43 protein-coding genes and 1 pseudogene (2 of these 44 only partly in view) are annotated in these 57671 nt (G+C 59.3%); 21 read left to right on the top strand and 23 right to left on the bottom strand.

All coding sequences use genetic code 11. The features are described 5' to 3' along the window. The 10 genes and pseudogenes from B3I26_RS19460 to B3I26_RS19415 all read left to right on the top strand — a co-directional run. A protein-coding gene (locus B3I26_RS19460) for an alpha/beta hydrolase (protein WP_296260012.1) crosses the window boundary here: on the top strand, window positions 1-83 show its 3' portion. 499 nt of this gene lie to the left of the window's left edge; only the last 83 of its 582 coding nucleotides appear in the window; the start codon falls outside the window, past its left edge; the stop codon is at window positions 81-83. A 130-nt stretch (window positions 84-213) separates the two neighbouring features. Continuing rightward, a pseudogene (locus B3I26_RS19455) lies at window positions 214-1047 on the top strand (sigma 54-interacting transcriptional regulator); the annotation flags it as partial. A gap of 466 nt (window positions 1048-1513) precedes the next feature. Next, window positions 1514-1981, top strand: a complete 468-nt coding sequence (locus B3I26_RS19450) for a hypothetical protein (protein ID WP_296260011.1) — start codon at window positions 1514-1516, stop codon at window positions 1979-1981. 34 nt (window positions 1982-2015) lie between these two features. Continuing rightward, entirely contained in the window at window positions 2016-3203 is a 1188-nt protein-coding gene (locus B3I26_RS19445; RefSeq protein ID WP_296260009.1) for a hypothetical protein, read from the top strand. Between the two features lie 62 nt (window positions 3204-3265). Further along, on the top strand, window positions 3266-7999 hold the full coding sequence (locus B3I26_RS19440; protein ID WP_296260007.1) for an RHS repeat-associated core domain-containing protein: 4734 nt from the start codon (window positions 3266-3268) through the stop codon (window positions 7997-7999). Window positions 8000-8206: 207 nt separating this feature from the next. Then, window positions 8207-8995 carry a MetQ/NlpA family ABC transporter substrate-binding protein gene (locus tag B3I26_RS19435; protein ID WP_296260005.1) on the top strand — a complete coding sequence of 263 codons (789 nt, stop codon included), beginning with the start codon at window positions 8207-8209 and terminating at the stop codon, window positions 8993-8995. Between the two features lie 529 nt (window positions 8996-9524). Then, window positions 9525-10421: a TauD/TfdA dioxygenase family protein gene (locus B3I26_RS19430; protein ID WP_296260003.1), complete on the top strand. Its 897-nt coding sequence runs from the start codon at window positions 9525-9527 to the stop codon at window positions 10419-10421. Window positions 10422-10463: 42 nt separating this feature from the next. Further along, complete coding sequence (locus B3I26_RS19425; protein ID WP_296260001.1) at window positions 10464-11345, top strand: ABC transporter ATP-binding protein; 882 nt, start codon at window positions 10464-10466, stop codon at window positions 11343-11345. Between the two features lie 134 nt (window positions 11346-11479). Further along, complete coding sequence (locus B3I26_RS19420; protein WP_296259999.1) at window positions 11480-12346, top strand: ABC transporter permease; 867 nt, start codon at window positions 11480-11482, stop codon at window positions 12344-12346. An 89-nt stretch (window positions 12347-12435) separates the two neighbouring features. Continuing rightward, a complete protein-coding gene (locus B3I26_RS19415) occupies window positions 12436-13473 on the top strand; it encodes an ABC transporter substrate-binding protein (protein WP_296259998.1) in 1038 nt (345 codons plus the stop codon). A 248-nt stretch (window positions 13474-13721) separates the two neighbouring features. Here B3I26_RS19415 and B3I26_RS19410 read toward each other — a convergent pair whose 3' ends face one another. Beyond that, the gene (locus B3I26_RS19410) at window positions 13722-14888 is read right to left on the bottom strand and encodes an AAA family ATPase (protein WP_296259996.1); all 1167 of its coding nucleotides are present in this window, start codon (window positions 14886-14888) and stop codon (window positions 13722-13724) included. Window positions 14889-15044: 156 nt separating this feature from the next. On the opposite strand from B3I26_RS19410, the gene B3I26_RS19405 reads away from it, so the two are divergent. The 4 genes from B3I26_RS19405 (at window position 15045) to B3I26_RS19390 (ending at window position 22769) form a co-directional block, all read left to right on the top strand. Next, a complete protein-coding gene (locus tag B3I26_RS19405) occupies window positions 15045-16172 on the top strand; it encodes an efflux RND transporter periplasmic adaptor subunit (protein WP_296259994.1) in 1128 nt (375 codons plus the stop codon). Beyond that, entirely contained in the window at window positions 16169-17239 is a 1071-nt protein-coding gene (locus B3I26_RS19400) for an efflux RND transporter periplasmic adaptor subunit (protein ID WP_296259992.1), read from the top strand. Before B3I26_RS19405 ends, B3I26_RS19400 begins: the two co-directional genes overlap by 4 nt. Then, complete coding sequence (locus B3I26_RS19395; protein WP_296259991.1) at window positions 17236-20382, top strand: efflux RND transporter permease subunit; 3147 nt, start codon at window positions 17236-17238, stop codon at window positions 20380-20382. Before B3I26_RS19400 ends, B3I26_RS19395 begins: the two co-directional genes overlap by 4 nt. A gap of 95 nt (window positions 20383-20477) precedes the next feature. Beyond that, window positions 20478-22769 carry a glycoside hydrolase gene (locus B3I26_RS19390; RefSeq protein ID WP_296259988.1) on the top strand — a complete coding sequence of 764 codons (2292 nt, stop codon included), beginning with the start codon at window positions 20478-20480 and terminating at the stop codon, window positions 22767-22769. Here the strand turns inward: B3I26_RS19390 and B3I26_RS19385 are convergent. The 12 genes from B3I26_RS19385 to B3I26_RS19330 form a co-directional block, all read right to left on the bottom strand. Next, the gene (locus B3I26_RS19385; RefSeq protein WP_296259987.1) at window positions 22703-23329 is read right to left on the bottom strand and encodes a class I SAM-dependent methyltransferase; all 627 of its coding nucleotides are present in this window, start codon (window positions 23327-23329) and stop codon (window positions 22703-22705) included. The genes B3I26_RS19390 and B3I26_RS19385 overlap by 67 nt on opposite strands. 196 nt (window positions 23330-23525) lie before the next feature. After that, entirely contained in the window at window positions 23526-24170 is a 645-nt protein-coding gene (locus B3I26_RS19380; protein ID WP_296259986.1) for a methionine ABC transporter permease, read from the bottom strand. Further along, window positions 24160-25287 (bottom strand): methionine ABC transporter ATP-binding protein, encoded by a 1128-nt coding sequence (locus B3I26_RS19375; RefSeq protein WP_296259984.1) that lies wholly within the window; start codon window positions 25285-25287, stop codon window positions 24160-24162. The genes B3I26_RS19380 and B3I26_RS19375 overlap by 11 nt, the downstream gene beginning before the upstream one ends. 2 nt (window positions 25288-25289) lie before the next feature. Next, window positions 25290-26084, bottom strand: a complete 795-nt coding sequence (locus B3I26_RS19370) for a MetQ/NlpA family ABC transporter substrate-binding protein (RefSeq protein WP_296259982.1) — start codon at window positions 26082-26084, stop codon at window positions 25290-25292. A 119-nt stretch (window positions 26085-26203) separates the two neighbouring features. Next, window positions 26204-27586 (bottom strand): LLM class flavin-dependent oxidoreductase, encoded by a 1383-nt coding sequence (locus tag B3I26_RS19365; RefSeq protein ID WP_296259981.1) that lies wholly within the window; start codon window positions 27584-27586, stop codon window positions 26204-26206. Beyond that, window positions 27586-28815 carry an SfnB family sulfur acquisition oxidoreductase gene (locus B3I26_RS19360; RefSeq protein ID WP_296259980.1) on the bottom strand — a complete coding sequence of 410 codons (1230 nt, stop codon included), beginning with the start codon at window positions 28813-28815 and terminating at the stop codon, window positions 27586-27588. The genes B3I26_RS19365 and B3I26_RS19360 overlap by 1 nt, the downstream gene beginning before the upstream one ends. A gap of 23 nt (window positions 28816-28838) precedes the next feature. Beyond that, complete coding sequence (locus tag B3I26_RS19355) at window positions 28839-30080, bottom strand: SfnB family sulfur acquisition oxidoreductase (RefSeq protein WP_296259979.1); 1242 nt, start codon at window positions 30078-30080, stop codon at window positions 28839-28841. A 546-nt stretch (window positions 30081-30626) separates the two neighbouring features. Continuing rightward, a complete protein-coding gene (locus tag B3I26_RS19350; RefSeq protein WP_296259976.1) occupies window positions 30627-31361 on the bottom strand; it encodes a hypothetical protein in 735 nt (244 codons plus the stop codon). Window positions 31362-31931: 570 nt separating this feature from the next. After that, the gene (tcyN, locus tag B3I26_RS19345; RefSeq protein WP_296259974.1) at window positions 31932-32675 is read right to left on the bottom strand and encodes an L-cystine ABC transporter ATP-binding protein TcyN; all 744 of its coding nucleotides are present in this window, start codon (window positions 32673-32675) and stop codon (window positions 31932-31934) included. Between the two features lie 3 nt (window positions 32676-32678). Beyond that, window positions 32679-33347: a cystine ABC transporter permease gene (tcyL, locus tag B3I26_RS19340; RefSeq protein WP_296259973.1), complete on the bottom strand. Its 669-nt coding sequence runs from the start codon at window positions 33345-33347 to the stop codon at window positions 32679-32681. After that, a complete protein-coding gene (tcyJ, locus tag B3I26_RS19335) occupies window positions 33344-34141 on the bottom strand; it encodes a cystine ABC transporter substrate-binding protein (RefSeq protein WP_296259972.1) in 798 nt (265 codons plus the stop codon). Before tcyJ ends, tcyL begins: the two co-directional genes overlap by 4 nt. A gap of 264 nt (window positions 34142-34405) precedes the next feature. Further along, complete coding sequence (locus tag B3I26_RS19330) at window positions 34406-35407, bottom strand: D-cysteine desulfhydrase (RefSeq protein ID WP_296259971.1); 1002 nt, start codon at window positions 35405-35407, stop codon at window positions 34406-34408. 198 nt (window positions 35408-35605) lie between these two features. On the opposite strand from B3I26_RS19330, the gene epsC reads away from it, so the two are divergent. From epsC to mgrA, 3 genes are all read left to right on the top strand, one after another. Continuing rightward, window positions 35606-36568, top strand: coding sequence for a serine O-acetyltransferase EpsC (gene epsC, locus B3I26_RS19325; RefSeq protein ID WP_296259969.1), 963 nt, complete (start codon window positions 35606-35608; stop codon window positions 36566-36568). A gap of 366 nt (window positions 36569-36934) precedes the next feature. After that, the gene (gene betT / locus B3I26_RS19320; protein WP_296259967.1) at window positions 36935-38929 is read left to right on the top strand and encodes a choline transporter BetT; all 1995 of its coding nucleotides are present in this window, start codon (window positions 36935-36937) and stop codon (window positions 38927-38929) included. A gap of 88 nt (window positions 38930-39017) precedes the next feature. Beyond that, window positions 39018-40055: an L-glyceraldehyde 3-phosphate reductase gene (mgrA, locus tag B3I26_RS19315; protein WP_296259965.1), complete on the top strand. Its 1038-nt coding sequence runs from the start codon at window positions 39018-39020 to the stop codon at window positions 40053-40055. A gap of 145 nt (window positions 40056-40200) precedes the next feature. On the opposite strand, the gene ntrC is transcribed toward mgrA, so the two are convergent. The 6 genes from ntrC to glnA form a co-directional block, all read right to left on the bottom strand. Continuing rightward, the gene (gene ntrC / locus B3I26_RS19310; RefSeq protein ID WP_296259963.1) at window positions 40201-41637 is read right to left on the bottom strand and encodes a nitrogen regulation protein NR(I); all 1437 of its coding nucleotides are present in this window, start codon (window positions 41635-41637) and stop codon (window positions 40201-40203) included. Then, on the bottom strand, window positions 41634-42719 hold the full coding sequence (glnL, locus tag B3I26_RS19305; protein WP_296260034.1) for a nitrogen regulation protein NR(II): 1086 nt from the start codon (window positions 42717-42719) through the stop codon (window positions 41634-41636). The genes ntrC and glnL overlap by 4 nt, the downstream gene beginning before the upstream one ends. 308 nt (window positions 42720-43027) lie before the next feature. Further along, window positions 43028-43642 (bottom strand): DUF4124 domain-containing protein, encoded by a 615-nt coding sequence (locus B3I26_RS19300; protein WP_296260032.1) that lies wholly within the window; start codon window positions 43640-43642, stop codon window positions 43028-43030. 10 nt (window positions 43643-43652) lie between these two features. Further along, window positions 43653-44180: a DUF4124 domain-containing protein gene (locus tag B3I26_RS19295; protein ID WP_296259962.1), complete on the bottom strand. Its 528-nt coding sequence runs from the start codon at window positions 44178-44180 to the stop codon at window positions 43653-43655. A gap of 122 nt (window positions 44181-44302) precedes the next feature. Further along, entirely contained in the window at window positions 44303-44866 is a 564-nt protein-coding gene (locus B3I26_RS19290) for a chorismate mutase (protein WP_296259961.1), read from the bottom strand. Between the two features lie 214 nt (window positions 44867-45080). After that, window positions 45081-46487, bottom strand: a complete 1407-nt coding sequence (gene glnA / locus B3I26_RS19285) for a glutamate--ammonia ligase (RefSeq protein WP_296259958.1) — start codon at window positions 46485-46487, stop codon at window positions 45081-45083. Between the two features lie 331 nt (window positions 46488-46818). On the opposite strand from glnA, the gene thiI reads away from it, so the two are divergent. After that, entirely contained in the window at window positions 46819-48273 is a 1455-nt protein-coding gene (gene thiI, locus B3I26_RS19280; protein ID WP_296259956.1) for a tRNA uracil 4-sulfurtransferase ThiI, read from the top strand. A gap of 158 nt (window positions 48274-48431) precedes the next feature. After that, window positions 48432-50252, top strand: a complete 1821-nt coding sequence (gene typA, locus B3I26_RS19275) for a translational GTPase TypA (RefSeq protein ID WP_296259954.1) — start codon at window positions 48432-48434, stop codon at window positions 50250-50252. A 173-nt stretch (window positions 50253-50425) separates the two neighbouring features. On the opposite strand, the gene B3I26_RS19270 is transcribed toward typA, so the two are convergent. From B3I26_RS19270 to B3I26_RS19260, 3 genes are all read right to left on the bottom strand, one after another. Beyond that, window positions 50426-50881 carry a YkgJ family cysteine cluster protein gene (locus tag B3I26_RS19270; protein WP_296259953.1) on the bottom strand — a complete coding sequence of 152 codons (456 nt, stop codon included), beginning with the start codon at window positions 50879-50881 and terminating at the stop codon, window positions 50426-50428. 161 nt (window positions 50882-51042) lie between these two features. Next, window positions 51043-52428 carry a GTPase/DUF3482 domain-containing protein gene (locus B3I26_RS19265; RefSeq protein WP_296259951.1) on the bottom strand — a complete coding sequence of 462 codons (1386 nt, stop codon included), beginning with the start codon at window positions 52426-52428 and terminating at the stop codon, window positions 51043-51045. Further along, the gene (locus B3I26_RS19260) at window positions 52421-53800 is read right to left on the bottom strand and encodes a DUF2868 domain-containing protein (protein ID WP_296259949.1); all 1380 of its coding nucleotides are present in this window, start codon (window positions 53798-53800) and stop codon (window positions 52421-52423) included. Before B3I26_RS19260 ends, B3I26_RS19265 begins: the two co-directional genes overlap by 8 nt. A gap of 144 nt (window positions 53801-53944) precedes the next feature. Between B3I26_RS19260 and B3I26_RS19255 the strand changes: the two genes are divergently transcribed. Beyond that, window positions 53945-54457: a dihydrofolate reductase gene (locus B3I26_RS19255; protein WP_296259947.1), complete on the top strand. Its 513-nt coding sequence runs from the start codon at window positions 53945-53947 to the stop codon at window positions 54455-54457. A 250-nt stretch (window positions 54458-54707) separates the two neighbouring features. Continuing rightward, window positions 54708-55763, top strand: coding sequence for a haloacid dehalogenase-like hydrolase (locus tag B3I26_RS19250; protein WP_296259946.1), 1056 nt, complete (start codon window positions 54708-54710; stop codon window positions 55761-55763). A 182-nt stretch (window positions 55764-55945) separates the two neighbouring features. Here B3I26_RS19250 and ilvD read toward each other — a convergent pair whose 3' ends face one another. Beyond that, window positions 55946-57671, bottom strand: partial view of a dihydroxy-acid dehydratase gene (ilvD, locus tag B3I26_RS19245; RefSeq protein WP_296259944.1) — the 3' portion only. 122 nt of this gene lie beyond the right edge of the window; 1726 of the gene's 1848 nt are visible here — the last part of the coding sequence; its start codon lies off the right edge, out of view; the stop codon is at window positions 55946-55948.

Below are 57671 nucleotides of genomic sequence, written 5' to 3'. Positions count from 1 at the left end.
GCCACCAACGCTGGGAGCAGGGTTTCGCCTACCTGTATCGCCTGCAAGGCCGTATCGAACAACTCACACGCCGCCGCGCATGAAGCCATGCTGCGTGGCCATGATCGTTTCGACTAATTCGCCGATCACCTTCTTTTTCGCCGCAGTGGACCGACAGGCGCTGCGGCCTTTTTTTTAACGCTCAGGCAATGATGGCTTGGGCGGGAGCCTGCCATGAGTCACTCCGTCAACCCGCAACCGCCGACCAACCAACCACTTCTGACCTTTCCCGACGCTGAAAAAAGCCCGCTGAGCATCCGCGCCAAGGCACTGGTGTTTTTCGATCCGCGCTCTCGACGCTTGCGCGAAGAAATGGAGCAACTGGCGCCACTGGAACTGCCTGTGCTGATACGCGGCGAACCGGGCACCGGTAAAGAGCTGCTGGCGCGGCATATTCATCGCGGCAGTGATCGCTCGGGACTTTTTGTTTCGGTGAACTGCGGCGCAATCAGCCCGACTTACGCCGACGCCGAATTGTTCGGCTATGCCGCAGGCGCCCACAGTGGTTCGGTCAGCAGTCGCGCCGGATGGTTCGGCTCTGCCACAGGCGGGACGCTTTACCTGGATGAGATCGCCGACTTGCCGATGTCGATCCAGATCAAGCTGCTGTCTGCGCTGGAAAATCACGAGGTGACCCGCGTCGGTGCCTCGCAGCCCAGCCCGGTGGACGTCCGATTGGTGGCTGCAACCAGTATCGATTTGAGCTTGGCAGTGGCTGCCGGGAAGTTTCACGAGCGCCTTTACCGCTATTTGAGCGAGGGGCGACTGGATTTGCCGGCGTTGCGTGAGCAGCCGGGTAATATTCTGCCGCTTGCCGAGTATTTCCTTGGCATCTACAGCCAGCGTCTGGATTTCGAAATGCCGTTAATCAGCGAGGCCGCGCAGAAGCTGCTTGAGGCGCACTACTGGCCGGGTAACACACGGGAGCTGGAAAACGTCATTCACTTTGCGTTGCTGGTCAGCAGCGGTGCGGAAGTCCTGCCTGAACACCTCAATCTGCCGCAACTCAATAGCCTGCGCCAGGGATAACTGCAAGACCGGTTGCCGCGTCAAGGGCTCCAGCGTGACGTCCTTCGCAGGCACCGCTGAGTGGCCGATCCAGGTCGCAGATACCCTCCTGAAACGATCATCTCCCAGTTAGCTCGAGACAGTCGGGTTGACTGTGGGAAAAGTCGCTATCGGTTCCACCCCTACATGTGATGCTGAAATATCGTACGCCTGAAGTTCACGCATCTGCCGTAATGCTGTGACGTGATCTGATTGTCTGTAAATAATTAATAGCGAGAGCGGCACTGTTCATTTCTTCATGTTGCTTGTGGGTGGACAACTTTTTGTTCTTGGATCAGTCTGGAATCCGAGGCGGCTAGTTCGATGCGGATAAGTCATCCTGATACAACTCTTCATCAGGTCGCCTTCGTTAAATTGAATATGGACACGCTGACAGGATGTCAGCGGCTAATAATGGAATATTGATATGAATAAGCTTTCTGTCGGCTTTGCCGCATCTCTGTTACTGACCATGAGCGTGGTCAATATCGCATCTGCTGACCCGCGAGCCGCGAAGCTGGGTAACATTACTCTGGTCGGCAAGAACCCGAATGACACCTGTTCGTTTCCCCTTGAAATAGGCAAAGCGTTTTCCCTGAAGGACCATGGAAAATCGCGGGGCTGCAAAAATGACAATTATTATTACTTTGCTATTACCGGTGGCAAGCCAGGCACACTGCTAGTGTTCATGGATGCGCCTAACTGCGGCTATTCGGAACCGACCTATCGGTATCGAATTGTCGGGGATGAAGGTGAAACCTTAAATATGAGCGGCAGTCGTAATCTCGCTCACGACGGTAGTAACGGCACATACCTTGAAGATCATCTGGAAACAGCGGGCAGTCCCAAAACCGGTCGACTGGGCGGGAAGTTGTCCTGTGTAGCGGCTTGGTAAGGCTGATCATCATTTGTTTTTAGAGGATATATTCATGAAATACGCCACATGGGAAACACTTCAAGTATTTGCGGTGACGTCCGCTACAGGCAGCACTGACATCTTCGCAAACGGGCGCCAGCAGACGCGGCTACGCATCAAGGTGCAGGCTATCGATATAAATGGCACCCCGGTGCCCTTGAGCGATGAAGAACTGGCCAGTCTGCAATTGATCGAACCCAACGGCAGGCCGGTCAAGCTGGACCCGCTTGATTACCATGAAAGAGCGCTGAACCCGCTGACGTTCGTGCGTAAGCAGTACGACCCGGAAGAATATGAAAGGGTCGCTTCAGGCAGTGTCGTGTTCAACCCGGCCAAGCACGACCTGCTGCAGTACAACAAAGCCCGAAAGCTCTTTAACGACGTGACCACTGTATGGTCTGGTGTGCGTAACACCGACTACGAGTTTTACCCACGTGCGTCGGCGGAGCGTTTACCTGAAGAGGACTACGGCAGCGACCGAGAGCACATTTACGTGGTCGATGTGTATGTGCGCACTATCAGTGATATTCAGGTGCGTCTGGCGGTACGGTTGACCCGCGATGATGGCCAGACATTTGATTCGCTTGCGTATCATAATGGCAGGCTGACCCTTCGGCCGGTGGTGCCGCCCACTTATGTTGCACGTGACTATGACTTTAAGCGCATCGCTATTTCGGGAGACGTTGAAAGCAAGCAGCACTTCGATACGCTGGACTATTACACCTTTGATCTTGTCTCCAATAACATTGCGTTGGAATTCCGCCACTTCGAGATGAAACCGTTGAGCATCCGGCGTGATGCCGTCGCTCCAATGGACCGAGGAAGTATTACAGGTTTCACTTATCCGGGTGATGATCACTTTAATTACGGGATGGCGCTAAAGCAGCTCCCGACCAGGCTTAACCCAGGTTACAAGAGGCCCGGCAAAGTATTCATCAACTTGGTGAGACGGCATAAGTTCGAATCCGCATCAGCACCCATTGTGTCTCCAGGTAATTCCCTTAGCTCGCTAATCAGTTCGGTGCTTGCCGCGCTGGCCTCCAAAACCGTCGGCGTTCGTCCTGTTATGGGGCCAGCCAATCCCGATCCGGTCGTAAGCGCAGGCCCGGCCACCATTCGGGCATTGGATATGTATGGCAACGATCATGTTGTACGTCTGCAGTTCCGCGGCAATGGCCGTAACTATCTAGAACTGGTTTAAACCGCCTAATAAAGGCGCCTGTTACCCAGGCGCCTTTTTTTTTCAAATGGTTGAGATGATCTATGAGCACTTCTCCATCGGCAGGAGGGAACTCCAATGCCTATAATTTTTTGAGTTTTTTGCAATCCGGAGTCGATCCGCGCACCGGTAGCTACAGCTGCCGGATCGCGCTTTCCGAACTCACCTCCAACCTCCTCAGCGGCCCGACCCTTCCGCTGGCATTGTCATTCGATCCCCTGATTCGCGCCAATTCCGGATTTGGCCGGGGCTGGTCGATAGGTATTTCCGGGTACAACGAATCCAGCCGCAAACTCAGCCTGTCCACGGGAGCCACCTACGAGGCGGTGTTGTCGCGCCAGGCATTCGTATTGCTGGACAATAAAGTCGATGACTTGAAAGCAACCCGGCGCGGCAACGAGCTGCTGATCGAACATAAAACCGGCATGCTGGAAGTCCTCAGGCAAGCCGGCGCCGGTTCTCGTGACTGGCTGATGTCGGCGCTCTACTCTCCACAGGGTCAGGCCCTGTACTTCAAATATGCGCTGCACGGCGGCACTCGTTACCTGTCCCAGATTCGCGATGAAACACGAGCACTGGTTGATATTCAGCTGGCGGGGTCATCGCCCACCATCACGCTATGGCCGGACAGCCCCGACAAGAAGCTCATCTTCGTGTTACTGCTGCAAAACGGCGTATTGACCACGATACGTGCCAATCCGGGCACACGCGACGTAATGGAATGGAAATTTGAATACCTAACCATTGACGGGTTGTTAATGATGTCCCGGCTGCAACACCCCACCGGTGGTCATGAAACGCTGAGCTATAGCCCTGCCGCGTTGAAGCTGCCGTCCAACGCGCCCGTCAGGGCCCTTCCCGCCGTGTCTGCGCACAGCGTCTTTCCTGGAGCCGATCAGCCGTCAATCCGGCGCGAATACAGTTACTCATCCAACAACTATCTGGGCTTCGGCTCGTCTGCTCCCTGGCGTGCAAGTGGCGACAATTTGTATCGATTACCCGGTAATTATGAGTACTGGACGACCGAAACGCTCATGCAGGGTACCGGCCAGAATCGCCGCGTGGTGCGCAGCATCAAGCGCACTTACAACCGCTTTCATCTTCAGGTCAGGGAGACTACGCAGCAGAACACCAAGGTGATCGACAAGAGAACCGAATACCACGGTTCGGCAGGTGTGGAGTTCGCCCGTCAATCGCCCAAATTCCAGCTGCCTCGACGTGAGCAGACCGACTATTACGACACGCGCGCGCCACGGGTAAAGCGCACCGAAGTCACCGTCAGCGAATTCGATGACTTCGCCAATCTGATCCGCAAGGTGCTGCCGTCTGGCGTGACGGAGCTGTATGAGTTTTATCCTGCGCAGGGTGCCGACGGATGCCCGGCGGATGATTTTGGCCGGCCGCGCTGGCTGCGCGAGAAGACTGTGATCCCGGCGGGCTCTGCGGTCGACACGCCGTCCTTGCTCAGTCGTTTTCGTTATACGCAGCTCCCGTCATCGCACAGCGTGCGTCCTCACTGGATTGCGGTGGCGCGGGAGTCGCTGTATGAGGGCAAAAATGCGCAACCCTTCAAGGTCATCGAGACGCAGTACGAAGAGAACAAAACCAGCCCCTTCCTTGGTAAGGTCATTCGTCGCACCGAGACCGTGCAGCAGGCCATGTCGACGCTGGATTATCGTTATCGCTTACAGGACGACGTACTGCGTACCGACATCTGGATGACCGGTCATGATCGCGTCAATAGCGCGCGAAGCATCTGGCAGCATGCCCTGACCGGCCAGGAGGTCAAAACCCTGGGGCTGACCGGGGTAGTTATAGAAATATCCTACGACCGGCTCGGGCGCATGACCTCGCAAGTGGTCGAACCCGGTACGCCCAATGAGGCGGCCAAGACGTTCGAGTACCAGCTGCCCACGACACGCGGTGGCGCGTCCCACATCGTCATGAACGATGCGGCAGGCGCGCAGACGCGTACCCGTTTCGATGGGCTTAATCGCGAGTTGCTGATCGAGCTTCAGGATCTGGACAGCCCTGGGACCCCTCTGCGCGCCGTTTATGCGGCGCGATACGACGGCGTTGGCCAGTTGGTTGAAGAGGTCCATACCGATTGGATCAAGGGCAAGCCGCACGCGGTGACAACCCAACACCAGTACGACGATTGGGGCAATCGCGTCAGCAGCATGGGGGCCGACGGCGTCAAGCGCCATGATGTCCAGGATCCCATCGAAATGACGCAGACCCAATGGCAGGAAGGCGCGGGCCGCACCATCACGCGCAAAAACCTGTTCGGCAAACCCGTGAGTGTCGAGCGCATCGACCAAAAGGGCATCGCGCGCGGCGTCACGCGCTATGCCTATGACGGCATGGGACGCTGTATCGAAAAAACCTCGCCTACGGGTGCGGTGACTCGATTTACCTACGATTTTGCCGACCGCCTGCTGACCACGCTGTTGCCGGACGGCACGCAGGTGAAAAAAGCTTACGTGGGCCACAGCACGGACGACCTGGCCACGCACATCTGGGTTGACGGCTATCTGGTCGGTCAGCGTGAGTTCGACAGCTTGCTGCGGGTGACGCGCTTGAACGTGGGGGGTCGCAGCGAGGTGTTCACGTTCGACGGCGCTCAGGCGCGGCCGGCTTCCCGCACAACGCCTGCAGGGGCTTTGCTGCAGTTCGATTACGAACCCTCACTGGAAAACCAGCTCACGCAACGCAAGGTCGCCGGAAATCAAAACCTGGCGGCGCGATTCCACTACGACGGTACGCATGGCGGTCTGGTTCAGGCTTCGGACCCAGGCAGCCAGCAGCAACTTCACTATTCCCCGAGCGGCAAATTGCTGCGAGAGGAACTGGTCGAAGGCGGCGCACGTTTTGAGGTACTTCATGAAACCTCGCTCAACGGGCTGCCTCTCACATACACCGATGCTGGCGGGCAGGCGCGAGTCATCCGTTACGATTCGTTTTGTCGCGTGTCGACCCTTGAACAGGGCGAGTTGCGCGTGTCGTTTACCTATGACGCACTGGGCCGACCTCAGCGGATGGTGACCCACGATCGGCAAACCCTGCGCAGCCTTGTGACAACCCTGTTTCATGATGATTTCGGACGTGAAATCCGGCGTGTGACGAGTGTTGAGGGCGGCCAGACTCAAGAGCTGGTCCAACACTTCGACGATAACGACAAACTGATTCGCCGCACGCTGAGCCAAGATAAGCAGGTTCTGCGAGACGAGCGGTTTAACTATGACCCTCGCGGTCGTTTGCAGCGCTACAGCTGTATAGGGCCTCAAACCCCTGTGGATGCGCGCGCAAGGGCGATTGTCAGCCAGCTCTATAAGTTCGACGCCCTGGACAATATCCGCGAACTGGCCACGGTCTTCGTCGGAGGCCAGGACATCGCGACCTACCACTACACCAACCCCGACCGCACTCAGCTGACGCGTGTGACGCACAGCCATCCCGATTACAAGGCCCTTGATGCCTCCTTCAGCTACAACAAGGATGGGCATCTGCTCAACGATGAACAGGGGCGAGGGTGGGTGTATGACGAACTGGGTCGTCTGGTCGAGGTCAAGCAATCGCCCGCTGCCGCGGCGACCAGCCTGATCCATTACCGTTACGACCCGCAGGACCGCCTGCTGGGGACCGACATCACCGGGCAAGCATCGACCACCCACTTTTATCAGGACGAGCGCCTCGTCACGCGGCTTCAGGGGGATGCGTGCGACAGTTACCTGCTGCATGACCAACACCTGCTTGCACAGGCCTGCCGCAAGGGAGCGAAGGTCGAGCACATCCTTCTGGGCACCGACCAGCAGCGCAGTGTCTTGCAAACGGTGACCCCTGAGGGGCAGCAGGCTCACGCCTATACCTCATACGGCCTTCGCCCGACCAGCGGCGGGCTTGGCAGTCTGTTGGGTTTCAATGGCGAGCTGCCGGACCCGGTGACGGGCTGTTACCTGCTGGGCAGCGGCTACCGGGCTTACAATCCGGTTTTGATGCGCTTTCACAGCCCGGACAACTTGAGCCCGTTTGGTGCAGGGGGCATTAACCCCTATGCGTACTGCCTGGGTGACCCGATCAACATGTCCGATCCAAGCGGGCATTTTTCGTGGAGAGCGGTTCTGGGCATTGTCATTGCCGTTGCATCCATTGCCATCACCGTCGTGACCTTGGGCACAGCGGCGCCGGCCACCGGGCCTGCAGCGGTGGGCGGTCTTTCGCTGTCAACCTCGGCAGCGCTCATCAATCTTGCGTCGAGCGCTGTGGGCATTGCCGCCACCGTTGTCCAGGAAGTGGAGCCACAATCGCAAGCCGGTGCGATTCTCGGCTATGTAAGCCTGGGGCTCGGAATCCTGGGTGGCGGGTTCGACAAGGCCGCTGGACGTACCGCGACCGAGGCCAGCAGCACGCTGGTACGACAGAACGCCATCAGGGTCAGCAATGGCCAGCCGCTGAAGAGCATATCCGGGCTGGCAAATCTGGGCGCCGGTGCCCGCAATACCGTACAGATCGAAGAACGCATCAGAATCGCCCAGCAAGTACTGGGCGCGTTCGAGCAGGCGGTCGATGGCGCGGAAAAGATCGAGGACTATGTCATTCCCTATCTGTTTCCTCCGCAGAAGGATCCCAACGCGCCATCGCAGGCGCAGACCTCCGTGCTGGAAAGTGTCCTGCGCGCAGGTGGCAAACATATTGCGAAGAAGGCTGTAGTAGAGGCCATTTCGCAATTCCTGGCGCCGGACCTGAAACGTGTGGAGCAGATACGTCGTTTGATTTAGGGAAGATTTCACGGTGGTAAACACCATCGTTACCGCTTCCTTAATAGCTAAATAGAATATTCGTTGGCTTAAAAATTATTGTCATGGAATAAAGATTCTCGGTAATGTCCGCATCACGCCGCTTCCCCTCCTACAAAGGGGGGCAGCGGCACTTCTGCTTATAGAAATCGCCCGCCAAGGCGACCGGAATTTTTCTAAGGACATCGAATGAAAAAGACGTTGCTGTTCACCGCACTGGCGGCTGCCCTCTCCCTCGGCGTTACTGCGGCCCAGGCTGCAGAGAAACTGGTTGTCGGCGCCACTGCCGTTCCGCACGCCGAGATTCTGGAGCTGATCAAGCCTGAGCTGGCCAAGGAAGGCGTGGATCTGGAAATCAAGGTTTTCACTGACTACGTGCAACCGAACGTGCAACTGAACGAGAAACGTCTGGATGCCAACTACTTTCAGACCAAGCCCTACCTGGATGGCTTCAACAAGGGCAAAGGCGCCAATCTGGTGACCGGCGTAGGCGTCCACGTGGAACCGTTCGGCGGCTATTCCAAGAAGTGGAAGTCCATCGATCAGTTGCCGGAAGGCGCGACCGTTGCCATTCCTAACGAAGGCAGCAACGCCGGTCGCGCACTGCTTCTGTTGCAGAAGAACGGCTTGATCACCCTGAAAGACCCGACCAATGCGTTGGCGACCCCGAAAGACATCGCCACCAACCCGAAAAAACTGAAATTCCGTGAGCTGGAATCGGCTTTGCTGCCGCGCGCGCTGGATCAAGTCGACCTGGACCTGATCAACACCAACTACGCGCTGGAAGCCAAGTTAAATCCGAAGAAAGACGCGCTGATCATCGAAGGTGCTGATTCGCCGTATGTGAACTTTCTGGTGACCCGTACCGACAACGCTCATACCGACGCGATCAACAAGCTGTCCAAGGCACTGACCAGCCAGGAAGTTAAAGACTTCATCAACAAGAAGTACGACGGCGCGGTATTGCCAGCGTTCTGATTGGACGGAGTATTGAGCGTGTTCCTGTAGCCGCGCGCCTGCCGGCGGTTGCGAGACGACCGCCGCCAGCACGGCGGACGGCTACAGGGGAGTCGCTCGGCGCGACAACCGGATCACTGCCCTATGTTTTTCACGCCGACGGCTTGTACATGCGTCGGCGTTTTTGCATGTGTGCCCAATGCGCGACGCAGGGCGATGAGCAATTTCACGTAGTCTTCGTGCGCCCTGTCGTTCGATGGGTCGGATTCGCGGGCTCGTGGCAGCATGTTCGGTCCCCTTTTTTAATTCCCTAAGGTCTCTCGATTCGAAGCCAGACCCGGCTGAAAAGACTGAGATAGACCGCTATCCTGGACTTCTGGTTCGTCTCTAACGATAAGGATTTGGTATCAGCACGGTGACCAATACTGGCATTGGGCCGCCGCTAGCACATTCGGCGCTATCCATATGCTCTATCGATATTTAAATTTCCCTTCTTATATCTATAAAGTTCCGACTTCTCAGTCACGCCTATTCTGGAGTCGGAGTTCTCATGCCAGCAGCCTCCCAAGCTTCCACATCCGCGCATACGCCGGACCAGCAGTTCGATGTGCGTCCATTCACCGAAAAGGTGGGCGCGGAAATCGTCGGGCTTGACCTGTCCCAGCCGCTAAACGATGCAGACTTCGCTCGCGTGCATCGCGCGCATCTGGATCACCACGTCGTGGTGTTCCGTGATCAGCACATCACCCCGCAACAGCAGATCGATTTCAGCCGCCGTTTCGGTGTGCTGCAGATTCACGTGCTCAAGCAATTCCTGCTCGCCAACCACCCGGAAATCCTGATCGTTTCCAATATCGTCGAGAACGGCCAGCCGGTGGGGTTGGGCGATGCAGGTAAGTACTGGCACTCGGACTTGTCCTATAAAGAGCTGCCGAGCCTGGGTTCGATGCTCTACGCCCAGGAGCTGCCAAGTGAAGGCGGTGACACATTGTTCGCCGACATGCACCAGGCCTGGGAAACCCTGCCTGAACACTTGCGCAAGGCTGTCGAAGGCCGCAGCGCCGTGCACAGCTACACCTCGCGCTACCGCGACGGGCACAACGCCGAAAACTGGCGCCCGACCCTCAGCGCCGAGCAGTTGGCGCAAGTAGCCGTAGTCAGTCATCCGATCGTGCGCACGCACCCGGAAAACGGCCGCAAGGCGCTGTTCGTCAGCGAGGGTTTCACCACCCACATCGTCGGCATTCCCGAAGACGAAAGCCGCGCGATTCTGAACGAGCTTTATGCGCACAGCGTGCGTGCGCAAAACGTCTACCGCCATCAATGGCAGGAAAACGACATGGTCTTCTGGGACAACCGCTCGCTGATTCACCTGGCAGGCGGCACCCCTGATCATCTGCGCCGACGCCTGCACCGCACCACCATCCAGGGCGACGCTCCGTTCTGATTCATGCACTGCTTTCTGCCCTGAATGAAGGAGCCCCGTTTCATGAACGCTGTTCTGCAAAGCCACACGGCTAGCAATCGCTCAAATGCGCAACAGGCCAATCAGCCTACCGCTGAAGCGCTATTGCAAGTCCAGGGCGTAAGCCTTGAATACCGCACGCCGGAACGCGTGGTGCGGGCCACTCATCAAGTCAGTTTCGAGATCGATCCGGCGGACCGCTTCGTCCTGCTCGGCCCATCGGGTTGCGGCAAGTCCACGTTGCTCAAGGCGGTCGCCGGTTTCATAAAGCCCAGCGAAGGGCAGATCCGTCTGGCCGGTCAGCAGGTCAAGGAGCCAGGGCCGGACCGGATCGTGGTGTTTCAGGAGTTTGATCAACTGCCGCCCTGGAAGACAGTGATCGAGAACGTCATGTTCCCGCTGCTGGCCTCGCGCACGCTCAAGCGCCGTGAAGCCGAAGAACGTGCCCGGCATTACCTGGAAAAAGTCGGCTTGAGCGCGTTTGCCAATGCGTATCCGCACACCTTGTCCGGCGGCATGAAGGCGCGAGTGGCGATTGCCCGGGCGCTGGCGATGCAACCGAAAATCCTGCTGATGGACGAGCCGTTCGCCGCGCTCGATGCCTTGACCCGGCGCAAGATGCAGGAGGAGTTGCTGGAGCTGTGGGAAGAGGTGCGGTTCACGCTGCTGTTCGTCACCCACTCCATCGAGGAAGCGTTGGTAGTGGGCAACCGGATTCTGCTGCTGTCCCCACATCCGGGGCGCGTGCGTGCCGAGATCAACAGCCATCAATACGACCTGAAAAGCCTCGGTGGTGTTGATTTTCAGGCTACCGCGCAGCGTATCCATCGGCTGCTGTTCGACGAGGGCGAAGCGCCTGCGGTGGAACAGGATCTGCGGTTTCAGGACATTCGCATCGCCTATTAATGTGCGCCCCGTTTTCTTGCAGGGGCGTGGTGCCCCGCGATTGCATTCTGTCTGCGCCAGCTATTTTGACGGACACTTTGCAATCGCGGGCAAGCGCTTTCCTACAAGGGCGGTGGCCCTGACGAGACAACACCATGAGCTTTTCACCCCCCATTCGCGAGGAATACGAAATCGCGCTGGAGCCTTTCACTCAGGAAGACCTGGCCCGCGAAATCCCCTTGGCACAACGTATCTGGCAACTGAGCTGGGTGCGCAAGAGCGTGATCCTGATTGCCTTGGCGGTGATCTGGGAAATCGCTGCGCGCATTCAAGGGAATGACCTGCTGCTGCCCGGTTTCATCGATACCGCCAAGGCGTTTATCGATGGCATCGTCACGGGCGAGCTGCTGAGCAAGGTATGGATTTCCCTGACCGTGCTGGTCAAGGGCTACCTGATCGGCATCGTCCTGGCATTCGCGCTGACCACGCTTGCGGTCTCCACACAGCTGGGTCGCGATCTGCTCGGCACCCTGACCGCGATGTTCAACCCGCTGCCTGCCATCGCGCTGCTGCCACTGTCGCTGCTGTGGTTTGGGCTTGGCGAAAACAGCCTGATCTTCGTGCTGGTGCATTCGGTGTTGTGGGCCTTGGCGCTCAATACCTACGCGGGCTTTCTCGGGGTTTCCGAAACCCAGCGCATGGCCGGTCGCAACTATGGCCTCAAGGGCTTGCGCTTCGTCTGGTACATCCTGATTCCCGCCGCGCTGCCGTCGATTCTGGCGGGTCTGAAAATCGGCTGGGCATTCGCCTGGCGCACCCTGATCGCTGCAGAGCTGGTGTTTGGCGCGTCCTCGGGCAAGGGCGGGTTGGGTTGGTACATCTTCCAGAACCGCAATGAGCTGTACACCGACAAGGTGTTCGCGGGTCTCGCGGCCGTGATCATCATCGGCCTGCTGGTGGAAAACCTGCTGTTCAGCAACGTCGAGCGCTTGACCGTCAAGCGTTGGGGTATGCAGCGCTGAGCAGGCAATAAGAAGAAAAACATGCTGAATGACCGGGGTAACCGGGCCTTCAGCTATCGAACACTTTCGAGTTTCATTGTGAGGATTTCATGGGGTACACCAAACCTTCGCGAGCACGTTCGCTCCCACACGTGATGACGGCACTGGCGGCCACCCTGGGTCTGACTGGCGCGCTGTTGAGCAGCAGCGCGCATGCCGAAGGCAAGATCAGCATCGCTCAGCAGTTCGGTATCGGTTATCTGATCCTCGACGTGGTGCAGCAGCAGAAACTGATCGAGAAGCATGGCAAGGAAGAAGGCATCGATATCAAGGTCGACTGGAACAGCATTTCCGGTGCCACGGCAATGAACGAAGCGCTGCTGGCCGGGGCTCTGGACGTGGTCTCGGCGGGTGTACCGCCGATGCTGACCATCTGGGACCGGACAAAGGGCAAGCAGAACGTCAAGGCGATCGCCTCTCTGGGGTCGATGCCCAATTACCTCCTGAGCAACAAGCCTGAAGTGAAGACCTTGAACGACTTCACCGACAAGGATCGCATTGCCGTGCCTGCTGCAGGCGTGGGCTTCCAGTCGCGCACCTTGCAGATCGAAACCGCCAAGTTGTTCGGTAACGACAACTACAAGAAATTCGACAACATCTCCGTCAGCCTGCCGCACCCGGATGCTACGTCAGCGTTGATCGCAGGCGGTTCGGAAATCAGCGCGCACTTCTCAAGCCCGCCGTTCCAGTATCAGGAGCTGGAAAACCCGAACGTGCATAAAGTGCTGAGCTCGTACGATGTGCTGGGCGGTCAGGCCACGTTTAACGTGCTCTACACCACCCAGAAATTCCATGACGAAAACCCGAAGACCTACAAAGCCTTCTATGACGCGCTGGCCGAAGCCGAGCAGATCATCAAGGCTGATAAAGCCGCAGCGGCGAAGACGTACATCGACGTCGAGAAATCCAAGCTGCCGCTGCCGTTGGTTGAGAAGATCGTGTCGGACCCGGAAATCGACTTCACCGTCGTCCCGCAACGCACTTACATCTACGCCGACAAGCTGCATGAGATCGGCGTGCTGAAAAACAAGGCCGACAGCTGGAAGGATTTTTTCTTTGAAGAAGCCTACGGTGGCGCGGGCAGCTGATTTTGGACTGAAAGGGTACCTGTGGGAGAGGCAGGAGGTTACGACGGCGGCGGGCGTGGTGGGTCAGCTACCATTGATGCGACTGACCCGCCGCATTCGCGGTTGTCGCACAGCTCCGGCTGCTCCTACAGGTAGGGTGTCGTTTTGATCGTTCCCACGCTCTGCTTGGGAATGCCGCCTTTGACGCTCAGCGTCGGCAGAGTCAAATGATGTTTCGCAGATTGGGGAGGGGCGGTGAATCGCGGCCCTCAATCCGGCCAATGCCAGGCAGGCTCATCGAGCATGCCCTGGCCGACGATTCCGGTCTGTCCCAATTCCTTCTCCAGTACGATGCAGTTGCATTCGGGATCCTGCTCCAGCGCGGCGATCAGGCGGCTGGCGTGGGAAACAACCCAGACCTGACAGCGCTGCGAAGCACTCATGATCAGCCTGGCCAGCGCAGGCAGCAGATCAGGATGCAGGCTGGTTTCCGGCTCGTTGAGGACCATCATGGTCGGCGGCCGTGGCGTCAGCAGGGCGGCGATCAGCAGCAGATAACGCAATGTTCCATCCGACAACTCGGCCGCTGACAAGGACCGCAACAAACCCTGCTGGTAAAACTCCAGCGCAAACAGTCCACCGCCCTGAGCGTTTATCTGGATGCGCGCGCCGGGGAAGGCGTCGCTGATCGCGGCATCCAGCGCTTCGGGCTCGCCGATTTCGCGAATCGTCTGCAAGGCTGCCGCCAGGTCCCGCCCATCGTGGTGAAGCACCGGCGTGCGCGTTCCCAGTTGCGGCTTGCGTGCAGGCGCGTCGGCGTCGCTGCGAAAGTGATCATAAAATCGCCAGCCGCGAATGCTCTCGCGTAGTTGCAGCACTTCCGGCGACGAGCGCAGGTTCCCAACCTGATCAAACAGGCTGTCGTAGGTCGGCGTGTGTTGCGCCAACACATCCCAGCTGCGGCCTTCGCGGGCGCGGATCATGGGGCCTGCACGGTCGACCAGCAAACTGGCAGGCCGATACACCGCCCCGGCCCAGATGCACTCGCGCTTGATCTCAGGGTCCAGGCCGAAGGCCGTCGGCGCGTCAGGCGGCGAGGGCAGGCCCAGTGAGATCGCGTAGCTGAAGTCCTCGGACGCGAAGCCCAAACGCAGTCGGACGACTTCCTTGCGCGGCCCACCCTGAATCTCGGCTTCGCCATTGCGCATGCGTCGACTGATCGTTTCCGGCCCGGCCCAAACGGTCGACTTCAATCCGCCTTCGCGCGCCAGTGCATGGATAACGCCACCCTGTGCCGTTTCAGCGAGCAAGCGCAGTGCGCGATACAAATTCGACTTGCCGCTGCCGTTGGGGCCTGTAATCAGATTCAGACGCGCAAGGGGCACCACCAGCGTATTGATCGAGCGGTAGTTGGCCACGGCCAAGGTAGTGAGCATCGAGCGTTCCTTGCTGTTAATGTGCGCAGCTGGCGAATCGGGCTGGCGCAGTTTAGCTGTGCAAGGAACCCTGATCTACGCTCGCAGTCGCATGATCACGTTAAGACGACGCTCGGCAGCGTGATGCACGCAACGGCATTGGCACAAGGAGCTTGCATGCCTGCTCAACCCCCGGTTTTCAAACATGGCCTGACGGTCCTGACGCTCGGCGTGTGCCTGGCGTTGGTGTCAGGCTGCAGCAAGGAAAAACCCAAGGACCCTGTACTGCCGCGAGTGCAGGTGCAGGAGGTCAAGACCGCCGAATTCGCCGCTGCCGTCGCGCTCACTGGCGATATTCAGGCGCGCGTGCAGACCCAGCTGTCGTTCCGCGTGGGCGGCAAGATCATCCAGCGCATGGTCGATGTGGGCGATCGCATCAGCCCCAAGCAAGTGCTGGCCAAGCTTGATCCCAAGGACTTGCAGACCAACGTTGACTCGGCCATTGCTGCCCAAGCCGCTGAACAGGCCCGTGTGACGCAGACCGCTGCGGCGTTCGTGCGTCAGGAAAAACTGCTGCCCAAGGGTTACACCAGCAAAAGCGAATACGACTCCGCGCAGGCACAACTGCGCGGCAGCCAGAGCGCGTTGAAGGCGGCCCAGGCGCAGCTGGCCAACGCCCGCGAGCAACTGGGCTACACCTCGCTGATCGCCGATGCACCGGGCATCATCACCGCGCGGCAGGCCGAGGTCGGTCAAGTGGTGCAGGCCACGATGCCGATTTTCAGCCTGGCGCGTGACGGAGAGCGCGATGCCGTGTTCAACGTCTACGAGTCGCTGTTCGTCAACCCGCCCACCGACCAGCCAGTCGAGGTCACGTTGCTGGATAATCCGCAGATCAAGGCAATGGGCAAGGTGCGGGAAATCACCCCGGCGGTCTCGGCACAGACCGGCACGTTACAGGTGAAAATTGCCCTGGCATCTCTGCCTCCGGGCATGCAGCTGGGGTCGGTCGTCAGTGCAGCGTTGAAGGTGCCTGCCAAGCAGAGCGTCGAGTTGCCGTGGTCGGCCTTGACCAAGGGCTTGGGCGATCAGCTCGGCCAGCCGGCGGTATGGGTGGTCGACGACCAGAACAAGGCCAGCCTGCGCGGGGTGACGGTGGGCCGCTACCTGACGGGCAAGGTGATCATCATCGACGGTTTGAATAATGGTGAAAAAGTGGTCGTCGCTGGCAACCAGTTGCTGCATCCGGACATGCAGGTCGAGCTGGCCGATGCCCGGAAGAACGCGGCAGGAGCGCAGCAATGAAGCGCCTGTCGGGGATCGTGCTTGGCGCGCTGCTGATCAGTGCATGCAGCAAGGAAGAACCGCCGCCGGAGCCTGTGCGCCCGGTGCTGTTCGTTGAAGTCAAACCCCAGTCCGAGGAAAGCCTGGGCCGTTTTGCCGGCAACATCGCCGCACGTTATGAAAGCACCCTGGGCTTTCGCGTCTCGGGTCGTATCGCTCAGCGCAGCGTGGACGTCGGCGCCGAGGTGAAGAAGGGCGACATGCTCGCCGTGCTCGATCCGACCGATCAACAGAATCAGGTGCGTTCCACTCAGGGCGATCTGGCGCGAGTCCAGGCGCAACTGATCAACGCCCAGGCCAATGCCCGCCGCCAACAGGAACTGTTCGATCGCGGCGTCGGTGCCCAGGCTGCGCTGGATGTCGCGGTGACGGACCTGAAAACCTCGCAGTCCTCCTATGAGCAAGCCAAGGCTGCGACACAACAGGCCAAGGATCAGTTGAGCTACAGCCAACTGCGAGCCGATCACGACGCCGTCGTAACCGAGTGGAAGGTCGAAGCCGGGCAGGTCGTCAGCGCTGGCGAACAGGTGGTGACGCTGGCCCGACCGGATATCAAGGAAGCCGTCATCGATCTGCCCGGTTCGCTGGCTGATCAGTTACCCAAGGGCGTGGTGTTCAAGGTCGCCAGTCAGCTGGACCCTGACATTAACACCACCGCGACTGTACGCGAGCTGGAGCCGCAGGCTGAAAGCACAACCCGCACGCGTCGGGCGCGTTTGACCCTCGCGGATACACCATCGTCGTTTCGCCTCGGCACGGCGATCAGCGTGACCCTCAGTTCCGCCATCGAGCCGCGCATCGAGTTGCCCGCCAACGCACTGCAGGAGGTCGACGGCAAGACCCAGGTATGGATCATCGACACCCAAAACCAGACTGTGTCGCCGCGCCCCGTGCAGGTCGTCAGTCGCGACAATGACAGCATAGTGCTGACAGGTGGCGTCAGAGGCGGTGAGTTGGTCGTAACGGCCGGTGTGAACAGCCTCAAACCGGGGCAGAAAGTTAAAGTCGATAAGGACAGCCCACGATGAAAGGGAAGTTCAACCTCTCCGATTGGGCCCTTAAGCATCAATCTTTCGTCTGGTACCTGATGTTCGTCGGCTTGCTGATGGGCGTGTTCTCGTACATGAACCTGGGCCGTGAAGAAGACCCCTCGTTCACCATCAAGACCATGGTCATCCAGACCCGCTGGCCGGGCGCCACGGTGGACGAAACCCTTGAGCAGGTCACCGACCGCATCGAGAAAAAGCTCGAGGAACTCGACTCCCTCGATTATGTGAAGAGCTACACCCGCCCGGGCGAATCCACGGTGTTCGTGTACCTGCGCGACACCACCAGTGCATCGGCGATTCCGCAGATCTGGTATCAGGTCCGCAAAAAGATCGACGACATTCGCGGCACGTTCCCTCAAGGGTTGCAGGGCCCCTCGTTCAACGACGAGTTCGGTGATGTCTACGGCTCGATCTATGCCTTCACCGCCGACGGCCTGACCATGCGCCAGCTGCGCGATTACGTCGAACAGGTGCGGGTGCAGATCCGCGACGTACCGGGGCTGGGCAAGGTCGAGATGATTGGCCAGCAGGACGAAGTGCTGTACCTGAACTTCTCCACTCGCAAACTGGCTGCATTAGGGCTGGATCAACGGCAGGTGGTGCAGAGCCTGCAGTCGCAGAACGCGGTGACCCCGGCAGGTGTGATCGAGGCCGGACCTGAGCGGATTTCGGTCCGCACCTCCGGGCAGTTCACCTCGGAGAAGGACCTGGAAAAGGTCAATCTGCGCCTCAATGACCGCTTCTACCGGTTGAGCGACGTTGCTGAAATCACTCGCGGTTATGTCGATCCGCCCAAGCCGTTGTTCCGCTTTAATGGCAAGCCAGCCATTGGCCTGGCGATTGCGATGAAGAAGGGCGGTAACGTCCAGGAATTCGGCAAGCAGTTGCATGAACGCATGGATGAGGCTACCGCCGACCTGCCTATTGGCGTTGGCGTGAATAACGTCTCGGACCAGGCCCAGGTCGTTGAAAAGGCCGTCGGCGGTTTCACCAGCGCCTTGTTCGAAGCGGTGGTGATCGTATTGATCGTCAGCTTCATCAGCCTCGGCATGCGTGCCGGTCTGGTGGTCGCATGCTCGATCCCGCTGGTGTTGGCGATGGTCTTCGTGTTCATGGAGTACAGCGGCATCACCATGCAGCGGATCTCGCTCGGTGCGTTGATCATCGCCCTCGGCCTGTTGGTGGACGATGCCATGATCACCGTGGAGATGATGGTCTCGCGCCTGGAAAAGGGCGAATCCAAGGAGCAGGCCGCAACCTACGCCTATACCTCCACAGCGTTCCCGATGCTCACCGGTACGTTGGTGACGGTGGCCGGTTTCGTGCCCATTGGCCTGAACGCCAGCTCGGCGGGGGAATACACCTTCACCCTGTTCGCGGTGATCGCCGTGGCAATGCTGGTCTCGTGGGTCGTGGCGGTGCTGTTCGCGCCGGTGATTGCGGTGCACATTCTCAGCGAAAACGTGAAGAAGAAAGATGAGCACGACAAGCCGGGCCGCATTGCGCGTGCGTTTAATGGCTCGATGTTCTGGGCCATGCGCCATCGCTGGCTGACCATCATCATTACTGTGTTGCTCTTCGCGACCTCGGTGTTTTGCATGCGCTTCGTGCAGAACCAGTTCTTCCCGTCTTCGGACCGCCCCGAGATTCTGGTCGACCTCAACCTGCCGCAGAACGCCTCGATCAACGAGACACGCAAGGCCGTGGACAGGCTGGAAGCAACGCTTAAGGATGATCCGGACATCGTGCGCTGGAGCACTTACATCGGGCAGGGCGCCGTGCGTTTCTACCTGCCGCTGGATCAGCAACTGGAGAACCCGTATTACGCGCAGTTAGTGATCGTCAGCAAAGGCCTGAAGGAACGTGCAGGGCTGATGGATCGCATTAACAAGCGCCTGCGTGAAGACTTTGTCGGTATCGGCACCTATGTCCAGCCACTGGAAATGGGGCCTCCGGTGGGGCGCCCGATTCAATACCGCGTCAGTGGCGACAGCATCGACAAGGTTCGCCAGCACGCCATCGATCTGGCGACCCTGCTTGGCAAGAACCAGCACATCGGCGAGATGATCTACGACTGGAACGAGCCCGGCAAAGTCCTGCGTATCGACATCAACCAGGACAAGGCGCGGCAGCTGGGGCTGTCCTCCGAGGACGTGGCGCAGCTGATGAACAGCATTGTCAGCGGTTCGGCTGTCACACAAGTGCGCGATGACATTTACCTGATCAACGTAATCGGCCGCGCGGTGGACATCGAGCGTGATTCGCCAGAGACCTTGCAGAACCTGCAGATCGTCACGCCGCAAGGCACATCCATCCCGCTGCTGGCGTTCGCCAACGTGCGCTATGAGATGGAGCAACCGCTGGTTTGGCGTCGCGACCGCAAGCCGACCATTACCCTCAAGGCTGCCGTGCGGGATGAGATGCAGCCAACGGATCTGGTGAAAGAACTCAAGCCCGAGATCGATAAGTTCGCCTCGGACTTGCCCACTGGTTACAAGATCGCTACCGGTGGCACGGTAGAGGAAAGCGGCAAGGCCCAAGGCCCGATCGCCAAGGTCGTGCCGCTGATGCTGTTCCTGATGGCTACGTTCCTGATGATCCAGTTGCAGAGCGTGCAGAAGATGTTCCTGGTCGCCAGTGTCGCGCCGTTGGGCCTGATCGGCGTGGTGCTGGCCCTGGTGCCGACGGGAACGCCGATGGGCTTCGTGGCGATTCTCGGGATTCTGGCGCTGATCGGCATCATCATCCGCAACTCGGTGATTCTGGTGACGCAGATCCATGAATATGAAATCGCCGGCTACCTGCCATGGGATGCCGTCGCCGAAGCCACCGAACATCGTCGTCGGCCGATTCTGCTCACCGCTGCGGCGGCCAGCCTGGGCATGATCCCCATTGCCCGCGAGGTGTTCTGGGGGCCGATGGCCTACGCGATGATTGGCGGCATCATCATCGCGACCTTGCTGACGCTGCTGTTCCTGCCAGCGCTGTATGTGGCCTGGTACAAGATCAAGGAGCCGACCCAAGAGCAGCGGGAGAAGGCTGAACAGGACAAGAAGCACATAGCCGAGGAAAAGGGCACTGACGATGAGGGGGATCAGAGTGAGCCAGCGCCTACGCGCTGAGTTGCGAGGGCCTTCGTGATTTTAGGACGTGTCTGAGAGACGCCTGCAGGCGTTCCGATTAGGGTCGACACCCTCCATGGCTCAGGGGTGTCGATATGTCGGGGTTTTTGTTGCGCGCCGTGTGCTGGCTGTGCGCTTTCGTCTGCGGGCCTGCGTCGGCCGGTGAGGCACTGGACAACGCAATTTGGCGGGTTGATGTGGATCCCTCGACGTTGGCGATTCGGGTGCAGCCCGCCGGACAAATGTGGGTGGACGTCTCCACGGGCGTCGCCACGCACCCAGTCAGTCAATTTAAGCGAACATCAAATCGACTCACTTGGCAGTGGAATGAGGGCGCTTGGTCGCTCGAAGCACACCTTGATCAGCGTGAATTGCTGCTAACGCTCAGGGCCCGCGAGGCGGGTGTGCTGGATATTCTCAATCAGCCCGCTGATGCGATGGGCAGGGCGCTGATATGGCCGCCTGCCGAAGGGCATTACGTGCCCAGGGGCGATGCCGTGTGGCAGCGGTTTCTGGTCGGGCAGGGTGAACTCAATACCACGCAGGACCTGAGTCTGCCGCTGTGGGGCATGCACCACGGCACGTTCAGTCTCACTTGGATGATGACCCACCCATTCAACAACCGACTCGTGCTCAAGGCCGAAGGCGACGCCCTGGCGATTTCCGCCCGTCATGAATTCACCTCGCTCGATCCTCACGCGCCCCTGACCTTTCGCCTGTACCTGGGTGACCCGGACCCGCTGGCCGGGGCGCGTCATTATCGGCAATGGCTAATCGACACTGGCGCGTACCTGCCCCTTGAGGAAAAATTCGCTGCGACCCCCGAAGCCCGCAAATTGCTGGGCGCGACACATCTCTATTTATGGGGCAATGATTTGCTGGGCCCGGACGATGTCCGTTCCTGGCCACGTTTGCTCAAGGTTCTTGCGTCTCCGGCACCTCTGGCCGGTCGGCTGTCGAAGCTCATGGATGCCGAGGCGAGCGCGATACTCCAGCGCAAAAGCGCACCGGTGCAGCGATGGGAGCAGATCCGGGTGCTGCGCGGTTTGAACCAGGCGTTCAATTCAGTAGCCCGAGACCAATGGCGCTCCGAGTCGAGGCCGAACATGCGGCGCCTGGCGGGGAGCTATGGCGAGCTGCGAGCGCAAGTTGCCCAGCTTTTTGGCGCAGCCCTCACTGATGACCCTTCCACGTGGGGCGGCATGCTGTCCGCGAAGAACATCGATGCGATGCGTGCTGCCGGTCTCACGCACTTATGGCTAGGCCTCGGCGAAGGGTGGGAGGGCGGCCTGTGGCATCCCGAAGCGGTTCGAGCGGCCGTGCAGGCGGGCTATTTGATTGCGCCCTACGACTCATATGAGACAGCGCTTTCCGACAACGAGAATCCAGACTGGACCACCGCCCATCTGGGCAGCGATGCGCACCGCGACTGCGGGATCGTCCTCAAGGACGGCAGGCCCAGGAGCGGCTTTCAGCAATCCGGGCGATACACCGATCCGCGCTGTGTCCGGCCTTTGCTTGAGGCACGCGTGCAAGCAATCCATGAGGTGGCCGGGTTCAACAGCTGGTTTCTCGATGCCTACGCCACGGGAATGGTGTTCGACAGTTACCGTCCCGGTGCGAGCCTGACCCAAGCGCAGAACGCAGAAGCCAACGTCGATGGGGCGCGGTGGATCGCCGAGTCACAGGGGCTGACTGTCGGCTCCGAGGACGGCAACGCGAGCACGTCTCAGGGCATCCTCTTTGCTCATGGAATGCAGACGCCGGTGATTGGCTGGGGTGACCCTGACCTGGCCCGCAACAGGACCTCACCCTGGTATCTGGGCAGTTGGTATCCTCCCGAACAGCCTGCCGTTTTCTTTAAGCCAGTGCCGATCAAGGAGCCTTATCGCCGCGTGCACTTCGATCCGACGACCCGTCTGCCGCTCTATCAGACCGTGTTCCACGGCTCGGTCATCACCACCCACCATTGGCTGTTCGACAGCCTCAAGCTCAGCAACGTCCAGATTGAGAACGAACTGACGCAGCTGCTCTACAACGTGCCGCCGCTCTACCACGTGAGCCGCGAAACGCTGAGCAGACGGTTGAAGGCGATACAGCGCCAAGACGCTTTTTTCCGCCCTTTGCATGAGCGTCTTGGGACGCAAGCAATGACCGGGTTCCAGTGGTTGACTCACGACAAGCGAGTTCAACAAACCACGTTCGCCGATGGCACACGGCTGGTGGCGAATTTTGATGGCACGGCCAGGGACGTTGGCGGCCAGGCATTCGGGCCGCACAGTGTGACGGCGATTGGGCTCGATGCAACGGTGGTGACCTATCAGGTTCTGCGCCAGACACTCGCCAACCAAGGTTGCTGCTCTCTGGGCAAGCCTTCTGGCCGGTAGTAATGCTCGATCTCGACAAACCCTGCTTCGGTCAGCAACGCACACCATGAATCCAGATCATGAAACGCGCCATAACGCTCGCCTTTCCAGCCTTCCTGGTTGTTGCCGCGCGGATTGGAACTGAACAGCACGCCGCCGGGTTTCAACGCTGCGCGCAACTGGCTCAGCACCCGCGGCAGTTCCTGTCTGGGTACGTGAAACAGCGAGGCGTTGGCGAAGATGCCGTCAAACTGTTCGGAGGGTAGGTCGAGCTCCAGAAAATTTTGCTGCAGCACCTCACACCCGCTGTCGGCGCGGGCCATCTCGGCGAAGCGTTGCGAACCGTCCAGCCCGACTGCGACATGCCCCAAGGCTTTGAACGTGCGTAAATCCCGCCCTGGTCCGCAACCGAAGTCGAGAATCCGAAACGGCGCAACGCCTCGAATATTGCGCAACAGGGCATCGATGTTCTGGCTGACATCGTGATCCCGAGTGCCTTGGCGAAAGCCCTCGGCCACATCGTTGTAGTTGCCCAGCGTTGTCGAGGTGATCTGAGCGAGGTCCTGTGGATCGAGTTTCATCGTAGGCCGATTCTGAGCGCAAGGAGCCGCCAATATACCCCGGCGCGGGATCACGGTTGGGACCATGATTGAAAACGGTGGAGAGTGAGCTTGCTCACGAAAGCGTTCGCACAGCCGCCGGATGCTTCGGGTCTCATGAGCAAACCTCACCGGAGAGCCTGTGGTAGCGTGCGAGCAGATCGGTTTTCGATCCTTTTCACCGTTTGTTCAACCGAAGCGCCAGCCGATCCCCGCCCAGCTGAATCACTGCCACCAGCACCACCAACAACACGATCACCGTCAGCATCACTTGTGTATCGAAGCGCTGATACCCGTAGCGATAAGCGATGTCGCCCAAACCACCCGCGCCAATCGCACCGGCCATCGCGGACGAATTGATCATGGTCACCAGGGTGATGGTGAAGCCGCCGACGATACCCGGCAGCGCTTCGGGCAGCAGGACGTGCCAGACGATGTGCCAGCGTCGGCAGCCCATCGCCTGCGCAGCTTCGATCAGACCGTGGTCGACCTCCCGCAAGCTGACCTCGGCGATGCGCGCAAAGAAGGGTGTAGCCGCAATGGTCAACGGCACGACGGCGGCCCACACGCCATAGGTGGTGCCGACGATCAGCCGGGTGAAGGGAATTAGCGCGACCATCAGGATCAGAAACGGCACCGAGCGAAAGATATTCACGAACGCACCCAATACACGATTGACGTTTGGTGCTTCGAAGATCCCGCCCTTGGCACTGGTGACGAGAATGACCGCCAGCGGAATGCCCAGGATCAGCGCTATCAGCGATGACACGCCGACCATCAGAAAGGTATCGATAACGCCTTGCCACAAACGATCAAGCCACATAGCCCAGTACCTTTGCATGTTGCGCCAGCTTGCGTGCGCGCAGGAGAAGTTCTTCGGGCGACAACGGCGAGTGGCTAACGGCCAGAAGCAAATGCCCCAGCGCTCGTCCCTGAATGCGTTCCACACCGCCGTGCAGCAGGCTGACGCGCCCGCCAAACGCGCTGAACAGCGCTGACAGATCCGGCTCGTTGCCGTCGCTGCCGGTGAATTGCAGATCGAGCACGACGCTGGCCTTGTTGTCCGATGGCTGCGCTTGCAGGCGAGCCTGCACGTCTTCCGGCAACGCGTGTTGCAACGGCGCCAGCAGGGTTTTGCTGACCTCATGCTGCGGGTCGCCGAACACCTGCCAGACCGGGCCCTGCTCGACGATTCTGCCGCGCTCAAGAACCACCACGCGATCACAGATTTCGCGGATGACCGCCATTTCGTGGGTGATAAGGATGATCGTCAGCCCCAGCCGCTGATTGATCTCGCGCAGCAGGCCGAGAATCGATTGCGTGGTTTCCGGGTCAAGGGCCGAGGTGGCTTCGTCACAGAGCAGAATTTGCGGGTCGTGAACCAGCGCGCGCGCAATGCCCACGCGCTGTTTCTGCCCTCCGGACAACTGCGCCGGATAGGCATCGTGCTTGTCTTGCAGACCCACCAACTCCAGCAGCTCGGCAACCTTGCGTTTGCGCTGCGCTTTGGGAACGCCGGCCACCTTAAGCGGCAACTCAACGTTCTTGCACACGGTTTTGGCCGACATCAGGTTGAAGTGCTGAAAGATCATGCCGATCCGTCGGCGCAGCTCCACCAGCTTGTCTTCGTTGAACGCAGCGATGTCGACCTGATCGATCAATACCCGCCCGCTGCTGGGTTGCTCCAGGCGGTTGATGGTGCGGATCAGCGATGATTTGCCTGCGCCGCTGCGGCCAATGATGCCGAACACCTCGCCGCGCTGAATATCCAGATCGATACCTTGCAGTGCCGCGACCGGTCCTTGCTGGCCCTCATAAATCTTGCCCAGCTGGCTGAAGCGCACGTGGGCATTGGCTTTCTCCGGATGCAGGCTCGCCTGTGCGGCGGAATGCGCAGCGGGCTCTTCCAGTGGCAGGGAGCGTTGCATGGTTGCATTCATGTTCAGTTCTTCCAGCCAACCTGATACAGCGAGCCATTCACTTTATCCAGTGAAGCGCGCACCACAGGGGAGTGTTGGTAGATGTCGATGAATTTGGCCAGGCGCGGGTCGTCCTTGTGGTCCGGCTTGATCACGAACTGGATGACGTATTCCGGATGATCCAGGCCGTCGAACAGAATCGCCGAGCCTGCATCGAAGGTTTTCGCCAGGCGGATATACGCCGGGTAACCCTGCACCAGATCGGCGTCGTCATAAGCGCGGACCAACTGCACCGCTTCGACCTGAATCAGCTTGATCTTCTTCGGGTTGGCGGTGATGTCGTCTTCGGTGGCCTTGTAACCGACGCCCGGTTTAAGGGTGATTAGGCCTGCCTTGGCCAGCAGTTGCAGCCCGCGGCCGCTGTTGATCGGGTCGTTGGCGATGGCCACGGTGGCGCCGGTTGGCAGTTCATCGAAGCTTTTGTACTTTTTGGAGTACAAGCCTACGTTGTTGATGATGCCCGGCGCGTAGGGCTCCAGATCGAAGCCCGATGCAGCCTTGGCGTTTTCCAGAAACGGAATGTGCTGGAAGTAGTTCACGTCGATGTCGCCCGCGTTAAGGCTCACGTTCGGCGCGATCCAATCGGTGAATTCGACCAGTTCGACTTTAAGGCCTTGCTTGTCTGCCTCAGCGACAGCGGCCTCCAGCGGAATGGCGAAGGCGGCGGTGGTGCCAACCTTGAGTGGCTGATCGGCTGCTTGGGTAACGCCGGTGAACAGGCCCAAGGACAGGGCCAGGGTCAGAAGTGTTTTGCTCATATTGTTATGTCCGCTTCAATAATCTGATGAGTGAGGCCGGTTGGGCAGAGCGCGTTCTGTAGCAGTCCGGCTTGCCAACGGCAGCGCGCGTGAAGACGCCACCGTCGCAAGCCGGATTGCTACAGGGGAAGCGCTTCTGAATCCTGCTTTTGCCTGTAGCCGGCGCCGATATGCCGTTGTGGCAAACGCGCATCGCCTTCGGCGAACAGCTTCTCGCGCAAGGTCCCTTGCTCGTAAGCGGTCTTGTACGAACCGCGCCGTTGCAACTCGGGGATCACCAGCTCGATGAAGTCTTCATAGCTCTCTGGCGTGACGATGCGGGTCAGGTTGAAGCCGTCCAGGCCGGTCTCGGCGATCCACGATTCGAGCTCGTCGGCCACCTGCTCGGGCGAGCCAATCACCGTGATGTAGCGACCGCCCAGCGCGTGCTGGTCCAGCAGTTTGTAACGGGTCCAGTCGTTGTCTTTGAGAATTTTGGTTGCCGACTGAATGGCGTTGCCTTTGACGTGCTGGATCGGCTCGTCCAGTCCGTAGTCGGCGAAGTCGATACCGGTCGAGGCGGCGAAGTGCGCGAGTCCGGCCTCGGCGCTGGCGTACTTCAAATACTCCGCATGCTTGGCGCGCGCGGCGTGTTCAGTCACTCCGACGATGACGTTAAGGCCCATGAACACCTTGATGTCGTCCGGGTTGCGACCGGCGGCCACGGCGCTGGCGCGCACCTTGTCCACTTGCTCGCGGGTCGCGGATTTGTTCTGCGCGCTGATGAACACGCATTCGGCATTGCTGCCAGCGAACTGCAAACCGCGTTCGGAGCTGCCGGCCTGAAACAGCACCGGCGTGCGCTGCGGCGATGGCTCGCACAGGTGATAGCCCTCAACCTGATAGAACTCGCCGTGGTGGCGCACGTAGTGCACTTTTTCCGGTTGCGCATAAATGCGCGCCTGACGATCCTCTATCACCGCGTCGTCTTCCCAGCTGCCCTCCCAGAGCTTGTACAGCACCTCCAGGTATTCGTCGGCCTGGTCGTAACGACGGTCGTGCTCGATCTGCTCCGTGAGGCCCATGGCCTTGGCGGCGCTGTCCAGATAGCCGGTGACAATATTCCAGCCCACGCGCCCGCGCGTCAGGTGATCGAGCGTCGACATGCGGCGGGCGAACAGATAGGGCGCTTCATAGGTGAGATTGGCGGTCAGGCCAAAACCGAGGTTTTTCGTCACTGCAGCCATGGCTGAGACCAGCAGCAGCGGGTCGTTGACCGGCAGCTGAATCGACTCTTTTAACGTGACATCAACCGATTTCTGATAGACGTCGTAGACCCCTACGATATCGGCGATGAACAGTCCGTCGAACATCCCGCGCTCCAGCAGCTGAGCCAGGTGGGTCCAGTATTCAATGGTTTTGTACTGGGTCGAGGTATCCCGTGGGTGGGTCCAGAAACCGTGATTGATGTGCCCGATGCAGTTCATGTTGAACGCATTGAGCAGGATCTTTTTCTTGCTCATCAGATCGTCCCCCGGCGTGGAGGGTTAACCTCATTAAGGTAGAAATTGCCGATGGCGTGGTACTTCCAGCGCACCGGGTCATGAAGGGTGTGGACCCGAGCATTGCGCCAGTGGCGATCCAGCCCGTGCTCGGCCAGGGTCGACTGCGAGCCGGCCAGTTCGAACAGCGTGCTGCTGGCCGCCAGCGAAATCTCGGTACTGATGGCGCGGGCTTCGGCCACGGCAATTGAGGCTTTTGCCACGTTCTCGGCAGTGCTCTGGGCCTGCGCCCGGTCCAGATATTCGCCAGCGCGTTCGAGCAAGGCTTCGGCGGCATGAAGGCGGATGCCAAGCCTGCCGAAACTGTGCAGGGTCAACGGGTCGTCCACGGCCTTTTCGATGCCCGAATCGATCCAGGGACGGGTACGAGTGCGCACGAAATGCAGGGCGTCTTCATAAGCCGCCCGGGCTATACCGGTGTCGATGGCCGCATGAAGAATCTGCGCCAGCGGGCCGACGGTCGTCGGGCGCTCGAACGCCGTCTGAAACGGCACCACATCCTCGTCGCTGACAAACACGTTGTCGAACTCCACCGAGCCGCTACCGGTGGTGCGTTGGCCGAACCCGCTCCAGTCATCGATCACTTGCAGGCCCGCCGCATCAGCCGGGACGAATGCCAATTGCTGAACGCCGTCGTCATCAATGACCGAGGTGGGAATACGCTGTGCGTACAGCGCACCCGTGGCGTAGAACTTGCGCCCGTTGATGCGCCAGCCCTGGCCGTCAACGCTGCTCGGGTCACGGCTCAGGCGCGTGGTACGGTCGTGGGCGGTCTTGGTCCCGAGTTCGGCCAGCGCATTACCCAATCGCTGGCCACCGAGCACTTCGGCATACAGACGCTTGTGCTGCTCGGGACTGCCGTTCACGCGCAGCACTTCGAGGGCGTAGAAGTGGTTCTGTGGAATCTGCCCCAGTGAGCCATCGGCCACCGAGATGAGGCGGATGACTTCGGCCAGGGTGACGCTGGAAACCCCCGCGCCGCCAAAGGCTTTCGGCACGCTGATACCCCACAGCCCCAAGCGGGAAAACTGTTCCAGTTCAAGGTGCGGCAGACGGCGTTCGCGATCACGAATGGCGCTCTGCTCTTTGAATGACTCGGCCAGCGCATGGGCGACGTGCAGTGCCTGGGCGTCATCTTTGATGATCGCGGTCGCCGCCTGCGTGTCACGCGGCAAGGATTGAAGACTCATATGTGTGCTTCCAGTTGTCTGGTTCAGATCCAGGAGTGACGGGCAGGCAGGCTGCCGTTGAGGTTCCAGGCACCGACGGCGTGAATCTTCCAGCGCACCGGGTCGTGCAAGGTGTGCACGCGAGCATTACGCCAGTGACGATCGAGATTGAATTCGGCCAACGTCGCGCGACTGCCGGACAGCTCGAAGAGCTTCTCACTGGCCTGCAGGGCGATTTCGGTGGTGAGCACCTTGGCTTCGGCCACCGCGATGGACGCTCGGGCAGCGGATTGCGCATCGATGGGCGCCGCGGCGATTTCATCCAGCACGCGACCGGCCTTGTTGAGCAAGGCTTCGGCAGCGTGCAGTTCCAGTTTCAGCTTGCCGATATCGGCAATGACGTACAGATCGTCGCTGGCGCGCTCGGCATTAGCGTCGATCCACGGCCTTGAGCGCTCGCGCACGAAGCCAATGGTTTCGTCGATGGCTTCACGAGCAATGCCTGCGTCGATCGCCGCTTGAATCAGTTGCGAAACCGCACCCTGGATATTCGGCGCCAAGGCCAGCTTCCAGTTTTCGATCACCAGCTCGCCACTGACCCGCACGTTTTCCAGCAGCACACTGCCACTGGCGGTGGTGCGCTGGCCGAAGCCGGACCAGTCGTCAATGATATGCAGCCCCGGCGTGCCGCGCGGCACGAAGACCAGCACCTGTTTGCCGTCGTCGTTGATCGCCTTGACTGCGACCCAGTGGGCGAACAGCGCGCCGGTCGAGTAAAACTTGCGACCATTGAGCGAAAAATGATCACCGTCGGCGGTCAAGCGCGTCTTCACTTCAAGCGTGTTTTTTGTGCCACGTTCAGGGCCACCGTTACCGATGCGCGCGCCGTTGAGAATGCTGTCGAACAGCACTTTCTTCTGCGCATCGCTGGCGCTGCCGATCAGTGAATTGAGAATTCCGAAATGATTCTGCGGTATCTGCCCAACCGCAGGATCGGCTGCGGACACAATGGCAAATACCTGGGCGACGGTGGCGAACGATACTTGAGGCCCGCCGTATGCGTTCGGTACGCAAATACTGCCCAAACCGCTGCGCGTGAACAGTTCGATTTCAGCCCATGGCAACAGGCGCTCGCGATCTCGCGTGGCAGCGCCAGGCCGGATAAGGGCTGCCAGCTGGTGGGCGGCGCAGAGCGCTTCGGCGTCGTTACGCAGTACTTTTGCGGGCAGCAGAGGGGGAGCAATGTCCAGGGTGTGCTGGACAGAAAGTGCGTTTAGATCAGTCATGGTGGCGACTTCTCCAAATGCTCAATGCCCTGGCGTTATGCACTGGGGTAATTGTGTACGGACCCATTGGAACCTCGATTCGTCGCCGCATTGGCGGCAGGGGAACTTGCAGTGGTCCGGTGGTCCGGTGCATATACCCTAAGCGTGTATAAAAATTAAATAAACTTACATTTGGGAATAAGCATAGAAGCCGAAAAGGGGCGCTGATGGGTACATTTCGATTTTTGCAGGTCAGCAGGTTTGCCCATCGTGGGTATGGACTGAAGAGCAGCAAGAGGGTGGAGTGGCCGACGATCGGTTGGCGGCATGGCGGACGATTCGCAGGGAGTTCCACGCCGCTCATTGGCGGGGGAACGCCGATCCTGGCTGGGCGTTGCAGGAGTTTTATAAAAATTTCGGGATGCGTCTGGTGAACAGCGCAGTGGAAGATTCGTTCACGCTTCGGACCCACCGCGACGAACTGGGTAATTCAAGACCCTGTAACCTCCAGCACCGCCGCAGCGCGATAGCGCGCGTCGCGACGGTGCTTTCGGGGCGGGGCAGCGGTCACTGTTCAAGCTCGGGGGTAGCGCCAGTACAGACTTTGAGGCTACGTGCCGGTGCCCACAGTGAGTTGTTGCCTACCCGGTCGATGATGCAGTAAGTCACTTCCTGATGCGGGTCGTCCCCGGCCTCGCGGATCAGCGCAGCCGGCACATGAAGCGTGATGTCCCGGCCGACCTGTTGCTCCGTCAGCGCGGGAATATCCATGCGGATATCGCCCCAGCGCAGGGTGATTTCATCGTACACCTCCATGTGCAGGTAGGGCTCGATCGTGACATGGATGCCGTCTTTCACTTGTTGAGCGCTCAACCCCCGATGCATGACGGAGTCGGGAAACTTCACCGGGGCCAGCCCTTGGTTTTCATCACCCTCCGCGCTGACCAGATGGCCACCGGGCGTTTCCAGTTTGACCCAGACTTTGCAACTGGGTGATCGGACGGATTCGCTGCCTATCTTCGTCACACGATAGTAAGTTTTGACCTTGCCGCTCTGCAGGAAACTCTCGGGTATATGTAGGACGGATGTATATCCAATGTCGGATTCCGATAACAGTGTCGACGCGACATAACAGTCTCCCCAAAAAAGTTCGATTAAATCGCCACACTCCATCTGCGGGTAAGGATCGATGTTGACTAACAGGTGAGTGGCGGCCAGCGCACCGATCCCCTGTTTGTTTGATTGCGGTAAGTACGGTGCAAAGAGTTTTAGCGGCGTTCGGCTGACAGGGGTATGAATCATCTTCGGTTCTCACTGGAAGTTGGGCCTGAAGTAAGCGGTGCAACGGTAATCGCCATCACGGGCACTCTGTTGAATCGATGTCCTAAGTACACGCTCGATGCGTAGTGTTGGCAAACCATACAAACGGTTCCAATTTCGGACTTGCTTCTTTCGCCCTGAAAGTAATCGAGATTGTTGTCGAGCTAATTGTGTTACCGCATATCTGTCAATGAGTGATAAGGGGTAAGCGGTTGTGTGCGACATAAACAGATACTTCCTACAGCTTGGTTTAGCTCCAGATGCAGTAAGTCGGCGCAATGTCCTACTTGTAGCGGTTCGTCTGTTAATAGAGAGCAGGGCGAAATACGTTGGAAACCGAGTCGAGCGCTATTCGTGAGGCGCTGGAAGGTCAATGTACGAGCCCGTCAGCTGACGTAAGCACCCGTGCATTGCATTGAGAAAGTCGATAGAAAGCCCACGATGATGCGGGGCGGCATTAGAGAGAGCTTTGTTGACTCCAAACTTTTCCAAATGTTGGACGCAAAGAAAACGGCGCTGATGAGCGCCGTTTATTACACGCAAGTTGTAGGATTAGTTCCTGCTGCGTTCCAGAAACTGACGAGTGCGCTCTTCCTTGGGGTTGGCGAACAGCTCCTTGGCGTCGCCCTGTTCCACGATCACACCCTTATCGATGAATACCACACGGTTGGCCACATCCCGGGCGAATTTCATTTCGTGGGTGACGATGACCATCGTGCGTTTTTCTTCGGCCAGTGCGCGGATGGCGTTAAGCACTTCGCCGACCAATTCGGGGTCAAGCGCCGAGGTCGGTTCATCGAACAGAATGACCTCCGGCTCCATCGCCAAAGCTCTGGCGATCGCAACCCGCTGCTGCTGCCCACCGGACAAGCGACGCGGATAAGCGTCTTCCTTGCCGGCAAGGCCGACCTTGGCCAGCAGCGTGCGTCCCAACTCGATGGCCTGTCCGCGTGGCATCTTCTTGACCACAGTTGGGCCTTCGATGACGTTTTCCAGCGCCGTGCGATGGGGAAACAGGTTGAAGTTCTGGAACACGAAACCCACGTGTTGGCGCAGTTGGCGGATCAAGCCCTGTTGTTGGCTCAGTGGCCGGCTGCCGTCGATCCTGATGTCGCCGACGACGATGCTGCCGCTGGTGGGTTCCTCGAGAAAGTTCAGGCAGCGCAGGAACGTGGTTTTGCCGGAACCGCTGGGGCCGATGATAGCGACCACTTCGCCTGGCTCGACCTTCAGGTCAATGCCCTTGAGCACTTCATTGCCCTTGAATTGCTTGGTCAGTTTTTCAACCGTGATCATGCTTCAGGACTCCACATCGTGGCGGTTGGCCCGTGCTTCCAGGCGATTCTGGAAATGTGCCAGCACGCTGCACAGCACCCAGTAGATCACCGCGACGGTGAGGTACATGGTGAAGACTTCCAGCGTCCTCGACGAAATCAGCTGCGCCTGACGGAACACTTCCGGCACCTGAATAGTGGCGGCCATCGCCGTGTCCTTGACCAGCGAAATGAAGCTGTTACCCAAAGGCGGCAGAGCGGTACGCGCGGCTTGCGGCAGGATCGCCCGGCGCATGATCTGGGCTCGGGTCATGCCGATACTGGCGGCGGCTTCCCACTGCCCTTTATCCACCGCGCCGATGGCGGCGCGCAGGATTTCGCAGGCATAGGCGGCCATGTTCAACGAAAGGCCAATCAATGCCGCGCTGATGGCATCCAGTTCAATGCCCAGATCAGGCAGGCCGTAATAGATCATGAACAGCTGAACCAACAGGGGCGTGCCGCGAAAGAACGACACGTAGACCCGGGCGATGGCACTGACGATCCACACCTTCGACAAACGCATCAGTGCCAGGCCGAAGCCCAGCACCAATCCGAAGAACATCGATCCGAGACTCAGGCCCACCGTGTAATACGCGCCCTTAAGCAGAAAGGGCGCGGAGTCCAGCGCGAGCTGCAGGCTCTCTGGAATCATTTGGTCACGTCAGCCTTGAAGTACTTTTGCGAAAGCTTGGCGAGGGTGCCATCGGTGCGCAGTTTGTCGATAGCTTTGTTGAGAGCGTCCAGCAGTTCAGGTTCGTCCTTGCGCAGTGCAATACCGGCTTCCTGGCGGGAGAAGGGTTCCCCGGAAACGGCCAGTTTGTCCTTGGTCTTGGCGATCAGCTCAAGCGCGGCGAGACGATCGACCAGGATGGCGTCGATGCGGCCCACGCGCAGATCCTGGTACTTGGTCGGATCATCGTCGTAGGTTTTGACGACGGCGCCAGGAACGTTGGCCTTCAGCCATTGTTCGTAGTTGGTCCCTAGGCCAACACCGACTTTTTTGCCCTTCAGGTCGGCAGCCGTCTTGATCACGCCAGCATCCTTGGTCTGTACCAGGGCTTGAATGCCGGACACGGTATAGGGTTCCGAAAAGTCGTATTTCTTCTTGCGCTCGTCGGAAATGGTCACTTGGTTGACGACGACGTCCAGACGCTTGGATTCCAGCGCCGCAAGGATGCCTGCCCATGGCGTTGCAGTCAGCTTGACCTTTACGCCCAGCTCCTTGGCCAGGGCCTCGGAAAATTCGACCTCGAAACCGGTCAGCTTGCCGTCCTCGCCCACGAAGCTGAAAGGCGGGTAGGTGCCTTCCAGGCCGACATTGAGGGTGCCGTTCTTTTTGATGGTTTCCAGTTGATCACCAGCGACGGCATGGGTGACCAGACCGGTGCCGAGCACCAGGCTGAATGCCGACAGCAGGAAGGTGCGGCGGATTGCAGACATATTCATGTGAGTCCCCTGTTCTAATTGGAGTGTCAGGCAAGCTTCAGACCTGACGAAACTACTGTGGCATCGCAGCTTTATCCAGCTTTTTCAGTGCTCTGCCGGATAGCGCTGCGGCTGCTGGCAGCGATCATAAAAGCAGTTGTTTAGGATTAAAAATAATAAAAAATGAATCCGTTAGTTGGTTTTTGTATATGCCCAGCCGTTGCTTGACGGGGTATCGCCAGAGCAACGTGTGGCGCCGTCTCTTGCTGTCAAACCCCGCGCCAATCACTGGCGTGAAAAGACATCCGGGTAGGCGAATAACGCCGGAGCGCCGCCGGTGTGCAGAAAGATGATCGGGCCATCGTCCACGCGTTGCCGACCGATTCCATCCAGCAGCCCGGCCATTGCCTTGCCGGTGTACACCGGGTCCAGCAGCAAGCCCTCCTGGCTTGCGACCAGTTTGATCGCTGACAAGGTGCCCGCGTTCGGTTCGCCATAGCGTGGACCATAATATTCGTCCCACAGGCTCACCTTGAAGGCCGTGGGCATTGGTTCACCGAGCAGCTCGGCAGTGCGTTCGGCCAGCCCCAGCACCTTTGGCGCCTGAGTTTCTTCCGGGCGCGATACGGTCACGCCGATCACCGGCAATTGCGGCAATGCTTCGGCCAGTGCCAGGGCAAGACCGCTGTGAGTGCCCGCGCTGCCTGAAGCCAGCACGACTGCGGCGAATTGCACGCCGCTTTGCTGAATCTGCTCGGCCAACTCGAAACCCGCACGCACATAACCCAGTGCGCCAACGGGGCTGGAGCCCCCGATCGGCACCAGATACGGCTTTTTGCCGCTCGCACTTAAACGCGCGGCCAGGGCTTGAAGCTGCTCATCGGCGTTATCGAGGTTTTCCACCTGCTCAACCCTGGCGTCGAACAGGTCCAGCAGCAGTCGATTGCCATTGCCCAGGTAATTGCGGTCTTCGGTGTTGATCGGGTTTTCCAGCAGCGCGACGCAGCCCAGTCCCAGTTTTGCAGCCAGCGCGGCTGTCTGGCGCACGTGGTTGGACTGGATAGCGCCGGCGGTGATCAGCGTGTCAGCACCTTGGGCCAGCGCATCCGCCGCCAGGTATTCGAGCTTGCGCAACTTGTTGCCACCCATGGCCAACGGAGTGATGTCGTCGCGTTTGACATAAATATCCCGACCGGCCCATGTCGATAGGCGTTCGAGTTTCTCCAGCGGCGTTGGAGCACCCAGCAGTTGCAGGCGGTCAAAACGTTCAAGCTGTTGTTTGATCATGGTGATATCGGTACATCCGCAAGTGAGTCGCTGGACTATAGGTAGACGATTCCGACAGGGCAACTGGAGGGTTTACTTAACGAATCGGGTATAGGCTCACAAAAATAGTTATTTTTTTGCGGCAAATGTTTGCCGTAGAGTGGCTTGGCCTTCGGCCATGTCCAGCCTGACGAGCCGTTGAACTGAGGAGAAACCTGCGTGAGCACTATTCCCGAACTGTCGCCGCAAGACTGTGCCGAGGGACTGACCGGCCATTGGCAATTGCAGCGGATCGTGGGTGAGTTGCGCGCCGCGCGTGATGACTGGCGCACGCGCAATGGTCGTGTCAGTGGTGAGAAAGGCGGTCGTGAGCTGCCTTCCCGCGAGGCCATGCGCGACATTCTTGAGGCCTTGGGCGGTGCGCTGTTCCCCATGCGCCTGGGGCCAGTGGACCTGCGCGAAGAGAGCGAAGACTTCTACGTCGGCCACACCCTGGACGTTGCCCTGAACTCGCTGCTGGATCAGGCGCGGCTCGAACTGCGTTACGTCGCCCGCCAGCGCGGGGAGGACGCGACCTGCGCCGACGTGCACGCCGAGCGGCTGATTCAGGACTTCGCCAGCGCACTACCGAACATCCGGCGCATCCTCGATACCGACGTACTGGCGGCCTATCAGGGCGACCCGGCGGCGCGCAGTGTCGATGAGGTGCTGCTGTGCTATCCAGGGATTCTCGCAGTCATTCATCATCGTCTGGCCCATCATCTTTACAACAATGGCCTGCCGCTGCTGGCGCGAATCAGTTCGGAGCTGGCGCACTCGGCCACCGGCATCGACATCCATCCTGGCGCGCAGATCGGCCTGAGCTTCTTCATCGATCACGGCACCGGTGTGGTCATCGGCGAAACGGCGATCATTGGGGAGCGCGTAAGGATTTATCAGGCCGTGACTCTTGGAGCAAAACGCTTCCCGGCGGACGAGGACGGGCAGTTGCAAAAAGGTCATGCTCGCCATCCGATCGTCGAAGACGACGTGGTGATTTATGCAGGCGCGACCATTTTGGGGCGCATCACCATTGGCAAGGGATCGACCATCGGCGGTAACGTCTGGCTGACCCGCAGCGTGCCACCGGACAGCAACGTGAACCAGGCCAGCCTGCAGCACGATGACGGGACGCAGAAGTAACTGACCGCTTACCGCACCGGGCTCCTACGGAGCTCGATGCCATGTACACAGACTCTGTAGCAACACGGCTCACCGGCGGCAGCAATCTTATAATCGCTACCGCTGGCGAGCCGTACTGCAACAGTTTTTTATCCGCCCCTCCAATCCCTCTCAAAGCCCCGGAACCAACACCTTCGAGGGCGCGTCATAGCCTCGCTTGAGCCGGTGTCCAAGGACCTGCGGTTGGTTCTTCACCCCCTTTCCATGTTTTAATTGAACGTTCAATCAAGTTAAACCGGTGGTTCGCTGCCCGCTCAAAACAGGAGGCCTACCCTTGCCGTATCCGCTGTGCATGAACGTTTTCACTCCCCTCAGGGCGGTATCCGCGTGAGCGCTGCAAGCGCGCAAAACAGCGCGCCTGTGCGTATGAACGCTCCCGTCTTTTACTTCGCCGCCAGCTTCATTCTGATTTTCGGACTGGTCGTCATCAGCTTCCCCGAAGCGTCCGGCCAATGGTTGCTTGCCGCGCAGAACTGGGCGGCCAATACCGTTGGCTGGTACTACATGCTGGCCATGACCCTGTATCTGGTGTTCGTGGTCGTCACGGCCCTGTCCGGGTACGGCAAGATCAAGCTTGGCGCCGACCACGACGAACCCGAGTTCAGCTACCTGTCATGGGCCGGCATGCTGTTCGCTGCGGGGATCAGCATCACGCTGTTCTTCTTCTGTGTCTCCGAGCCACTGACCCACATGCTGCAACCGCCGCAGGGCGAGGGCGGCACCACCGCGTCGGCGCGTCAGGCCATGCAGTTGCTGTTTCTGCACTGGGGTCTGCACGGCTGGGGCGTCTTCGCTTTTGTCGGCATGGCATTGGCCTATTTCGCCTACCGGCACAACCTGCCATTGGCACTGCGTTCTGCGCTTTACCCGTTGATCGGTAAGCGCATCAACGGCCCTATCGGATACGCGGTTGACGGCTTCGGCATCATTGCCACCATCTTCGGCCTGGGTGCCGACATGGGGTTCGGTGTACTGCACCTGAACGCTGGTCTGGATTACCTGTTCGGCGTCGCGCACACACACTGGATTCAGGTCGGGCTCATCACGTTGATGATGGGCGCCGCGATCCTCGTGGCTGTGGCAGGCGTCGACAAAGGCGTGCGGGTGATGTCCGACATCAACATGCTGCTGGCCTGCGCGCTGCTGCTGTTCGTGCTGTTTGCCGGGCCCACGCAGCATCTGCTTAACACCTTGGTGCAAAACATCGGCGATTACCTCGGCGCGCTGCCGACCAAGAGTTTCGACGTCTATGCCTACGACGGCCCGAGTGACTGGCTGGGCGGCTGGACGGTGTTCTATTGGGCCTGGTGGATTGCCTGGTCGCCTTTCGTCGGACTGTTCATTGCGCGCATTTCCCGAGGCCGCACCATTCGTGAGTTCGTCTGCGGCGTGCTGTTGATTCCCTTGGGCTTCACCCTGGCGTGGATGTCGATCTTTGGCAACAGCGCCATCGACCTGGTGCTCAACCACGGCATGGCGGCATTGGGACAATCGGCCATCGACGACCCGTCCATGACCCTCTACCTGATGTTGCAAAACTATCCGTGGAGCAAAACCGTCATTGCGGTCACGGTGTTCATCAGCTTCGTGTTTTTCGTAACCTCGGCGGATTCCGGCACGGTGGTGCTGTCGACCCTTTCGGCCAAGGGCGGCAGCCCGGACGAGGACGGTCCCAAATGGCTACGCGTGTTCTGGGGCGTGATGACGGCGCTGATCACCAGCGGGCTGCTGTTTTCGGGGAGCATCGATGCGCTGAAGTCGGCCGTGGTGCTGACGTCGCTGCCGTTCTCGCTGATTCTGCTGACCATGATGTGGGGCCTGCACAAGGCGTTCTACATGGAGTCGCAGCGCCAGATCGCACAGCTCTATTCATTGGCGCCGGTTTCCGGGGCGCGTCGAGGAGGCTGGCGTCAGCGTCTGAGTCAGGCGGTGCATTTCCCGTCCCGCGATGAGGTGTATCGCTTCCTCGATCAGACCGTGCGCCCGGCCATCGAAGACGTCACTGCGGTGTTCGTCGAAAAAGGCCTGAACGTGGTCACACAACCTGATCCGTCCAATCACACGGTCGGGCTGGAAATCGGCCACGGTGAAGAGCGACCTTTCATCTACCAGGTGACCATGCGTGGTTATTTCACGCCGTCCTTTGCCCGCGCGGGCATGGGCTCCAAACAACTGAACAACAGGCGCTATTACCGGGCCGAGGTGCACCTGAGCGAGGGCAGTCAGGATTACGACCTGGTGGGCTATACCAAGGAGCAGGTGATCAACGACATCCTCGACCAGTACGAGCGGCACATGCAGTTTTTGCATTTGGTGCGCTAGCTCACTGCGCCTATGCGAGGAATTTCGAATGCGAGTAGTCTCGCAAGGGCTTCGTTATCTGCCATTCAGACAAGAAAGAGAGGATTGAATGACCTACATCGCTGCCGAAAACCGTTATGAACGCGTTCCGTATCGCCGCGTGGGCCGTAGCGGTCTGGTGCTGCCCGCCCTGTCGATGGGCCTATGGCACAACTTTGGCGACAGCACACCGCTGGATACACAGCGCGCGATGCTGCGCACGGCGTTCGATCTGGGTATCAACCACTTTGATCTGGCCAACAACTACGGCCCGCCCTATGGCAGCGCCGAGGTCAACTTCGGGCGCCTGCTGCGTGAAGACTTCCAGCAGTACCGCGACGAGTTGATCATCTCCACCAAGGCGGGCTGGGACATGTGGCCCGGCCCGTATGGCCAGGGCGGTGGTTCGCGTAAATACGTGCTGGCCAGTCTCGATCAAAGCCTGCAGCGCATGGGCCTGGACTATGTGGATATTTTCTATTCGCATCGCTTCGACCCGGACACGCCGTTGGAAGAAACCGCAGGCGCGCTGGCGACTGCCGTGCAACAGGGTAAGGCGCTGTACATCGGAATCTCTTCGTATTCAGGGGCCAAGACCCGTGAGATCGCAGGCTTGTTGAAAGCGTGGAAGGTGCCGCTGCTGATTCATCAGCCGGCTTACAACCTGCTCAATCGCTGGGTCGAAAAAGACCTGTTGGACACCACCGACGAGTTGGGGTCAGGTGTCATCGCATTCACTGCGCTGGCCCAGGGGCTGCTGTCGGACAAATACCTGAACGGCGTTCCCAGGGACGCGCGGATCAATCGTCCCGGTGGTGGCTCGCTGCAGGCGTCGCACTTGTCCGAGCAGAATATCGAGCACGTGCGTGCGCTGAACGAGATCGCCAAGCGTCGTGGTCAAAGCCTCGCACAAATGGCGCTGGCCTGGACCCTGCGGGATCCGCGTGTCACGTCTGCCTTGATTGGCGCGAGCCGTCCTGAACAGATCATCGAAAACGTCGGCGCGCTGGATAACCTGGCGTTCAGCCAGGAAGAACTGGCCGAGATCGATCGGTTCGCAGTGGAAGGCGGCATCAACCTCTGGGAAAAGCCATCGTCGGCTGAGTGACGCCAGATAAACCTGGAACGCTGAATCTGAGGGAGCTTGCGCAGGTAACGACGGTGGCGAAGGGGGTCGACCTGACACACCGCCATTGCCACCGTCGTAACCGCCAGACGCTCCCACAGATCACTGTGAGTTCAGCGAGAACCGATTAGCCCTCATCCCCCTCATCATCGTCCCCACCATCGATCTTCATGCCCAACTCCTTGATCTTGCGCGTCAAGGTGTTACGGCCCCAACCGAGCAGCACGGCGGCGTCGCGGCGGCGGCCGGCAGTATGCTTCAGAGCGGTTTCGATCATGATGCGTTCGAAGGTCGGCACCGCGCTGTCCAGCAGGCTGGACTGCCCGCGAGCCAGCGCCTGATCGGCCCACTGACGCAACGCCTGTTCCCAGTTGGTGACCGGCGCAGCGTCCTGCGGCAAGCTGAGCAACTCGGGTGGCAGGTCGCTGATGTGCACTTCGCGACCCGAAGCCATGACGGTGATCCAGCGGCAGGTGTTTTCCAGCTGGCGCACGTTACCCGGCCAGGGCAGATGCTTGAGGTACTCCTCGGTTTCGGCCTTGAGCAGCTTCGGCTCGACTGCCAACTCCTGCGCCGCGCGGCTCAGGAAGTGCTTGGCCAGGGTCGGGATATCTTCGCGACGGTCGGACATGCGCGGAATGTGGATACGGATCACATTCAGGCGGTGGAACAGGTCCTCACGGAACTTGCCCGCTTGCACCAGCGTTTCCAGATTCTGGTGAGTCGCGGCGATGATGCGCACGTCCACCTTCACCGGCACATGGCCGCCTACCCGGTAGAATTCCCCATCCGCCAGCACGCGCAACAGACGCGTTTGCGTGTCGGCAGGCATGTCGCCAATTTCATCGAGGAACAACGTGCCGCCATCGGCTTGTTCGAACCGACCGCGACGCAGGTTGGCTGCGCCGGTGAACGCGCCTTTTTCGTGGCCGAACAGCTCCGATTCCATCAAATCCTTCGGAATCGCGGCCATATTCAGCGCAATGAACGGCGAAACCGAGCGCGGGCTGTGGCGATGCAGCGCGTGCGCAACGAGCTCCTTGCCGGTGCCCGACTCACCGTTGATCAGTACGGTGATGTTGGAGTGGCTCAAACGCCCGATGGCGCGAAACACTTCCTGCATCGCCGGCGCTTCGCCGATGATTTCCGGGGTACGGGTCAGGGTCGGCGCGACGTCCATGCCCTGTTGTTCCTGGGCGTGCTGATTGGCCCGCTTGACCAGCGAAACCGCTTCATCGACGTCGAACGGTTTGGGCAGGTATTCGAAGGCGCCGCCCTGATACGAGGCTACGGCACTGTCCAGGTCCGAATGGGCGGTCATGATGATCACCGGCAGGCGCGGGTGCTGTTCGCGAATCCGCGCCAACAGGTCCAGGCCGCTGGCGCCCGGCATGCGGATGTCGGAGATGATCACGTCCGGTTGCTGACGCGCCAGGCGGCTCATTACGCCGTCGGCGCTGTCGAAGCTTTGCGTGGTCATGCCTTCTTGCTGCAAGGCCTTTTCCAATACCCAGCGGATGGAACGGTCGTCGTCGACGATCCAGACAGTTTCACTACGGCTCATGTCGAAGCTGCTCCTTGTTCCAGTGGCAAGAAGATCGAGAAAGTTGTGTGGCCAGGATGGCTGTCACACTCGATCAGCCCCTGGTGCTGACTGATGATGTTCTGGGTGATGGCAAGGCCCAGCCCGGTACCATCCGGGCGGCCACTGACCATCGGGTAGAAAATGGTTTCTTGAAGTTCCTGGGGAATACCCGGCCCGTTGTCGATGATCTCGATCTTGCTCACCAGTCGATGACGCACATGGCCAATGGTGAACTGACGCATCGCGCGAGTACGCAAACTGATACGGCCAAGGCGCAGTTCGTTCTGACCGCTGATCGCCTGCATCGCATTGCGCACGATATTGAGCACAGCCTGGATCATTTGCTCGCGATCGATCAGCACGTCAGGAATGCTGGGATCATAGTCGCGCACCAATGTGATGCAGCCTTGGCTTTCCGCTTCTACCAGGCTGCACACCCGCTCCAGGACTTCGTGGACATTGGTCATCGCCAGCGACGGCAGCTTGTTCGAACCCAGCATCCGGTCAACCAGGTTTCGCAAGCGGTCGGCTTCTTCGATGATGACGTTGGTGTAGTCCTTGAGACTTTCTTCGGGCAGTTCGCGGGCCAGCAACTGGGCAGCGCCTCGGATCCCGCCGAGCGGATTCTTGATCTCGTGAGCCAGCCCGCGGACCAGCATCTTGGTGGTCTCCTGCTTCGACAGCTGCGCCTCTTCCTTGGTGATGCGCAACAGGCGATCGCGGGGATGGACTTCCAGCAGGAGCATGGTCTCGCCTTGCGAAAGAATCGGCGTTACGGCGTAATCGACGGTCAACGTCTGGCCCGTCAGCGCAGTCAGCATGGCTTCGCGTTTGGTAAACGGGTGCGCTTGCTCCACCGCTTGGCGAAGCGAGCTGAGTGCTTCGGCCGATTCGGTAAACAACTCGCTGATGAATTGCCCATGACTGCGTTGACCGCTGATCGCCAGCAGCATTTCGGCGGCCGGGTTCATGTACTCCAGGCGCAGGTCAGCGTTGAGCAAAATTGTGGCAGTGGTCAGGTTGTCGAGTAACAGTCGGTGCAATGTATCGCTGATTGTCATGAACTTCATTGACCTCTTTTGGCACATCGCACAAAGGGCGGACCCGAAGGTGCAGGCTCTGGTTGGTCTTCGCCAGCGTAGGAAGAGGACGGGTGCGCCGTTCATCCCTTGCTTATTCGTAAGAAAATGCAAAAAACAAACCAAGCTCCGAAAAGAAGCGTCTGGCCGAGCATTTTGGGCTTATTTTGCACCGTCAGCCCAAAGACAGCGCGACCTGAGCCGATAAGTGAACCAAAATGGGCTTTATCGAGGCGCATTCGTTCAGGTTGTGCACCATTTTGGAGCTTGGTCGTCCCGACTCCTTCATATTAGAAAAAGGGCAGGATGCTGCTTGGTTCCGGCGGCTTGTCCTTGATCGGGCATTCCGGGCGTACGCCGTAATCGTCAGGCTTGCAGGGTTGGGCGAGCCGTTTCTGCGCCAGTGAAATACGCATCATGTGAAATGGCTGATTGGGCGTGCGTTCAGACACTCGGCCCCACTCGTCCACGATTTCAATCGACAGCTGATGCGTGCCTCGATCGATGTTGGTCATCGGGAATACCGGGCTGCGGCCTGCCTGGGCATATGCCTTGCCGTCCAGTAGCAGGCGATAGGTGTGGCCGGGTTGCAGCTCCGGTTCGTTGGTGACCGTCACGATCAGGTTGCCCTGAATGTCACGAATCGTGGCGTCGGGTTCCGGCGCCAGAATGCGCAACAATTGATAGTGAAACAGCGGGCCTGGCTGGGGTTTGTTACTGGCAGCCTGGCTTGGCTTTTTAGGCGTGGACCTGATCTGGTTACCCGGCGCGATGTCGACCTTCTGCGCATTTTTGCGAGGCTGATCGGTGAAGACACGATTCCCCTCGGCGTCGACGTAGGTATACACCTCTGCGGCTACCGATTGGCTGATGAATATGAACAGGCAGAGCAGCGCATTGCGCAGCAACAGCTGCTTACGGTCTACCAACATGGACTCGCTGCACTGTCAGATTGATCGTCTGACTTTGCTGGATCACCTGTGCGCCTTGCAGCACCTGGACTGAAAGGCTGTGTTCGCCGCGGTCCAGCTCCGTGACCTGGACGCGAGGAACGTTGGTGGGCTGACCATAGGGTTTGCCATCGACCAGCAGTTGCAGCAGGTGACCGGGCTGCAAACGCGGTTGAATCATCACGCCCACGATGAAAGAGCCATTGTTGGCGCGCAGGGCTTCGTCGTTGGGCAAGTCGGTCAGCTGCAATGTTTGATAGGACGCAGGGGTAGGCGGTGCCTGAATCTGGTTTTGTGACGGGCTGGGCGATGAAGGCATGGGCGCTGTACCTCCCAGACTGTTGAGTGGTGGCAGATCGACCGTCTCCACTTTCTTTCCGTCGGGCGGCTGGCTGCTAAAGGCAGTATTGCCGTTGGCGTCGGTGTATTTGTAGATCTGGGCGACTGCGGGAAGTGCGAGTAACAGCAGCACAAGGGCAAGGCTTTGACGCATGAATACTCCGGTACCGCGATCATGAGAACGACAAACTCAGGCCCCGCTACATCGGTAGTGCAAGGGCAGTTGCCAGCATAGAGCAAAACCGTATTGGCGTTGAGTCAGGTCCGTCGTTACCGTCAGCCTTTGTTTATGTTCGTGCACAGACCCTCCGCGGCCCGCTGCAATGCAGTCACGAGGGTGGGGTCGGCTGCCTGGCGCTTGATCTCGGCTTGCACCCAGTGTTGGCAGGCCTCGTCCTTGCGATACGGCAAAAACGCAGCGTATTTCTCCATCAGCACTGGCTGCAGCGTGTCCAGGCGAGTGCGGATTCCCGTTGTCAGGCTGGCAGTGGGTTTCTCGGGCGGCTGAGTGTCGTGCCACTGTGCGATTCGCGCGTACTGCACCAACTTGTTGGCTTCGATCTGGGCAGTCATGAACTGGCGAACGTTACTTTTGTCGAGCTTGTACCCTGCGGCCTGGGCTTGGGCATTGGCGATCACTTGCTGCTCGCGCTCGGTGTCCTGAACCGGTTTGCCGCTGTAGAACTTGCTCTGCGCAACATCGTTAGCGATATCGAGCCGCTGACCCATTGCCTCGATGAGCGGACGCAGAGCGACAGGTGCGCAGGAGGACGATGCTGCGTTGATGCAGCCGGACATCAAGGGGGCGGTCAAGAGCATGAGCCAGAGTGGTTTTGGCATGTGGGGATCCTTGTGAGTCATTGTGGCGTAACAGCCGCATGTCGAATGCAACAGTATCCGGAATAAATCGTTGAAAATGCGATAACCCGATACCACCACGGGCAAGACTTTACGACTTCGTAAGGCTCTCGACCCGTAGCGGTCTGCTTCAGGAGCATAAAAAAAGCCTCCCGAAGGAGGCCTTTCTGGCGCAGCGTCCGCTGGCGCGACTGGATCAGCAGCTGTAGTACAGCTCGTATTCCAGAGGGTGTACGAAGGTACGTACCTTGATTTCTTCTTCCGATTTCAGGGCGATGTACGCGTCGATGAAGTCGTCGCTGAAAACGCCGCCTTTGGTCAGGAACGCACGACCTTTGTCCAGCTCTTCCAGGGCTTCTTTCAGGCTGCCGCACACTTGCGGGATCTCTGCTGCTTCTTCTGGCGGCAGGTCATACAGGTTTTTGTCGGCCGCATCGCCAGGGTGGATCTTGTTCTGGATGCCATCCAGGCCAGCCATCAACAGTGCAGCGAAGGCCAGGTACGGGTTGGCCGATGGATCCGGGAAACGCGCCTCGATACGACGGCCGCGTGGGCTGGAGACGTATGGAATGCGGATCGAAGCGGAGCGGTTGCGAGCCGAGTAGGCCAGCATGACTGGAGCTTCGAAGCCTGGGACCAGACGCTTGTAGGAGTTGGTCGACGGGTTGGTGAAGCCGTTCAGTGCCTTGCCGTGCTTGATGATGCCGCCGATGAAGTACAGGGCGGTGTCGGACAGACCGGCATAGCCTTCGCCGGCGAAGGTGTTCTTGCCATCTTTGGCAATGGACATGTGAACGTGCATACCCGAGCCGTTATCGCCGTACAGAGGCTTAGGCATGAAGGTTGCGGTGCGGCCATAGGCATCGGCAACGTTGTGAACCACATATTTCAGGGTTTGAACTTCGTCAGCCTTTTTAACCAGCGTGTTGAATTTCACGCCGATTTCGTTCTGGCCAGCCGTTGCCACTTCGTGGTGGTGAACTTCGACGACCTGGCCCATTTCTTCCAGGGCGTTGCACATTGCGGTGCGGATTTCGTGGTCGTGGTCGAACGGAGGAACCGGGAAGTAACCGCCTTTGATGCCTGGACGGTGGCCTTTGTTGCCGCCTTCGATGTCAGCGTCGGACATCCAGGAGCCTTGTTCGGAGAAGATCTTGAACATCGAACCCGAGATGTCGGACTTGAATTTCACTTCATCGAAGATGAAGAATTCTGGTTCTGGGCCAGCGAATACGGTGTCACCGATACCGGTGGACTTCAGGTATTCCTCAGCGCGGTGAGCGATGGCGCGCGGATCGCGGTCGTAACCTTGCATGGTCGAAGGTTCGATGATGTCGCACACCAGGATCAGAGTCGGCTCTTCGGTGAACGGATCCAGAACGGCGCTTTCGTCGTCCGGCAGCAGAATCATGTCGGAGGCTTCGATGCCTTTCCAGCCGGAGATGGACGAACCGTCGAACATTTTGCCGACTTCAAAGAAGTCGTCTTCCAGCGCATCGCGAGCAGGCATGGTCACGTGGTGCTGAGTACCTTTGGTGTCCGTGAAGCGCAGATCAATCCATTTAACGTCATGATCTTTGATGAGTTGAACCGACTTCGACATGTTGTCCTCCGGGGTGGCTTAGGGCCGGGGTAGTGGTGGGCCCTTAATATGGGTGATGCCGGGCGCGATAGTCGACCAAGGCAACCTGCCTCACAAGGGAGCAATTTGCATGCCAGTGCCCCGTGTTGGGTTTCCCGTGAAAAATGCCGGGTTTTAGCGCGATAAACGTCGCATTTGTAGAAATTAGCGCACCGTTATGGTGCTTGAGGATTGTATACAGTCACATTTTGGTGCACTGATGATCGGCTATACGATAACTGGTTAAACCTTGAGCAATTTCCGCTATAATCCGCGCCCCCCTTTTTCGACCGGCACCCCGCGCGCTGTTTTCATGAAATTAATCGTTAAAGTTTTCCCGGAAATCACCATCAAAAGCCGGCCTGTGCGCAAGCGCTTCATCAAGCAGCTGGCCAAAAACATCCGCACCGTGCTCCGCGATCTGGACCCGGCGCTGGTGGTCGATGGCGTGTGGGATAACCTCGAGGTCGAAACCAGGGTCGAAGATCCGAAGCTTCTGCAGGAAATGACCGAGCGCCTGAGTTGCATGCCGGGCATCGCACATTTCTTGCAGGTCGATCAGTACCCGCTGGGCGACATGGATGACATCTATGAGAAGTGCAAGCTGCACTTCGGTCATGCCTTGTCCGGCAAGATTTTCTCGGTGCGCTGCAAACGCGCCGGTCACCACGACTTCAGCTCCATGGATGTCGAGAAATACGTTGGCAGCAAGCTGCGCCGTGAGTGCAACGCCGCCGGTATTTCACTCAAGGCTCCAGAAGTCGAGGTGCGGATAGAAATCCGCGACAAGCGTCTGTTCGTGATCCACAGCCAGCACAACAGCATTGGCGGCTACCCGCTGGGCTCGCTGGAGCAGACTTTGGTGCTGATGTCCGGTGGTTTCGACTCCACCGTGGCGGCATATCAAATGATGCGTCGCGGGTTGATGAGCCATTTCTGCTTCTTCAATCTGGGCGGAAGGGCTCACGAACTGGGCGTGATGGAAGTGGCGCACTTCCTCTGGAAGAAGTACGGCAGTTCACAGCGAGTGCTGTTTGTCAGCGTACCGTTCGAAGAGGTTCTGGGAGAAATTCTCGGAAAAGTCGATAACAGTCATATGGGCGTAGTATTGAAGCGTATGATGTTGCGCGCTGCGACCGACATTGCCGACAGGCTGGAAATCGACGCGCTGGTAACCGGCGAAGCGATTTCCCAGGTGTCAAGCCAGACCCTCCCGAATCTGTCGGTAATCGATTGCGTGACGGAAAAGCTGGTCTTGCGCCCGCTGATCGCCAGTCACAAGCAGGACATCATCGACCAGGCCGACCAGATCGGCAGCGGCGATTTTGCCCGGCACATGCCTGAATACTGCGGTGTGATCTCGGTCAATCCAAAGACCGCGGCCAAACGTAACCGCGTCGAGCATGAAGAAAAAGAGTTCGACATGGCCGTGCTTGAGCGTGCGCTCGAAAACGCCCGTCTAGTGCCTATCGATCGCGTGATCGAGGAGTTGGGGCAGGACGTTCAGGTTGAAGAAGTCAGTCAGGCGCTGGCCGGGCAAGTGGTCGTCGACATCCGCCATCCGGATGAAACCGAAGACCGTCCGCTGGATCTGTCGGGCATCGAAGTACAAACGCTGCCGTTCTTTGCATTGAACAGCCGTTTCAAGGAACTGGATGACACACGCCAGTACCTGCTTTATTGCGACAAAGGCGTCATGAGTCGCCTGCATGCTCACCATTTGCTCAGTGAGGGACATGCCAATGTGCGCGTTTATCGACCGAGCTAAGTGCCCGGGGCTGTTTGCCTGTGGCTTGCGTCACCGGCCCCCCGACACCAGTCGTCAGCCGTAACGGCTGCAGACCCCGAACAGGGTCTCGCCGACTGTACCGTTCATAGCTGCCTGCATTCAGTCAGCTGACCGAATCCTCTGATCGAGATACACAAGTGATCGAAAATCTACGTAACATCGCCATCATTGCTCACGTTGACCACGGTAAAACCACCCTCGTCGACAAGCTTCTGCGTCAGTCCGGCACCCTTGAGCGCAACGAGCTCAACGACGAACGCGTGATGGACTCCAACGACCAGGAAAAAGAGCGCGGTATTACCATTCTCGCGAAAAACACCGCGATCAACTGGAATGGCTACCACATCAACATCGTCGACACCCCGGGCCACGCCGACTTCGGCGGTGAAGTAGAGCGCGTAATGTCGATGGTCGACTCCGTACTGCTGCTGGTGGACGCTCAAGACGGCCCAATGCCACAAACCCGTTTCGTGACCAAGAAGGCGTTCGAAGCCGGCCTGCGTCCGATCGTCTGCATCAACAAGATTGACCGCCCAGGCGCGCGTCCGGACTGGGTTCTGGACCAGATCTTCGACCTGTTCGACAACCTGGGTGCCACCGAAGAACAGCTGGACTTCAAGGTCGTCTACGCCTCGGCCCTGAACGGTATTGCCGGTCTGGATCACACCGACATGGCTGAAGACATGACCCCGCTGTACCAGTCGATCGTCGACAACGTACCTGCGCCGTCGGTTGACCGTGACGGTCCGTTTCAGATGCAGATTTCCGCTCTGGACTACAACAGCTTCCTGGGTGTTATCGGTGTTGGCCGTATCGCCCGTGGTCGCGTCAAGCCGAACACGCCAGTCGTGGCTATCGGTGCCGATGGCAAAAAGCGCAACGGTCGTATCCTGAAGCTGATGGGCCACCACGGCCTTCACCGCATCGACGTTGAAGAAGCCGCTGCAGGCGACATCGTGTGCATCAGCGGTATGGAGTCGCTGTTCATCTCTGACACGCTGTGCCACCCGGACACCGTTGAAGCGATGAAGCCGCTGACCGTTGACGAGCCGACCGTTTCCATGACCTTCCAGGTCAACGATTCGCCGTTTTGCGGTAAAGAAGGCAAGTTCGTGACCTCCCGTAACATCAAGGAGCGTCTGGACAAAGAGCTGCTCTACAACGTTGCTCTGCGCGTTGAAGAAGGCGACTCGGCCGACAAGTTCAAGGTTTCCGGCCGTGGCGAGCTGCACCTCTCGGTACTGATCGAAACCATGCGTCGCGAAGGCTTCGAAATGGGCGTCGGTCGTCCTGAAGTAATCATCCGTCAGGTTGACGGCGTGAAGCAGGAACCGTTCGAAAACGTGACCATCGATACCCCTGAGGAATCCCAGGGCAAGGTGATGGAAGAGATGGGTCTGCGTAAGGGTGACCTGACCAACATGGTGCCGGATGGTAAAGGCCGTGTTCGCCTTGAGTACAACATCCCTGCTCGCGGTCTGATCGGTTTCCGTAACCAGTTCCTGACCCTGACCAACGGTGCTGGCATCCTGACCTCGATCTTCGATCGCTATGACACCATGAAGTCCGGTGACATGTCGGGTCGTCAGAACGGCGTTCTGGTTTCGGTTGAAACCGGCAAGGCGCTGACCTACTCCCTGGAAACCCTGCAGGCGCGCGGCAAGCTGTTCGTCGAGCACGGTCAGGAGATCTACAACGGTCAGATCGTTGGCTTGAACAGCCGTGACAACGACATGGGCGTCAACCCAACCAAAGGCAAGAAGCTCGACAACATGCGTGCGTCGGGTAAAGATGAAACCATCGCTCTGGTTCCACCTGTTCGCTTCACCCTGGAGCAGGCGCTGGAATTCATCCAGGACGACGAGCTGTGCGAAGTCACGCCTAAGTCCATCCGTCTTCGCAAGAAGATTCTGGACGAAGGCGAGCGTACCCGCGCTGCCAAGAAAGCCAAGGCGTAACTAGCCCAGGCTCAACGAAAACGCCCCCGGTCGAAAGGCCGGGGGCGTTTTTGTTTGTGCGGGATTCGAGTGGGCCGGGAATGTCTTTTTGCCGGAGCACGGTTTGTCGGCGGGAGCGATTTCAAGTGCGCCACCGCCGCACGCCATACTGCTACAGGCGGCAGGCAGGGTGGTCAGAACTTCAAAGGAACCCGCCCCGAGTTCGCGCTCAGCGTACCGCTGTCCTGACGCTGCACCGCTTTGGGCTTGTAGGCGCAATATCCCGGGCGTGGCCCGACCTTGGGGTGATTGCGGCAGGTGTCGGGGCGCTTGTCATAGATGGTGCATAACCGGCTCTTGCGATCCAGATACAGGCAGTCGTCGTTGCTCATGCGCTGCAGGGTGAAGATCCCTGATTTCTGATTGAAGCGCTCGATAATGCCTTCCTTCTGCAAGCGCTTGGCGATGTTCTTGGGGTTATCGCCGATTTCGAATTCGTCCACCACGCCGATGCGAATCAGGTCCTTGATCTTCGCTTCCACCGGCAGTGTGCAACAGCTGGAAACACAGCCTCCGCACATGTGGCTGGAATATTTCTGCCAAGTCTCGAGGCGGTCGAGTTCTGCAGCAGCGATCAGGGTTGGCTTCATGATGTCGGGGTTCCGGGTGTATCGGGCGCGCGATCATACCGGGCGGCGAGCATTTCCCCTATCGCAAAATGCTCAAGGCGACTGTCGGCAGGTATCAGATCTCCATGGCCCGATTGTTCACGGTCGTCGCGCGATGACCTTAACCAGGCTGCTGCAAAAGATCAGCGCATGACCTCTGCGGCCAACACCTCGATCTGTTCATGCCGCTCAGCCTGGTTGAGCCTGGAATGCGGATTGAGCGAGGACCACTGCGGGTGAGCCCGAGCCTTGTGCAGAGCATCTGGCAGTTTGCCCTCGCGCCAGGACTTATCTTGCGGGGCATCCAGCTTGATGCTCTCCAGCGCCGCGTGACCCCGTGCCTCCAGTGCCAGCAGCAATTGCCGTTGACGCAATGCCAGCAGCCGCAGCACGGCATCGTCGACGGTCAGCTCACGTTCGCCCTTGAGTTTGCCCAGCAAGCGTGCGCCGTAGCTGCGCGCGGTTTGCAGGGCACCTCCGGCGATTGCCCCGACCAGTGCCGCCGCGCCCAAGGTAACCCCGCCCACCAGCAAATCCACCCCAGCGCCTGCCGCAGCCCCGGCGGCAATACCGCTGCCCACCCGCACCCCAAGCAGCTTCAATGTTTCCGGGTTAAACAAGTCATCCCCCCAGCGTCCATCCAGCAACGGCAGGTCGCTGGCCGAAGCATCGTCACGGCGAAACGCATACAGCTTGAGCAGTGCTTCGACGCAACGCTGTTCGCGCTGGCGCACAGACTTGCGCAAATCGTCGACAGCCGTCTGCACTTGGTCAGACACCGTGGCGACACTGCGCCGACAGGCCGCGCAATCGAGTAACAACTCAGCGATCAACCGCGCAGCGCTATGCCGGCGGACGTCACGTTGGGCTTGTTGGTCGAGGATCAACCGCTCCAATTGCCCTCGCGAGGTTTCCAACAGCAACGCCAGGCTTTCGTACAGCCGCCGCTCACCGTCCTCGGGTGGCGCGACAGTGTCGAAGCGCACCAATGCATGAAGGCCAAGGCGGGCGAGGGCTTCGCGCCAGTCCGTTTCGCGATGGTGCGCACTGCTGACGAAATTGAGCACTGGCAACAGCGGTTTGCCGCAACTGGCGAGCACCGACAGTTCATCCCGGTACTTGGCAAGCACTGGTTCGCGGGCATCGATCACATAAAGGCCGGCGTCCGAAGCCAGCAACTGGCGCAACACCTTGGCTTCCTGTTCGAAGCGTTGGCGGGCTTCACTGCCCTCCAGAAAACGCGCCAGCCGCGCCGGGCCGTCAAGGCGTTCGCCGGGGCGATCAAGACGCTCCAGATAATCCAGCAGGGCAATGGCGTCTTCCAGGCCAGGAGTGTCATACAGCTCCAACAACGCCTCGCCGTCCACCGACAGCCGCGCACCCTCCACGTGGCGCGTGGTGCTGGGACGATGAGAGACCTCACCGAAGCCGACATCGCGGGTCAGGGTGCGCAATAGCGATGTCTTACCCACGTTGGTATGACCGACCACTGCGAGTTTCAGCGGGCGAGCCCGGTTTTTTTCAATCATGTCCGGTCTCCAGCCAAGTCAGCGGTGCGCTGTCGGCCCAGGTCAGCTCAAGCGTGTGCAGCGCGCTGCGCCAGTCGCCCAGACGATCGGCATCAAGCGCCTCGCCGGCTGGGGCAGGGAGCAGCCAGACGCGGGTTGCCGCGGCACAACGGGCCAGTTCGGCAATCAGCGCAAGGCTGCCCCGGTCAGGCGAGCGACGCGGGTCGCATGCTATCGCCAGGCGTGCGGGTGGGAAGCGGGTCAATTGGTCGAGCAAGGTCCGGCGCGATTCGCGGCTGTCGAGAATGCCCCCGTCGGCCACGGCCTCCGACAACTTCGGTGGCCACGGGCGTTGCGCGTCCAGTTCAATGGCAACGAGCAACGCACCCTCGCTTTCGATGGCTGAAGTGCCGGTTTGCACTGCATGAAGCTGCGCGGGCGCCGCATCGTTAATGCCCAAGCGTTCGCTGCTGGGCATCAATCGTTCGCGCAGTTCGACAAATCCGGGTTCGCTCAGGTCCAGCGCTAACTGTTTGCGGCCCGCGCGCCAGCGCCCGTAGCAGAGCAAGGTCAGCAGCAGACGCGGCCCGATGCCGTAGACCACCAGCACGCCCACCAGCCACGCCGCCCAGGCTTGCCGGGCGTTCTCGATGACCAGTGCACTGTCGCCGCTGGCACGGATCATGGCCTCGCTGGGAACCCGGAAGCCCACGAGCGACGGTAAAGTGCCCAGGCCCTGGGTCAGGCTGACGAACGTGTCGCTGCTCAGAATAGTGGTCTCCCAGACGAAACCGTAGCGTCGGGTGGCCATCAGCAACAGCAGCAGGGTCAGAGCGCTCAGCAGCGCCAGCAGCCATAAACCGTTGACGCAGGTGCCGAGCAGCCAGCGGTTCAGGCGCTTGCGTTGCAGCAGCAAAATCAGCGCGGGCGCCAACTGCGCAGCTTGCGCATCGCGGGCGAGCTTTTCACTGAGCCAAAGCCATAGACGCCCGAGGCTGGCGGCGCTTTCACCAGCGAAGAGCAGGCCCAGCGCCCAACTGATCAGCAATATCAGGTTCAGCCCAAGCAGACTGCCCAAGGCCCAGAACACGTTGACGGCCGCTTGCCCGTCACCCAAGGCGGCGAAAGCCAGCCCCGCGCCGCTGACCACGGCGAAGACGGACAACAGGACCAATGACAGGCGCGCGCCCTGTTTCCAGTGGCGCAACGCGGCGAGCATGCCGTCGCGCTCGGCCAGCCACAGCGCGCGATACTTGATACGTGTCAGCAAGTCACCCGCATTGGCGCGGGCGCGACGGCTGGCCTCGTCATCTTCAAGCGATCCGGCATGCTGCTCGCGCAGGCGCACCGCTTCGGTCAGCCATAATTCATCGAGTGGGGTCAGTACAGTCACACGGCGTCTCATTGGTGAAGTCAGGGTTGAGCATAACCGTTGTCGCCGCAATCGCGCAGGGCCACGGGTTTGTGTGACGTTGGACCTCGGCGTTTGCGATCTGGCAGCACGAAATCAACGTTTCGCTCTGCTATCCTCGCCATCATGAAAAAACATCTCCCCCTCAGCCTCATCGCCGCCCTGGGTGAAAACCGGGTCATCGGCGTCAACAATTCCATGCCCTGGCACCTGCCGGGTGACTTCAAATACTTCAAGGCCACCACACTGGGCAAGCCGATCGTCATGGGTCGCAAGACCTGGGACTCGCTGGGCCGGCCTCTGCCCGGTCGATTGAACCTTGTCGTGACCCGTCAGGCAGACCTGCAGCTTGAAGGCGCCGAAGTGTTCAGTTCGCTGCAGGCCGCGGTTGAACGCGCAGAAGCCTGGGCGATTGAGCAGGGTGTCGGCGAAATCATGTTGATCGGTGGTGCGCAGTTGTACGCGCAAGGACTGGCGCAGGCAGACCGTCTCTATCTGACCCGTGTGGCGTTGAGCCCCGAAGGCGATGCATGGTTTCCGGAATTCGATCAGGCCGAATGGAAGCTGGTTTCCACTGCGCAAAACCCGGCGGTGGACGACAAGCCTGCTTACCACTTCGAGGTGTGGGAGCGCGTTTGACCGATCACCCGTGACAGCACGGCTTGCCGGCGCTGAGTCATTGAACGCTGTCACCGCAGGCTGGCTGTGCTGTGACAGCGTTCATCCTGCTGCGACTGAGGACCTCCACTCAAATGTCGTTTTTATGTCGTCTGTCGCCAACGGTGATCGGCGTGACGCCATCAGAACGCACGCTGTCGCTGACGCATTAAAACCGCAATGGCTTTTTGTTACGGTCCAGCCTCGAACTGATAAAGGGGAGGACACCGTTATGAAGCTCGCACCGAAACTGTTGGCCGCTGCGCTCTGTCTGGGGCTCGCCGGACAGGCATTTGCCACCGAACTCAAGCACTGGCCCGAGCCTGCGGCCAAGCAACTTGATGCCATGATTGCGGCCAATGCCAACAAGGGTAACTTCGCCGTTTTCGACATGGACAACACCAGTTATCGCTACGACCTGGAAGAGTCGCTGCTGCCATTCCTGGAAAACAAAGGGCTGATTACCCGCGACACACTCGATCCTTCCCTCAAGCTGATTGCGTTCAAAGACACCGCCGATCATAAGGAAAGCCTGTTCAGCTACTACTACCGCCTCTGCGAAATCGACGACATGGTCTGCTATCCGTGGGTCGCGCAGGTCTTCTCGGGCTTCACGCTCAAGGAGCTCAAGGGGTATGTCGACGAATTGATGGCATCGGGCAAGGCTGTACCGAGCACCTACTACGATGGCGATGTGGTCAAGAGCATTAATGTCGAGTCGCCAAAAGTCTTCACAGGCCAGGCGGAGTTGTTCAACAAGCTTATGGAAAACGGCATCGAGGTCTATGTCGTGACCGCCGCCTCCGAGGAGTTGGTGCGCATGGTCGCCTCCGATCATAAATACGGCTACAACGTCAAACCGCAGAATGTGATCGGCGTAACGACTTTGCTGAAGAACCGCGACACCGGCGAACTGACCACGGCGCGCAAGCAAATCAGCGCAGGCAAGTACGACGAGAAAGCCAACCTCGGTCTTGAGCTTACGCCTTACCTCTGGACCCCGGCGACCTGGATGGCGGGCAAGCAGGCGGCCATCCTGACCTACATTGATCAATGGAAAAAGCCGGTAATCGTTGGCGGTGATACGCCCACCAGCGATGGGTACATGCTGTTCCACAGCGTCGATGTCAGTAAGGGTGGCATCCACTTGTGGATCAATCGCAAGGACAAGTACATGACTCAGCTAAACGGCATGATGGAGTCCAATGCCCAAGCACAAGCCAAGGAAGGTTTGCCCGTGACGGCGGACAAAAACTGGGTGATCGTCAAGCCGGACGAGATTCAGTAAAGCCGGCACTACTCAACGTGTAGGAAGGCGCTTGCCCGCGATTGCGTTTCGTGAGCCCCCCTGCGGTGCCGGACCTGACGCGTCGCGAGCAAGCTCGCTCCCATAGGACGGGTGGCATTTCTGATATCCAATAAAAAGCCCGACATCGCTGCCGGGCTTTTCGCTTGCTGCTCAGACGCCGGTTACGGCACCAGCTTGTCCAGCAGAGCCTTGTCACGCACGGCGCCTTTGTCGGCACTGGTCGCCAGCAGGGCATAGGCCTTGAGGGCCGTGGTCACTTTGCGCGGGCGGGTCTCGACCGGTTTCCAGCCTTTCTTGTCCTGCTCGGCACGGCGCTCGGCCATTTCCGCGTCGTCGATCAACAGATTGATCGAGCGATTAGGGATGTCGATCAGCACCTTGTCGCCGTCGCGTACCAGCCCTATCGCGCCACCCGCCGCCGCCTCTGGCGAGGCATGACCAATGGACAGTCCCGACGTACCGCCCGAGAAACGGCCATCGGTCAACAGCGCGCACGCTTTGCCCAATCCCTTGGACTTCAGGTAAGACGTCGGGTAGAGCATCTCCTGCATGCCCGGGCCGCCTTTCGGACCTTCGTAACGGATGATCACGATGTCGCCGGCTTTCACTTCGTCTGCGAGGATGCCGCGGACCGCGCTGTCCTGGCTTTCGAAGATCTTCGCGTTGCCTTCGAACACGTGGATCGACTCGTCCACGCCTGCGGTTTTTACCACGCAGCCGTCCAGCGCGATGTTGCCATACAGCACGGCCAGGCCGCCTTCTTGCGAATAGGCGTGCTCGACGCTACGGATGCAGCCGTTTTCGCGGTCGTCATCCAGCGTGTCCCAGCGTGTCGATTGGCTGAATGCGGTCTGCGTCGGGATACCGGCCGGGCCTGCCTTGAAGAAGTGATGCACCGCTTCGTCTGTGGTCTGGGTGATGTCCCACTTGGCGATGGCTTGCTCCATTGACTTGGTGTGCACAGTCGGCAGATCGGTGTGCAGCAGGCCGCCGCGGGCCAGCGAGCCGAGAATACTGAAGATGCCGCCTGCGCGGTGCACATCTTCCATGTGGTACTTCTGGATGTTCGGCGCGACTTTGCACAGCTGCGGCACACGGCGCGACAGGCGATCGATGTCGCGCAGGTCGAACGCCACTTCGGCTTCTTGGGCCGCGGCCAGCAAGTGCAGGATGGTGTTGGTCGAGCCACCCATCGCGATGTCCAACGTCATCGCGTTTTCAAACGCCTTGAAGTTGGCAATGTTGCGCGGCAGCACTGAGTCGTCGTTGTCGCGATAGTAGGTCTTGCACAGCTCGACGATGGTGCGGCCAGCCTGCAAGAACAATTGCTCGCGGTCACTGTGGGTCGCCAGTGTCGAACCGTTGCCAGGCAGCGCAAGGCCCAGGGCTTCGGTCAGGCAGTTCATGGAGTTGGCGGTGAACATGCCGGAGCACGATCCGCAGGTCGGACAGGCGCTGCGCTCGTATTCGGCAACTTTCTCGTCCGATGCCGTGGAATCCGCGGCGATGACCATTGCATCGACCAAGTCCAGGCCGTGGCTGGCGAGCTTGGTTTTGCCGGCTTCCATCGGGCCGCCGGAGACGAAAATCACCGGAATGTTCAGGCGCAGGGCAGCCATCAGCATGCCGGGGGTGATCTTGTCGCAATTGGAGATGCAAACGATGGCATCGGCGCAGTGGGCGTTAACCATGTACTCCACGGAGTCGGCGATGATCTCGCGACTGGGCAGCGAGTACAGCATGCCATCGTGACCCATGGCGATGCCGTCATCGACCGCGATGGTGTTGAACTCCTTGGCCACGCCGCCGGCCCGCTCTATCTCGCGGGCCACCAGTTGGCCGAGGTCCTTAAGGTGCACGTGGCCTGGTACGAACTGGGTGAAGGAG

The organism is Pseudomonas sp. UBA5706 (assembly GCF_002419965.1).
GTDB lineage: Bacteria > Pseudomonadota > Gammaproteobacteria > Pseudomonadales > Pseudomonadaceae > Aquipseudomonas.
The sequence above is the reverse complement of the archived record's forward strand: the minus strand, read 5'-3'. Positions and strand labels throughout refer to the sequence as shown.

Coding starts and splice junctions, on each gene's coding strand:
- B3I26_RS19295 (WP_296259962.1), bottom strand. CDS start 44,180: ATGCGTCAAAGCCTTGCCCTTGTGCTGCTGTTACTCGCACTTCCCGCA.
- B3I26_RS19255 (WP_296259947.1), top strand. CDS start 53,945: ATGAAAAAACATCTCCCCCTCAGCCTCATCGCCGCCCTGGGTGAAAAC.
- B3I26_RS19355 (WP_296259979.1), bottom strand. CDS start 30,080: ATGACTGATCTAAACGCACTTTCTGTCCAGCACACCCTGGACATTGCT.
- B3I26_RS19370 (WP_296259982.1), bottom strand. CDS start 26,084: ATGAGCAAAACACTTCTGACCCTGGCCCTGTCCTTGGGCCTGTTCACC.
- B3I26_RS19395 (WP_296259991.1), top strand. CDS start 17,236: ATGAAAGGGAAGTTCAACCTCTCCGATTGGGCCCTTAAGCATCAATCT.
- thiI (WP_296259956.1), top strand. CDS start 46,819: ATGAAATTAATCGTTAAAGTTTTCCCGGAAATCACCATCAAAAGCCGG.
- B3I26_RS19360 (WP_296259980.1), bottom strand. CDS start 28,815: ATGAGTCTTCAATCCTTGCCGCGTGACACGCAGGCGGCGACCGCGATC.
- B3I26_RS19420 (WP_296259999.1), top strand. CDS start 11,480: ATGAGCTTTTCACCCCCCATTCGCGAGGAATACGAAATCGCGCTGGAG.
- tcyN (WP_296259974.1), bottom strand. CDS start 32,675: ATGATCACGGTTGAAAAACTGACCAAGCAATTCAAGGGCAATGAAGTG.
- B3I26_RS19365 (WP_296259981.1), bottom strand. CDS start 27,586: ATGAGCAAGAAAAAGATCCTGCTCAATGCGTTCAACATGAACTGCATC.
- B3I26_RS19270 (WP_296259953.1), bottom strand. CDS start 50,881: ATGAAGCCAACCCTGATCGCTGCTGCAGAACTCGACCGCCTCGAGACT.
- B3I26_RS19265 (WP_296259951.1), bottom strand. CDS start 52,428: ATGATTGAAAAAAACCGGGCTCGCCCGCTGAAACTCGCAGTGGTCGGT.
- B3I26_RS19250 (WP_296259946.1), top strand. CDS start 54,708: ATGAAGCTCGCACCGAAACTGTTGGCCGCTGCGCTCTGTCTGGGGCTC.
- B3I26_RS19330 (WP_296259971.1), bottom strand. CDS start 35,407: ATGATCAAACAACAGCTTGAACGTTTTGACCGCCTGCAACTGCTGGGT.
- B3I26_RS19450 (WP_296260011.1), top strand. CDS start 1,514: ATGAATAAGCTTTCTGTCGGCTTTGCCGCATCTCTGTTACTGACCATG.
- B3I26_RS19375 (WP_296259984.1), bottom strand. CDS start 25,287: ATGAATGCAACCATGCAACGCTCCCTGCCACTGGAAGAGCCCGCTGCG.
- B3I26_RS19415 (WP_296259998.1), top strand. CDS start 12,436: ATGGGGTACACCAAACCTTCGCGAGCACGTTCGCTCCCACACGTGATG.
- mgrA (WP_296259965.1), top strand. CDS start 39,018: ATGACCTACATCGCTGCCGAAAACCGTTATGAACGCGTTCCGTATCGC.
- B3I26_RS19350 (WP_296259976.1), bottom strand. CDS start 31,361: ATGATTCATACCCCTGTCAGCCGAACGCCGCTAAAACTCTTTGCACCG.
- B3I26_RS19290 (WP_296259961.1), bottom strand. CDS start 44,866: ATGCCAAAACCACTCTGGCTCATGCTCTTGACCGCCCCCTTGATGTCC.
- B3I26_RS19430 (WP_296260003.1), top strand. CDS start 9,525: ATGCCAGCAGCCTCCCAAGCTTCCACATCCGCGCATACGCCGGACCAG.
- B3I26_RS19425 (WP_296260001.1), top strand. CDS start 10,464: ATGAACGCTGTTCTGCAAAGCCACACGGCTAGCAATCGCTCAAATGCG.
- B3I26_RS19385 (WP_296259987.1), bottom strand. CDS start 23,329: ATGAAACTCGATCCACAGGACCTCGCTCAGATCACCTCGACAACGCTG.
- B3I26_RS19435 (WP_296260005.1), top strand. CDS start 8,207: ATGAAAAAGACGTTGCTGTTCACCGCACTGGCGGCTGCCCTCTCCCTC.
- glnL (WP_296260034.1), bottom strand. CDS start 42,719: ATGACAATCAGCGATACATTGCACCGACTGTTACTCGACAACCTGACC.
- B3I26_RS19380 (WP_296259986.1), bottom strand. CDS start 24,170: ATGTGGCTTGATCGTTTGTGGCAAGGCGTTATCGATACCTTTCTGATG.
- B3I26_RS19390 (WP_296259988.1), top strand. CDS start 20,478: ATGTCGGGGTTTTTGTTGCGCGCCGTGTGCTGGCTGTGCGCTTTCGTC.
- B3I26_RS19405 (WP_296259994.1), top strand. CDS start 15,045: ATGCCTGCTCAACCCCCGGTTTTCAAACATGGCCTGACGGTCCTGACG.
- B3I26_RS19410 (WP_296259996.1), bottom strand. CDS start 14,888: ATGCTCACTACCTTGGCCGTGGCCAACTACCGCTCGATCAATACGCTG.
- B3I26_RS19440 (WP_296260007.1), top strand. CDS start 3,266: ATGAGCACTTCTCCATCGGCAGGAGGGAACTCCAATGCCTATAATTTT.
- ntrC (WP_296259963.1), bottom strand. CDS start 41,637: ATGAGCCGTAGTGAAACTGTCTGGATCGTCGACGACGACCGTTCCATC.
- B3I26_RS19445 (WP_296260009.1), top strand. CDS start 2,016: ATGAAATACGCCACATGGGAAACACTTCAAGTATTTGCGGTGACGTCC.
- tcyL (WP_296259973.1), bottom strand. CDS start 33,347: ATGATTCCAGAGAGCCTGCAGCTCGCGCTGGACTCCGCGCCCTTTCTG.
- glnA (WP_296259958.1), bottom strand. CDS start 46,487: ATGTCGAAGTCGGTTCAACTCATCAAAGATCATGACGTTAAATGGATT.
- tcyJ (WP_296259972.1), bottom strand. CDS start 34,141: ATGAATATGTCTGCAATCCGCCGCACCTTCCTGCTGTCGGCATTCAGC.
- B3I26_RS19400 (WP_296259992.1), top strand. CDS start 16,169: ATGAAGCGCCTGTCGGGGATCGTGCTTGGCGCGCTGCTGATCAGTGCA.